The sequence below is a fragment of the Aeromonas veronii bv. veronii genome (genome assembly GCF_000820225.1).
Lineage (GTDB): Bacteria > Pseudomonadota > Gammaproteobacteria > Enterobacterales > Aeromonadaceae > Aeromonas > Aeromonas veronii.
In genome coordinates, this window is the sequence record NZ_CDDK01000013.1 from 1 (window position 1) to 57,671 (window position 57,671).

40 protein-coding genes (1 of these 40 running past the window's edge) are annotated in these 57,671 nt (G+C 57.0%); 24 read left to right on the forward strand and 16 right to left on the reverse strand.

Features of this window, described 5'->3' with window-relative positions; all coding sequences use genetic code 11:
- The 7 genes from BN1139_RS21345 to mnmL all read right to left on the reverse strand — a co-directional run.
- Positions 1-2,045 (reverse strand): retention module-containing protein (locus BN1139_RS21345; RefSeq protein ID WP_238325693.1); only part of this gene is annotated, 2,045 nt, incomplete at its 3' end.
- A gap of 263 nt (positions 2,046-2,308) precedes the next feature.
- Positions 2,309-4,234 (reverse strand): EAL domain-containing protein, encoded by a 1,926-nt coding sequence (locus BN1139_RS04795; protein WP_005350997.1) that lies wholly within the window; start codon positions 4,232-4,234, stop codon positions 2,309-2,311.
- Between the two features lie 3 nt (positions 4,235-4,237).
- Positions 4,238-4,990, reverse strand: coding sequence for a transglutaminase-like cysteine peptidase (locus tag BN1139_RS04800; RefSeq protein WP_005350994.1), 753 nt, complete (start codon positions 4,988-4,990; stop codon positions 4,238-4,240).
- A gap of 135 nt (positions 4,991-5,125) precedes the next feature.
- A complete protein-coding gene (locus BN1139_RS04805) occupies positions 5,126-6,451 on the reverse strand; it encodes a TolC family outer membrane protein (RefSeq protein ID WP_005350985.1) in 1,326 nt (441 codons plus the stop codon).
- A gap of 37 nt (positions 6,452-6,488) precedes the next feature.
- Positions 6,489-7,922, reverse strand: a complete 1,434-nt coding sequence (locus BN1139_RS04810) for an HlyD family type I secretion periplasmic adaptor subunit (RefSeq protein ID WP_005350982.1) — start codon at positions 7,920-7,922, stop codon at positions 6,489-6,491.
- Positions 7,915-10,059 (reverse strand): type I secretion system permease/ATPase, encoded by a 2,145-nt coding sequence (locus BN1139_RS04815; protein ID WP_005350980.1) that lies wholly within the window; start codon positions 10,057-10,059, stop codon positions 7,915-7,917. The genes BN1139_RS04810 and BN1139_RS04815 overlap by 8 nt, the downstream gene beginning before the upstream one ends.
- Before the next feature lie 377 nt (positions 10,060-10,436).
- A complete protein-coding gene (gene mnmL / locus BN1139_RS04820) occupies positions 10,437-11,366 on the reverse strand; it encodes a tRNA modification radical SAM protein MnmL/YtqA (RefSeq protein ID WP_005350979.1) in 930 nt (309 codons plus the stop codon).
- 611 nt (positions 11,367-11,977) lie between these two features.
- Here mnmL and gltB point away from each other — a divergent pair.
- Together gltB and BN1139_RS04830 are read left to right on the forward strand one after the other, a co-directional pair.
- Positions 11,978-16,435 (forward strand): glutamate synthase large subunit, encoded by a 4,458-nt coding sequence (gene gltB / locus BN1139_RS04825; protein ID WP_005350978.1) that lies wholly within the window; start codon positions 11,978-11,980, stop codon positions 16,433-16,435.
- A 12-nt stretch (positions 16,436-16,447) separates the two neighbouring features.
- Positions 16,448-17,863: an FAD-dependent oxidoreductase gene (locus BN1139_RS04830; protein ID WP_005350977.1), complete on the forward strand. Its 1,416-nt coding sequence runs from the start codon at positions 16,448-16,450 to the stop codon at positions 17,861-17,863.
- 79 nt (positions 17,864-17,942) lie between these two features.
- Here BN1139_RS04830 and BN1139_RS04835 read toward each other — a convergent pair whose 3' ends face one another.
- Positions 17,943-18,521 carry an O-methyltransferase gene (locus BN1139_RS04835; protein WP_005350976.1) on the reverse strand — a complete coding sequence of 193 codons (579 nt, stop codon included), beginning with the start codon at positions 18,519-18,521 and terminating at the stop codon, positions 17,943-17,945.
- Between the two features lie 287 nt (positions 18,522-18,808).
- On the opposite strand from BN1139_RS04835, the gene BN1139_RS04840 reads away from it, so the two are divergent.
- Positions 18,809-20,104, forward strand: coding sequence for a DEAD/DEAH box helicase (locus tag BN1139_RS04840; RefSeq protein ID WP_005337380.1), 1,296 nt, complete (start codon positions 18,809-18,811; stop codon positions 20,102-20,104).
- Positions 20,105-20,202: 98 nt separating this feature from the next.
- Entirely contained in the window at positions 20,203-20,853 is a 651-nt protein-coding gene (locus BN1139_RS04845) for a DUF2913 family protein (RefSeq protein ID WP_005350975.1), read from the forward strand.
- A gap of 94 nt (positions 20,854-20,947) precedes the next feature.
- On the opposite strand, the gene BN1139_RS04850 is transcribed toward BN1139_RS04845, so the two are convergent.
- The 3 genes from BN1139_RS04850 to BN1139_RS04860 all read right to left on the reverse strand — a co-directional run bounded on the left by BN1139_RS04850 (position 20,948) and on the right by BN1139_RS04860 (position 23,813).
- Positions 20,948-21,187, reverse strand: a complete 240-nt coding sequence (locus tag BN1139_RS04850) for a FeoC-like transcriptional regulator (protein WP_005350974.1) — start codon at positions 21,185-21,187, stop codon at positions 20,948-20,950.
- Positions 21,184-23,457 carry a Fe(2+) transporter permease subunit FeoB gene (feoB, locus tag BN1139_RS04855; protein WP_005350973.1) on the reverse strand — a complete coding sequence of 758 codons (2,274 nt, stop codon included), beginning with the start codon at positions 23,455-23,457 and terminating at the stop codon, positions 21,184-21,186. The genes BN1139_RS04850 and feoB overlap by 4 nt, the downstream gene beginning before the upstream one ends.
- Positions 23,458-23,585: 128 nt before the next feature.
- Positions 23,586-23,813 carry a FeoA family protein gene (locus tag BN1139_RS04860; protein ID WP_005337384.1) on the reverse strand — a complete coding sequence of 76 codons (228 nt, stop codon included), beginning with the start codon at positions 23,811-23,813 and terminating at the stop codon, positions 23,586-23,588.
- Positions 23,814-23,932: 119 nt separating this feature from the next.
- Here BN1139_RS04860 and BN1139_RS04865 point away from each other — a divergent pair, with 119 nt between their 5' ends.
- The 11 genes from BN1139_RS04865 (at position 23,933) to BN1139_RS20820 (ending at position 35,078) form a co-directional block, all read left to right on the forward strand.
- Entirely contained in the window at positions 23,933-24,262 is a 330-nt protein-coding gene (locus BN1139_RS04865) for a translation initiation factor (RefSeq protein ID WP_005350971.1), read from the forward strand.
- Positions 24,263-24,521: 259 nt separating this feature from the next.
- Entirely contained in the window at positions 24,522-25,079 is a 558-nt protein-coding gene (locus BN1139_RS04870) for a TMEM165/GDT1 family protein (protein WP_005346773.1), read from the forward strand.
- 164 nt (positions 25,080-25,243) lie between these two features.
- Positions 25,244-26,182, forward strand: coding sequence for a DUF2157 domain-containing protein (locus tag BN1139_RS04875; RefSeq protein WP_005350967.1), 939 nt, complete (start codon positions 25,244-25,246; stop codon positions 26,180-26,182).
- Positions 26,175-27,179, forward strand: a complete 1,005-nt coding sequence (locus BN1139_RS04880; RefSeq protein ID WP_005350954.1) for a DUF4401 domain-containing protein — start codon at positions 26,175-26,177, stop codon at positions 27,177-27,179. The genes BN1139_RS04875 and BN1139_RS04880 overlap by 8 nt, the downstream gene beginning before the upstream one ends.
- The gene (locus BN1139_RS04885) at positions 27,176-27,694 is read left to right on the forward strand and encodes a GDYXXLXY domain-containing protein (protein ID WP_005350951.1); all 519 of its coding nucleotides are present in this window, start codon (positions 27,176-27,178) and stop codon (positions 27,692-27,694) included. The genes BN1139_RS04880 and BN1139_RS04885 overlap by 4 nt, the downstream gene beginning before the upstream one ends.
- Before the next feature lie 71 nt (positions 27,695-27,765).
- Positions 27,766-28,512, forward strand: a complete 747-nt coding sequence (locus BN1139_RS04890; RefSeq protein WP_005350949.1) for a substrate-binding periplasmic protein — start codon at positions 27,766-27,768, stop codon at positions 28,510-28,512.
- A 130-nt stretch (positions 28,513-28,642) separates the two neighbouring features.
- Positions 28,643-29,389 (forward strand): substrate-binding periplasmic protein, encoded by a 747-nt coding sequence (locus BN1139_RS04895; protein ID WP_005350946.1) that lies wholly within the window; start codon positions 28,643-28,645, stop codon positions 29,387-29,389.
- Between the two features lie 139 nt (positions 29,390-29,528).
- Complete coding sequence (locus BN1139_RS04900) at positions 29,529-30,284, forward strand: substrate-binding periplasmic protein (protein ID WP_005350945.1); 756 nt, start codon at positions 29,529-29,531, stop codon at positions 30,282-30,284.
- 961 nt (positions 30,285-31,245) lie between these two features.
- A complete protein-coding gene (locus tag BN1139_RS04905) occupies positions 31,246-31,911 on the forward strand; it encodes a hypothetical protein (protein WP_005350941.1) in 666 nt (221 codons plus the stop codon).
- A 354-nt stretch (positions 31,912-32,265) separates the two neighbouring features.
- Positions 32,266-33,912, forward strand: coding sequence for an AAA family ATPase (locus BN1139_RS20815; RefSeq protein WP_013723848.1), 1,647 nt, complete (start codon positions 32,266-32,268; stop codon positions 33,910-33,912).
- Positions 33,909-35,078: a hypothetical protein gene (locus tag BN1139_RS20820; RefSeq protein ID WP_005350939.1), complete on the forward strand. Its 1,170-nt coding sequence runs from the start codon at positions 33,909-33,911 to the stop codon at positions 35,076-35,078. The genes BN1139_RS20815 and BN1139_RS20820 overlap by 4 nt, the downstream gene beginning before the upstream one ends.
- 176 nt (positions 35,079-35,254) lie before the next feature.
- On the opposite strand, the gene cysS is transcribed toward BN1139_RS20820, so the two are convergent.
- On the reverse strand, positions 35,255-36,631 hold the full coding sequence (gene cysS, locus BN1139_RS04915) for a cysteine--tRNA ligase (RefSeq protein WP_005350938.1): 1,377 nt from the start codon (positions 36,629-36,631) through the stop codon (positions 35,255-35,257).
- A gap of 212 nt (positions 36,632-36,843) precedes the next feature.
- On the opposite strand from cysS, the gene BN1139_RS04920 reads away from it, so the two are divergent.
- The 6 genes from BN1139_RS04920 (at position 36,844) to BN1139_RS04940 (ending at position 43,544) form a co-directional block, all read left to right on the forward strand.
- Complete coding sequence (locus BN1139_RS04920; protein ID WP_005337417.1) at positions 36,844-37,341, forward strand: peptidylprolyl isomerase; 498 nt, start codon at positions 36,844-36,846, stop codon at positions 37,339-37,341.
- Positions 37,331-38,128 carry a DUF4269 domain-containing protein gene (locus BN1139_RS04925; RefSeq protein WP_005350937.1) on the forward strand — a complete coding sequence of 266 codons (798 nt, stop codon included), beginning with the start codon at positions 37,331-37,333 and terminating at the stop codon, positions 38,126-38,128. Before BN1139_RS04920 ends, BN1139_RS04925 begins: the two co-directional genes overlap by 11 nt.
- Complete coding sequence (gene lpxH, locus BN1139_RS04930; protein ID WP_005350936.1) at positions 38,125-38,880, forward strand: UDP-2,3-diacylglucosamine diphosphatase; 756 nt, start codon at positions 38,125-38,127, stop codon at positions 38,878-38,880. Before BN1139_RS04925 ends, lpxH begins: the two co-directional genes overlap by 4 nt.
- A gap of 297 nt (positions 38,881-39,177) precedes the next feature.
- Positions 39,178-42,612, forward strand: a complete 3,435-nt coding sequence (locus BN1139_RS04935; RefSeq protein ID WP_005350934.1) for an ImpA family metalloprotease — start codon at positions 39,178-39,180, stop codon at positions 42,610-42,612.
- Between the two features lie 258 nt (positions 42,613-42,870).
- On the forward strand, positions 42,871-43,047 hold the full coding sequence (locus BN1139_RS20825) for a DUF3606 domain-containing protein (protein WP_005350931.1): 177 nt from the start codon (positions 42,871-42,873) through the stop codon (positions 43,045-43,047).
- Positions 43,048-43,295: 248 nt separating this feature from the next.
- The gene (locus BN1139_RS04940) at positions 43,296-43,544 is read left to right on the forward strand and encodes a GlsB/YeaQ/YmgE family stress response membrane protein (RefSeq protein WP_005350930.1); all 249 of its coding nucleotides are present in this window, start codon (positions 43,296-43,298) and stop codon (positions 43,542-43,544) included.
- A gap of 66 nt (positions 43,545-43,610) precedes the next feature.
- Here the strand turns inward: BN1139_RS04940 and BN1139_RS04945 are convergent, their stop codons facing one another.
- Both BN1139_RS04945 and tctD read right to left on the reverse strand, forming a co-directional pair.
- A complete protein-coding gene (locus BN1139_RS04945; protein ID WP_041202685.1) occupies positions 43,611-45,014 on the reverse strand; it encodes a sensor histidine kinase in 1,404 nt (467 codons plus the stop codon).
- Complete coding sequence (gene tctD / locus BN1139_RS04950) at positions 45,010-45,684, reverse strand: transcriptional regulator TctD (protein ID WP_005350926.1); 675 nt, start codon at positions 45,682-45,684, stop codon at positions 45,010-45,012. The genes BN1139_RS04945 and tctD overlap by 5 nt, the downstream gene beginning before the upstream one ends.
- Positions 45,685-45,906: 222 nt before the next feature.
- On the opposite strand from tctD, the gene BN1139_RS04955 reads away from it, so the two are divergent.
- From BN1139_RS04955 to BN1139_RS04965, 3 genes are read left to right on the forward strand one after another with little or no spacing between them, the layout of a single operon-like run.
- A complete protein-coding gene (locus BN1139_RS04955; RefSeq protein ID WP_005350924.1) occupies positions 45,907-46,893 on the forward strand; it encodes a Bug family tripartite tricarboxylate transporter substrate binding protein in 987 nt (328 codons plus the stop codon).
- 11 nt (positions 46,894-46,904) lie between these two features.
- Positions 46,905-47,336 (forward strand): tripartite tricarboxylate transporter TctB family protein, encoded by a 432-nt coding sequence (locus BN1139_RS04960; protein ID WP_005350923.1) that lies wholly within the window; start codon positions 46,905-46,907, stop codon positions 47,334-47,336.
- A 9-nt stretch (positions 47,337-47,345) separates the two neighbouring features.
- Positions 47,346-48,878 (forward strand): tripartite tricarboxylate transporter permease, encoded by a 1,533-nt coding sequence (locus BN1139_RS04965; protein ID WP_005350920.1) that lies wholly within the window; start codon positions 47,346-47,348, stop codon positions 48,876-48,878.
- Positions 48,879-49,948: 1,070 nt separating this feature from the next.
- Here the strand turns inward: BN1139_RS04965 and BN1139_RS04975 are convergent.
- Together BN1139_RS04975 and BN1139_RS04980 are read right to left on the reverse strand one after the other, a co-directional pair.
- Complete coding sequence (locus BN1139_RS04975) at positions 49,949-52,078, reverse strand: DEAD/DEAH box helicase (RefSeq protein ID WP_005350915.1); 2,130 nt, start codon at positions 52,076-52,078, stop codon at positions 49,949-49,951.
- Positions 52,075-57,671, reverse strand: the 3' portion of a protein-coding gene (locus tag BN1139_RS04980; RefSeq protein WP_005350914.1) for a DEAD/DEAH box helicase. It continues 808 nt past the right edge of the window; the window shows 5,597 of its 6,405 coding nt (coding positions 809-6,405); its start codon lies beyond the right edge, outside the window — the gene reads right to left on this strand; the stop codon is at positions 52,075-52,077. Before BN1139_RS04980 ends, BN1139_RS04975 begins: the two co-directional genes overlap by 4 nt.

Below are 57,671 nucleotides of genomic sequence, written 5' to 3' on the forward strand. Positions count from 1 at the left end.
GCACTCAGGCTGTACTGCACACTGCCTGCGCCGTCAGTGCCATACACCGGCGTATTGAACAGGCCGCTAATGGCGCTGCTGGTGATATCGACCGCATCAAACCCGCCGGTCTCATCCAGGGTGGCGCCAGCACTGGCTGCCGCTTTGGCCGACGCACTCGGGCCATCGTCCTTGAAGCTGAATACCGACCGCTCGCCCGCAATCAAACTGACACTGGCACTGTCGGTCACGCTATCGCCATCTCCGTCCACACGGGTCACGCTGTATTGCAGTCCCAGACTGTTCTGCCCACTGAGCAGCAGCGACAGTGATTCATCAAGCAAACCGGTGTCGTCATGAGACAAGGCTTCAAACTGGGTGGTCTGCAGTTGGGATACCCCATCTACCTCCACAATCTTGATGCTGAAGACCACATCGCCGTCACCATCAACCCCTTGCAGCTCGGTCGCGCTCACTGCATTGAGGGTTATCGCACCACCTTTGGTGGCAAACAGGTTGGTGGCAATCCCCGCCTCGCCAATTCCGACAAAGCTGAAACTGCCGGTGATGCTACCTGCACCATCAGCACCGTAGCTGCCACTGCTGGTAAACAGTGACAGCAAACCACCTTCAATCACAGTTGTAGCCCGGGCCAGTGCCCCCTCTACGTCATCACTGACATAGCCGTCATTCACATCACTTTCGCTGTAGGTATCCTCTTTGCCAACCGTCTCGTCCAGACTGACCGACAATCCACCCAAATTAGCCTCTTCGGCCACCCCCACATCCTGGGTCGGCACATCATCCTGAATAACGATATCCAGCGTTGCACTGGTTGTATCACCGTCATCATCGGTCAAGATCACAGCGAGACTCTCACCCAATTGCAGATCAGACGCGGGTTGTTGATGGGCCTCGTTATCAAGGAGGGTATAGCTGTAGGAGACACTGCCGTTACCGGTAACGGGATCGTAGGTTATTGCAGTGATTTGCAATCCATTGCCAAGCGGAGTCTCAATGGATACAGGCAGAGCAATCACGGTGCCATTGCTGATCAACTGGATCGCCCCGATTGCCAGCGTTTGCACGCCATCGGGGGCGCTGAAGGTAAACACTCCACCTTGAGTCAACGCTGTCGCATTGGGGGTTGAACCATCCGCCAGATTGGCATCACTGACCAACACCTCTCCCCCTTCTAGGGTAAGCCCATCAAGGCCTACCGCCTCATCTACCGGAGTAAGGGAGATAACGAGTGTTGAAGTCACTGTATCCTGGCCATCAGTTACCTGATAGTTCACCGGGGGAACAGCGCCATCATAGTTAGGCGCAGGAGTAAAGGTATAGCTCCCATCCGGATTGATGATCAGTATGCCCACTCCGGTAATGGTGGCAGCAACACCAGCAGGGACTCCGATATTGATACCCCAGTCATATGAAACGATAGAGGCATCAGCAGGCCCATCTGGATTGGTACTATTGTCGAGCAAATTCCCACTGACCTGAGTGTCTTCCAGGGTCACGGCGGTTTCGCCCAAATCATCAAGCTGATTTTCAAGAATCAAATCTTCGGCCTGATTTTCATTGATGACAGCGGCCGTATCGTAGGTGGTATCAAACCCTGCAGCCGCTATCGTGGCATCACCAGTTCGATCAATTGTGACGAAACCACCATTACCACTGGTCCCCGCAACCCCACCAATACCGCCACCACCACCGGCCGCTGGTGCCCCACCAGCAGCAGAAGCCTCAAAGTTTTGAGTCGGGTCAACACCCTGCAGAATCGATTCTTGCAATGCGGCAATATCTGAAGGAGCGCCTTCCTGGCTGGCCGCCACTTGCGGTTGAGCAGGTTCAGCGGACTCGGAACCTGCCGGAACATCCGATGCTGGAGTATCGTCATAAGGGGAAAGAGCCAGCTTGGCGTCATCAGCTATGGCCAATTTTGCTCCGGGTTGGAGAATTTCCCCTTTTTGCAGAGGGCGGCTGCTTCCATCAGCCAGCACAATCTCCACATTGCCTTCGATAGCTGAGACAACCACGGACTTGTCGATGATTTGGGTACGCATATCCATTGCTCCAAGGTGACAGATCTTGATGTCTACACCGTAGAAGGAGATAGCACGCTGTTCCGTTGCAAAAAAACGTACGTTCGAGAGGAATTCAACAAAAGGACGGAAAAAAATCGAAGAGTTGGAATTTCTTAATACAAATCAGAACCCTAGACACAGCCCCATTCAAGACTGGCCTTGAGTTGGTTATAGAAAAATGGCGAAAAGAGAAGTGACTGGTATAAAAAAGGCCCCTATCGGGGCCATTTCCAGCATTTAATTCAAGACAATGGGAAGGCAGGATGAACAAATCCCTGGTAACCATCGATATGCAACTTGGAAAGCAGTTCCACTTGATGTTGATCCTCGACACGGGTCGCAATGGTGGTCACACCGGCATTGTGTGCGGCGCGACACACTGCAGCCAGGAATGAGGTGTCAGCCCCCGGCTCCATGACCTGACTGGTATAACCGTGATCGACCTTGACATAAGCCGGCGACAACTCCTCCAGATAGCCCAGAGACTGGAAGTGACGACCATAGTGGTCAACCCCCCACTGGAAGCCATGAGCTTGCAAGGTGCCCACCAACGCAGCCACGTGGTCTTTATGTTTCATGATGGCAGCTTCAGGTATTTCAAATAACAACCGATCTTTCAGCTCAACATGCTCGGTCAGATAGCGCGTCAGCCAGGTTAAAAATTCATCCGAGCAGAGCGAGCCAGCAGTGATGTTGATCGCCAGTACCAGATCAGACTGTTTTTGCAGTAATGGAACGCAAGCATCAAGCACCGCCTGGTCAAACTCGCCCCCCAATTTGAACTGTTCAATCGCGGGCAAGAACTGACCGGCAAAATAATCTGTGCCATCGCGAGAGATAGAAGCAAACAGCTCGGCATGCAACCTTGCTCCATTATCAAACCGGCAAGCTGGTTGTGCCTTGAAGCGCCAAAGTTGTCGTGAAATGGCATCTTGTACCAGATCTCGCCAGGCCAAACGCCCCATCAAACCTTGCTCGGTACCCCCTTCCATCACCACAGCACCACGGCGTTCATTGCGCGCCTTGCCAAGCGCATTATCGGCTTTGGTCAACAAGGCAGAGAGATCATCATTGCCATCACGACCGGCAATACCGATGACGGAGAGCGCATCCCCTTCGCCCATTGGATTCACCACCAGATCGGCAATGCGGCTATTAATCACTTCAGCCAGCTCTTTTAGCTGAGTCAGATCGTCAGTTGGACAGAGCAGCGCATATTCCGTCGCGGAGATCCGTGCCAAGGCTGCGCCATCCCACCCTTTTAATTGCTCTTTCAAAGCCTGAGCTATCGATTTGACCATGTTGTCACGGGCAGCAAAGCCTTCATCGCGATAGATATCATCCAGCATGTCGACCGCAACCAGCATGACGCCACCTTGGCCAGCCTCCGCTATCCATGCGTTTACCTGACCCACAAAATAGGCTCGGTTGCCAAGCCCCGACACGGCATCGACATAAACCCGCTCACGCAATTTCTCGGCCTCATCGGCTTGCTCTTTAAATTGCAACGCCAACTTGCTTGAGAGGGTGTTGATCGCCTGAACAACCTGCTTCAATTCATGGGTTTTAGGCTCCGGGATCGTATGACCGAAATGGTGCAGCTCAATCTCGACTGCTTGATCACAGATCTGTTTGAGTGGCTTGAGCAAGTAGTTGAGTGCTCTCATCAACAAAATGGTGGTGATCAAAAAGCCGACCAGAAACCAGCTCGCCAGCTCACTCATACCACGCCACAACTCGTAATAAGCCTGGCCGGGGTGACCCACTACTTTTAATTTTCCAAGCTGCAACCAGCCAGACGTCAGAATTGACTCGTTGGATACCTCAGGAAACAGTCCCAAATTTACAAACCACCGCGGTACCCCCTGAATATTGTTGGTATTTTCCTGCTCGATGACATCCTTTGAGGCCAGCAGATCCAGGCGAACCAATCGATAATAGCCGCCATCAAAAATAGCCTGGATCACCGACTCGGCACCGACCTTGTCACCGTTTTCCAGATAGGGAGTGAGCGCAAGCCCCAGCGAAGTTGCCGTATTGATGACCGTTGTTTCCTGTTGCTGCGCCAGATAAGTGCGGGTTGAATTGAATTGCACCCAGTATGTGGCCGCAAATAACAATCCAAACAGCAGCAGCATGGTGGCTAATAACTGTCGATAGAGCGTCATAGGTTAATCATCCAAATTCACCACTGGCCGAGCCAATCGCCCCGAGGTCATGCGATTGCGTAAATCATTCCATAATCCCAAGCGGGATGATTGACCAGCCAGTTCCCCTTGGCCTCGTGCCTTCATCAACCACAAGTGACTACCGTTAAAACTGTAAATAGGCACCAGATCACGCCGCTGTGTGGCTGGGCGAATCGAGCCTATCAAATTATCCAAAATAACCGGAACGGAAGAGGGTGTCTCATAATATGCCACCACCATGTGAAACTGGTTGTAATCAAGAGCCTTAACGTACACCATCCGCATTTTATCATCCGGGATCCCAAGCTCGAGCAGCGTAGAGTATTTGGCGATACTGAAATCTTCACAGTCTCCCCCGGCGGCTCCCAAAAATTCTAGCGGGGTTGCCCAATAATCCTTTTTGCGCCACAACTTGATATCGTCAATAAAACGCATCCGATTGAAAAAATTATTTACCCGCTCAAGCTTTTTTTCTTCGCTCAGGGCCCTGCCCTTCGTCTCCATGACCAGCATACGCCAACTGGTTACACGCTTGCCGGCTCTGGCGCCATAGGTCTGCTCCGCCCGTTTGATCAAGTTGAGATCTTCCTGTGGCAGAGGCTGACTGGCACAGAGCAGAAGTGAGAAGGGTAACAGCAGGATCCATAAGGAGTGGCGCAGAGCGCGTAAGGATCGGTATCTCCATTCATTCAGAAGATAACACCATCGGCTACCGGTTCCGCGCTGGAGTGTCACATCATATTCCTGCTGCATTATTACTGCTGCACTCCTCAAAGCTCGTACAACAACCTGCGTTAGCCAAACATGGTGACTGCCAGCTGCAATCACCATGTTGGCGTTCATGATCCCTGCGGGATCATGGGCAAACGGTTATTGCCTGGCCTGCCATTCAGCGGGTTGTTTGACGCTAAATGCATTGAGCAGGCTACCTGTCGCGTTGAGAATGCGATAGTCAGCCAGCAGTGCATCATACTCGGCAGTGATATAGCTGCGACGCGCCTCGAACAATTCGTTCTCGGTGTTCAATACGTCCAGCAATGTCCGTTGACCCAAACCAAACTGCTTCTTGTATGCCTGTACGGTGTCATAGCTGGCGTCAACATGCTCTTTCAGGAAGGTCTTCTGCTTGGCCAGCGACTCTTTCGCGTTCCAGGCCAGACGAGTGCCTTCCTCCACTTGGCGGAACGCATTCAAATGAATGTCTTTCGCCTGAGAGTAGAGCGCCGATGTTGCATTGCTCTCTGCCACATCAGAACCGCCACGGAACAAGTTGTAACGCATCCGCACCATTGCGGTCAGATCATCGTTGCGCCCTTTGACCGCATCGATATCCTCATTCCAGTTCTGATCGACCTCGAATGTTACATTGGGGTAGAAACCGGATTTGGCACCTTCATGCTGATACTTGGCCGCTTCGATATCCTGCAGGGAAGAGAGCAGGGTCGGGTGGACTTCGGTCGCTGTTTTCAGCGCACTATCGAGGCTGGTCGGGATAAGCTCGGTATTGGGAACCGGCTGCACCAGGTCTTTTGGCACCTCGTTCACAACACGAATAAATTCACTCTCTGCGTCGCGATAGTTGTTTTCAGCAGCGGCCTGATTTGAATAGGCCCGGGCAACACGACCTTCAATCTGGGTCTGATCCGCAGTAGAACCAAGCCCTGAATCAGTCCGCTTGCTGATGTCGCTGCGGATTTGTTCGTGGGTTTCCAGGTTCTGTTTGGAGAGTTCCAAAATCTCCTGCTGACGCAGCATATTGAGGTAGACCTCAGCTACTCGCAGCGCGGTATTTTCAGCTTCGGAGATCATCGCCAGACGCTGGGCATTGGCTTCGGCTTCGGTTCTGGAGACGTTGTTGCTGATATCAAAGCCATCAAACAACATTTGCCGCAGGCTGAGTCCAGCCTCTTTGCGAGTCATGGAATCATCAATATTGCTGTTGGCGCTGGCAGCGCGGGTAGAAGGGCTATCAGTTTTTTCATAGCCTACGCCGCCACGCAGATCGATCGTAGGATAATAGCCACCCTTGGCTCCATCATGCTGATAGAGTCGTGCCTGATACAGATCAAACGCTTCCTTTATCTTGGGATGCGTAGCAAGTGTCTGTGCCACCGACTCTTCCAGAGTCTGGGCCTGACCCAAACTCGGGATCAGGATGCAGCCACTGACCAGCATGGCAACAATCGTTTTTTTCATGTTATCTCCAGTCATGTTTTGTTTTTAGATTGTTGGCTTATCGTTCTCTCAGTGCCGACTGCTTTGCCCGTAAAATCGGCTTAAGCAAATAGTCTAGGACACTTTTTTTACCAGTAATGATATCAGCACTGGCTAACATACCGGGGATGATGGGAAGTGCGTTAAGTTCATCGCCCAAGTAACTCTTCTCTGTTCGAACACGAACCAGATAAAAGGAGTTCCCCTCCTCATCCTGGATCGAATCCGCACTTATCTGTTCAACCTTGCCATGCAATCCTCCATAGATTGTAAAGTCGTAGGCAGTAATTTTGACGATGGCATCCAGCCCCGGTCGCAGGAAGGCGATATCTTTCGGTGACACCTTGGCTTCTACCAGCAAGGTATCCTCCAACGGCACAATCTCCATCAAATCCATGCCGGGCTGAACCACGCCGCCCAGGGTGTTGATCTTGAGTTTCTTGATGGTGCCCTTGAGCGGAGCAATCACGCTGGTCCGGTCAACCCTGTCTCGCAAGCCAACCTGCCCTTCTGATAACTGGCCAAGCCGCCCCTGTTTCTCATTCAGTTCAGTCTGGGAGTCTGCTCTGAACTTCAGCGCAATATCATTACGCTTGGAGATGGTCTCACGCAGTACCGAATTGAGTTTTGGGATCAGCAGACGGTTGCTCTCCAGCTCCCCCTGCATCTCGTTGACCTGCCGCTCAAGCTTGATTAGCTCCACTTGAGGCACTATACCTTCTTTCGCCAACGGACGGCTAATATTCAGTTCCTGTCTGGCCAAATCCACACTGCGATTCACGGTGCGAATTTTGGCATTCAGTTCAATCAGCTCCTGCTCTTTCTGTTCGATTTGCTGACCAAGAATATAGAGCTGGTTCTTCAGGTTATTGAGGCGATCCCGCTGTACAGACCGCTCACGGTGTGCGTATTCGGCAAAGACAGTTTCATAACCATCGGGGAACTGGATTGGCGCTTCACCTACCACGACCTGTTCACGCCACCCCAGTGCCGGGTCGTTTTTCACCTCGACGCTGGCCATCTCAGCGCGCAGACGTGCCACATCCCCCTTGAGGGTGACTACCTCTTGCTCCCGTTCTCTAAAGTCGGAGCGGAAACGGGTGTCATCAATGCGCAGCAGCGGCTGCCCCTTTTCGACGATATCCCCCTCTTTGACGAAGATCTCTTTGACGATCCCCCCTTCCAGGTTCTGGATCACCTGCAGCTGACGGGATGGAATAACTTTGCCCTGACCCACGGTGACTTCATCCAGCTCGGCCCAGGCAGCCCAGACGATCGCGCTCATGAAAAAGAGGAAACAGCACCATAGCAGGATACGAGCTCCCGTCGGCGTGGTCAGCAACACAGCTGCAGCGCCGTCATCGACAAACTCCAGATGCTCGGGTGCCGGCAATACCTCGCCGGAAGGCGTCTTTTTGCTGCGCTTGAACCAGTCCATGAGCCCCTTAACCATGGGACACCTCCTGCACGCGCACCTTGCCTTCCTTTAACTGCTGTAACACCACCTCTTTGGGGCCATCAGCAACAATCTGCCCCTGCTCGATGACGATCACTCGCGATGCCACATCCAGCATCGAGGTTTTGTGAGTGATGAGGATCAATGTGGTTTCCGGGCCCAGTCTGGCAAGCTCCTGTTTGACCTGCATCTCGGACTGGTTGTCCATGTTGGAGGTCGGCTCATCCATCACCAGAATGGGGGGGTCATTGAGCAGGGCGCGAGCCAGCAGGATCGACTGACGCTGGCCACCGGAAAGCTGACGGCCACCCTCGCCTATCTGCCGATCCAGCCCGTTGGGATCCCGGTTGGTAAAGTTGGTGACACCCGCCCGCTTGGCTGCGCGCAAGACTCTCACATCATCCACCAGCGGATTACCCAGCATGATGTTGTCCCGCACCGAGCCAAAGAAAAGAATGACATCTTGCGGGACACAACCAATATTGCGGCGGATCACAGCAGGTGGCAGTTGATCGAGTTCAAAGCCGTCGATACGTACCGAGCCATCGGTCGGTCGATACAGTCCCATCAACAGCTTCTCGAGGGTCGTTTTACCCGCCCCAATCCGGCCGATAATCGCCACCTTTTCGCCCGGCTGAATGCGCAAATTGATATTGTGCAGGGTGCTGGTTTCCATGCCGGGATATTTGAAGGAGACATTTTCGAATTCAATTCGGCCGGCAATCACCGGATGATGGATATATTGCTTGCCCTCCTCCTGCTCACCCGGGGTTTGCATGATTTTTTCCAGAATATCCAGTGCTGACTTAGCCTGGTTATAACGGGTCGACAACACGGAGAGTTGTACCATGGGCGCAATGGCGCGACTGGAGAGCATCACGGCGGCAATCATGCCCCCCATGGTGACCAAACCTTCGGAGATCTGATAAACACCGACGATCACCAGACCGACCGTCACCACCTGCTGGATATAACTGGCCAGCGAGGACATGGAGTTGGTAATGCGGCGGGTCTGTACACCCCAGGTGGAAATATGGGAGACGGCCTGTTCCCAACGATGCTGGAACATGCTCTCGGCGCCGAAAATCTTGACGGTTTCCAGCCCGGAAATACTTTCAATCAGGTTGGCGTTCTTCTGGGACGCAAGGCGTGAGCCCTCTTCGATGGACTGCTTGAGGGGCTCTTGAATATAGAAGCTGTAGGCGATGAGGATCAGCATGGCGACGATGGGAACCACCACCATTACGCCTGCAAACATCCAGATAATAAAAAGGAAGAAGACGGCAAAAGGGAGATCGATAAGAGTAGAAACCGTTGCGGAGGTGAAAAACTCCCGCACCGATTCAAATTCCTGCAGATGTTTGGCGAACGCACCAGTGGAAGCGGGACGAGACTCCATCCTCATGCCCATCACCTTGGCGAAAATCTTGGCGGACAGCAGCACATCAGACTTTTTACCGGCAATGTCGATAAAGTAACTACGCAACTGCCGCATCACAAAATCGAAGGTAAAGACCACCATGGCCCCGACCGCCAGCACCCAGAGCGAATCAAACGCCAGATTGGGCACAATCTTGTCATAAACGTTCATGGTAAAGAGCGGACTGGCGATGGCAAACAGGTTGATCAGAATGGAGGCGATCAGCACATCGCGATAGATGCCGCGGGATTCGAACAAGGTGCTCCAGAACCAGTGTCCATCTCGGGTTTCAAGCACCTTGGGCGAACGTTCGTCAAACTTGAACTGCTTCTTTACATAGAAGAGGCGCCCCAAATACTCATCACCCAACTGGGCTGCGGTCAGCCATTGCGCGGCATCACCGGCCTGCGGGAAAATCACTTTCCCCTGGCTGCGATCTTCGTTCCACTCCAGCAAAATGCAGGCGCCACCACTGCGCATCTGCAATACGCAAGGCAGCAGCAAGGGAGAAATATCGGCCAGTGGCTGGATCACTTCACGGGCGGATAACCCGCCCCGCTCGGCAGCACGGCAAAAGAGTGCGGTAGTCAGGCGTCCGGAGACCAGTGGCAACCCGGTCGTCAGGGCATCCTGACTGTTGGGCACACCATAAAAACGGGTCAAGAAGACCAGACACTCCAATAACTCATCAATACGACTTGTTTCTGCTTGCATAGCATCCTGTCACTGCATAAATGAGGTAGATAAGAGCGTTCATCGCTCATATTTCCCTGCTATAGCCACGCTAAAACCGAGTGGCCTTCCCGCTGATGAGACTGATCAGGGGATAAACCTGTCCAGATAGATCGCGACACTCATCGCCAATTTCCCGGCACAGCAGCAATGGCGGCATGATTCGTTATTGGTAAAAATAATCGGCTCATCAACACCATGCTAACACTGCAATCAGGGTGAATGTCGGAGTTAATTGATAATGACATTTATTATGGCGCACCACTATATCAACCGGCACGTACCAAAACTATAGTTTAGGGTATGAAGTTTTTTATATAACCCTATGTTTTACGTGAAAATAATAATCTGGCGCTCAATTATAGGTCAGGAAGTATGAAGGGTCTGCCCAACGCGTGACCTTGCGGGCCGTTCAATGAGAGTGCTTTGGCAATGTCCGCCATGGCCGTCCAGCGATTTTCACACCAGGCTGGCGCCAACAGAGTTGGACGGCGCGCGGAGGCCGAAATCCGGTGATACACCACCTCGGGCGGCGTGTGCTGGATCATGGCAACGGCCGCTTCCACATACTGCTCCAGCGTCAATACCTCAAGGCGCCCCGCCTGCCATGCCTTGCCAAGAGTACTGCCCTCAACCACATGAAGCGGATGCAACTTGATCCCCTCAATACCGGTCTCAACGATGCGATGCAGGGTATCGAGGCTGTCCATCGGCACTTCGCCCGGCAGGCCGACGATCAGATGAGCACATACCTTGATGCCGCGCTGATGGGCACGTCTTACCGCATCCTCATAGGCGGCATAACCGTGGCCGCGGTTGATCCGTTGCAGGGTCTTGTCGTTGGCGCTTTGCAGCCCGAGCTCCAGCCACACCTCGTAGCCCCGGGCCTGATAGCCCGCCAACAGATCCAGCACCGCATCCGGTACGCAATCGGGGCGAGTGCCCACGCAGAGCCCCACCATATCGCTCACTGACAGCGCCTCTTCATACATCCGCTGCAGATATTCGACCTCGGCATAGGTACTGGTATAGGCCTGAAAGTAGGCAAGATAGCGCTTGGCACGGGTGACTTCGTCCCGGCGAGCCAGCAGTTGTTGTACCACGGAGAGTTGTTGGGCCGACTCGTCGGCAAAAGAGGATACATTGCAGAAGGTGCAGCCACCGCGGCCCAGGGTGCCGTCACGGTTCGGGCAGGTGAAGGCCCCATGGATGGAGAGTTTGTGGATCTTCTGACCATGACGCTGCTTGAGATCCTGACCGAATGTATTGACGAGTTCGTGTAACTGCATGACACCTCCGCTAAAGGAGCGCCATTGTACGAGCTTGCGCAAAACAGGGGCTGAGCTGGATCAAGCTAGCGGAGAGGGTAAAACATATAAACACCCGACCAATTTTGAATAAATATAGAGAAAAAGCGCAAAAAAAGGATTTTTACAGTTCTTTGATGATTCAAACAGTAAACATCCATATGAAAATGAGACCTGATAACCCACTGTTGAACAATGAAAAATTCAAAGATACCCGACAACACACAATTGCAAGCATGGGATATTGAAAATGTGATCCCTTCCGCTGTCGGCCACATCGGGTTGGTAAAATTACTACATTCGCCCATCGTCGCCGAGCGCACCATTGAGCCCGCCAATGGCGATATATTTAACCAACAAAATCAAACTAAACAGAATAAACACTCCATAACTGCGAGAGAATCCCCCTAACCCGACATTTTGTTATGCGAATGTAACCATGAAGACAAACCTGACCTGCGATTGACCTCGCCAGAAAATCCCATTAGTTTGGAGATTCGCCACGTCAGGCAGACGGAACCACAAGAGCCAATCGCAATTTATGCAGTCAGGTGATGACTGTGCGATACAAGGCCGAGCAAGGGAGAAATGCAATGTCACTATATGATCCAAAGCTGGAGAGGGATAACTGTGGCTTCGGCCTGTTGGCCCACATGGAAGGGGAAGCCAGCCACAAGCTTGTCCGTCTCGCGATGTCAGCATTGGCTCGCATGCAGCACCGCGGCGGGATCTCCGCCGATGGCAAGACCGGCGACGGTTGCGGTCTGCTGCTGCAAAAACCGGACAGCTTCTTCAGAGCTGTCGCCGAGGAGAAGGGATGGCACCTTGGCCGCAACTATGCGGTCGGCATGCTGTTTCTCAACCCTGACCCCGTATTGGCCCAGCAGACCCGCGACATCATCGACGAAGAGCTGGAAAAAGAGACCCTGAGTCTGGTCGGCTGGCGCAAGGTGCCCGTTGATACCAACGTACTGGGTACCATCGCCAAAGCCTCCCTACCCAGCATTGAACAGGTCTTTGTCAACGCCCCGCCCGGCTGGGTCGACAAGGATCTCGAGCGCCGTCTCTATATCGTGCGTCGCCGCATCGAAAAGCGCGTCAACGACGACTACTTCTACGTGGTCAGCCTCTCCAACCTGGTCACCGTCTATAAAGGGCTGTGCATGCCGGTGGACTTGCCGCGCTTCTATCTGGATCTCGCCGACATCCGTATGCAGGCGGCCATCTGCGTCTTCCACCAGCGTTTCTCCACCAACACCAGCCCGCGCTGGCCGCTGGCGCAGCCGTTCCGCTATCTGGCCCACAACGGCGAGATCAACACCATCGCCGGCAACCGCCAGTGGGCCAAGGCTCGCAGCTACAAGTTTGCGACGCCGCTGATCCCCGATTTGCAGGAAGCGGCCCCCTTCGTCAACACCACGGGGTCGGATTCCTCCAGTCTCGACAACATGCTGGATCTCTTCCTCGCCGGTGGTATGGACCTGTTCCGCGCCATGCGCCTGTTGATCCCGCCAGCATGGCAAAAGCACCCGAACATGGATGACGACCTGCGCGCCTTCTACGACTTCAACTCCATGCACATGGAGCCGTGGGATGGCCCCGCCGGTATCGTCATGACCGACGGTCGCTACGCCACCTGCGCGCTTGATCGCAACGGTCTGCGTCCGGCCCGTTACGTCATCACCAAGGACAAGTTCATCACCCTCGCCTCCGAGGTCGGCACCTGGGACTACACCCCGGACGAAGTGCTGGAGAAGGGCCGAGTCGGCCCTGGCGAGCTGTTCGTGGTGGATACCAGCAACGGCAAGGTGTGGACCAGCTTCGAGATCGATGACGACCTCAAGAACCGTCACACCTACAAGCAGTGGATGGATAAACATTGCCGCCGACTGGTCCCCTTCGAGCAGATGGACGACAGCCAGACCGGTAGCCGCGAGTTCTCCGACGACCAGCTGAAAACCTATCAGAAGCTGTTTGGCTACTCCTTCGAGGAGCTGGATCAGATCATCCGGGTTCTCGGTGAAAATGGTCAGGAAGCGGTGGGCTCCATGGGGGATGACACCCCGATGGCGGTGCTCTCCTCCGGCCCGCGTACCCTCTATGACTACTTCCGCCAGATGTTTGCGCAGGTGACCAACCCGCCCATCGATCCGCTGCGGGAAAACCACGTCATGTCGCTGGCCACCTGTATCGGTCGCGAGCAGAACGTCTTCAACGAGACCTTCGGCCACGCCCACCGGGTGCTGTTCCAGTCGCCGATCCTGCTCTACTCCGACTTCCACCAGCTGCTGGCACTGGAAGGTGAGTACTACCGTCATCAGGTGATCAGCCTCAACTTCAAGCCCGAAGAGGGGCTGGAAGCGGCCATCGTGCGCATCTGCGATGAGGCCAAAACCGCCGCCAGGAGCGGCACCGTACTGCTGGTGCTGTCTGATCGTGATATCAGCGCCGACACCCTGCCGATCCCGGCCGCCATGGCGGTGGGCGCGGTACAGCGCACCCTGGTGGACAACAACCTGCGCTGCGACGCCAACATTCTGGTGGAAACCGCAAGCTGCCGCGATCCGCACCACTTCTCGGTGCTGCTGGGCTTTGGCGCGACCGCCATCTACCCCTATCTGGCCTACGAAACCCTGGCCAAACAGGTTGAAGAGGGCGTGCTCACCATGTCCCTGCGCCAGGCCATGGTCAACTACCGCAACGGCATCAACAAGGGGCTCTACAAGGTGATGTCCAAGATGGGCATCAGCACGGTCGCCAGCTACCGCTGCTCCCAACTGTTTGAAGCGGTGGGTCTGGCCAAATCGGTGGTCGATACCTGCTTCCGCGGCGTATCGAGCCGTATTCAGGGTGCCGATTATGCCGACATCCAGCAGGATCAGCACAATCTGGCCCGTCAGGCCTGGCTGGTGCGCAAGCCCCTCGCCCATGGCGGCCTGCTCAAGTTCGTCCACGGCGGCGAGTACCACACCTACAACCCGGATGTGGTGCAGACCCTGCAAACCGCGGTGCGCTCCGGCAACTATGCCGATTACAAGGAGTACGCCCGTCTGGTCAACGAGCGCCCGGTTGCCACCCTGCGCGATCTGCTGGCCCTGAAGAAGGTCGACAATCCGGTCGCGCTGGATCAGGTTGAGCCAGCCGACAAGCTGTTCCCCCGCTTCGACTCCGCCGCCATGTCCATCGGCGCCCTCGGTCCTGAGGCCCACGAGGCACTGGCTGTCGCCATGAACCGCCTCGGCGGTCAGAGCAACTCCGGTGAAGGGGGCGAGGATCCCAAGCGCTTCGGTACCGAGAAAAACTCCCGCATCAAGCAGGTGGCTTCCGGCCGCTTTGGCGTCACCCCCCACTACCTGATGAACGCCGATGTGGTGCAAATCAAGGTGGCTCAGGGTGCCAAGCCCGGCGAAGGTGGCCAGCTGCCCGGTGACAAGGTGACTGCCCAGATCGCCCAGCTGCGCTATTCCGTGCCCGGCGTGACCCTGATCTCACCGCCGCCGCACCACGACATCTACTCCATCGAGGATCTGGCCCAGCTCATCTTCGACATCAAGCAGATCAACCCGAGCTGTCTAGTGTCGGTGAAACTGGTCTCCGAGCCCGGCGTGGGCACCATCGCCTGCGGCGTGGCCAAGGCCTATGCCGACTTCATCACCATCTCCGGTTATGACGGTGGCACTGGCGCGAGCCCCCTCACCTCGGTCAAATATGCCGGCTCCCCGTGGGAGCTGGGCCTGGCTGAAACCCAGCAGGCGCTGGTCGCCAACGGTCTGCGCCACAAGGTGCGGCTGCAGGTGGATGGCGGTCTCAAGACCGGCCTCGACATCATCAAGGCGGCCATCCTCGGTGCCGAGAGCTTCGGCTTTGGCACCGGCCCCATGGTGGCGCTCGGTTGCAAATACCTGCGTATTTGCCACCTGAACAACTGCGCCACCGGCGTTGCCACTCAGGATGAGAAGCTGCGTCGCGAGCACTTTACCGGCCTGCCGGAGATGGTGATGAACTACTTCAAGTTCATCGCCGAGGAGACCCGCGAGCTGATGGCCCAGCTCGGCGTCACCCAGCTGACCGACCTGATTGGCCGCACCGATCTGCTGGAAGCCCTGCCCGGCCTCACCGCCCGTCAGGCCAAGCTGGATCTCTCCGGCATTCTGGCCCGTCCGGTTGCGCCGGCAGGCTCCAGCCTGTTCAGCCAGCAGCACAACCCCACCTTCGACAAGGGACCGCTCAACCTGAAAATGGTGGAAGAGCTGCTGGAAGCGGTCGAGACCTCAAGCGGCGGCGAGTTCCGCTACGACATTCGCAACACCGACCGCTCGGTGGGGGCGCGCCTTTCGGGCGAGATCGTCAAACGTCACGGCAATCAGGGGATGGCGGCCGATCCGGTCAAGGTGCACTTCAACGGCACCGCAGGCCAGAGCTTCGGCGTCTGGAACGCTGGCGGCCTCGAGATGATCCTCACCGGTGACGCCAACGACTACGTGGGCAAGGGGATGACCGGCGGCAAGCTGGTGATCAAGCCCCATGTCGGCGTGGCGTTCAAATCCCACGAAGCGGCCATCATCGGCAACACCTGCCTCTACGGCGCCACCGGCGGCAAACTCTACGCCGCAGGCACTGCCGGCGAGCGTTTCGCGGTGCGCAATTCCGGCGCTCTGGCGGTAGTCGAGGGGATTGGCGACAACGGTTGTGAATACATGACCGGCGGCATCGTCACCGTGCTCGGTCAGACTGGCGTCAACTTCGCGGCGGGCATGACCGGCGGCTTTGCCTACGTGCTCGACGAGTGCGGCAACTTCGCCAAGCGCACCAACCCAGAGCTGGTGGAACTGCTGGACGTGGCGGATCTCGCCATCCATCAGGAGCACCTGCGCGGCATCATCACGGCGCACCTCAATGAGACCGGCAGCTCGCGCGCCGAGGAGATCCTGGCCAACTTCGACTCCTATGTGCCCAAGTTCAGGCTGATCAAACCCAAGTCCAGCGACGTGAAATCGCTGCTGGGTCACACCAGCCGTTCCAGTGCAGAACTCAGAATCCAGGCGCAATAAGGAGGGAACCCTATGAGCCAGAACGTATTTCAGTTTATCGATGTCCAGCGGGTCGACCCGCCCAAGAAGCCGCTCAAGATCCGCAAAATCCAGTTTGTGGAGATCTACGAGTCCTTCAATCAGCCGCAGGTACAGATGCAGGCGGATCGCTGCCTCGAGTGCGGCAACCCCTACTGCGAGTGGAAATGTCCGGTCCACAACTACATCCCCAACTGGCTGAAGCTGGCCAAAGAGGGGCGCATTCTGGAGGCGGTGGAGCTCTCCCACCAGACCAACAGCCTGCCGGAAGTGTGCGGTCGGGTCTGCCCGCAGGATCGCCTCTGTGAGGGCTCCTGCACCCTCAACGATCGCTTCGGCGCGGTGACCATTGGCAACATCGAAAAATACATCACCGACAAGGCGTTTGAGATGGGCTGGAAGCCCGATCTCTCGAACGTGGTCAAGACCGGCAAGCGGGTCGCCGTCATCGGTGCCGGCCCTGCGGGTCTTGCCTGTGCCGACGTGCTGGCACGCAATGGCGTCACCCCGGTGGTGTTTGACAAGTATCCGGAGATCGGCGGCCTGCTCACCTTCGGCATCCCCTCCTTCAAGCTGGAAAAAGAGGTGATGCAGCGTCGCCGCGAGATCTTCCAGGGGATGGGTGTGGAGTTTCGTCTCGAGACCGAAGTGGGCAAGGACATCACCTTCGCCGACCTGCTCGGCGAGTTCGATGCGGTCTTCCTCGGGGTCGGCACCTACAAGTACATGAAGGGCGGCTTTGCCAACGAAGAGGCGCCGGGCGTCTATGACGCCCTGCCCTACCTCATCGCCAACGCCAACCGGCTGCTGGGCTTTGAGAAGGCACAAGCCGACTATATCGACTTCGCCGGCAAGCAGGTGGTAGTGCTGGGCGGTGGCGATACCGCCATGGACTGCGTGCGTACCGCCATCCGTCAGGGGGCTGACAAGGTGATCTGCGCCTATCGCCGCGACGAGGAGAACATGCCGGGCTCCAAGCGGGAGGTGAAAAACGCCCGCGAAGAGGGGGTTGAATTCATGTTCAACCTGCAGCCGGTGGCGGTCGAGCTGGATGCCAACGGTCGCACCGTCGGCATCAAGGTGGTGAGCACCGAGCTGGGTGAACCCGATGCCAATGGTCGCCGCAATCCGGTGGTCATCGAGGGTTCAGAGCAGGTGCTGGCTGCCGATGCGGTAGTGATGGCGTTTGGCTTCCAACCCAACCCCCAGCCCTGGATGGCGGAGTTCGGCATCGAGCTCGACAACCGGGATCGCATCAAGGCCAGCGAGCAGGCGGAGTATGCCTTCCAGACCAGTAATCCCAAGGTGTTCGCCGGTGGCGATGCGGTACGCGGCTCCGATCTGGTGGTGACCGCCATCTACGAAGGACGCAAAGCGGCCGAAGGGATCATGGACTATCTGGCTGTCTGATCCGACCGACCAAGGCCCGGATGCGCTTTTACTATCAGCCCCGCCCATGCGGGGCTGATTTTTTGTAGCTACCCACCCCCTACAAACGCACCACCAGCCACTCCCCCTTGCCGACCGGCACCAGCGAGGTGGCAAAAGCCGGATCCTGCCCGACCTCGTTCATCCACTCCACCATCTCGCTGCGATGGGAGATGGCGTTATCAACCACCAGCAGGCCACGGGGTGCCAGCAGGCGGCGGATCTGCGGCCACCATGCCCGGTAGTGCTGACGATCCGAATCGAGGAAGATGAGCTGATAGCCGGCTTGCGGCAAGGTCGGTAACAGCTCACTCGCATCCCCTGCCAGCAAGGTTACCCAAGGGGCCAGCCCTGCCCTCTGAAAGTTGTCATGGGCCAGCACGCGCTTATCCTCATCCAGCTCAATGGTGGTCACGTGCCCCTCCAACCGACGCACCGCTTCTGCCAGCCAGAGTGTGGAGTAACCATTGGAGGTGCCAATCTCCAGCACCGCCTGCGCCCCACGGGTCTGCACCAGCACTGACAGCAACTCCCCCGTGTCGCGGGTGATATTGAGCAGCTTGCGGTGTCGAGCCTGCTGCATGCTGTCATTGCGCTCGCCAAGCTGCTCCAGCTGGCGTTTTAACTGTTCCAGTTCCATCAATATCCCTTTCGTCCTTGCCCAAAACCGTTAGCCCACACCTCCAAGCTTGGCATTTGGGAGTCAAATGATTGCTTTCAACCGCCATTCACACCACAAAGGATGAGAAAAGGACAACCATTTGAGGCAGAATTTGTGACGTCTATCTGTTACACTTCGCGCCCGCCATTTTCCGGCTCACTCTCTGACTTGATGTCAGGCGCAGCCGTCGGTGGTTACAACCTCCGTCTCGCTCATGCCGAGCTAACCAAGCCAAACACAGCCCAGCTGGAACACAGGAACCCATTATGAGATTTGAATCGTTCGATTTTGCCCCCGAGATTTTGCGTGCTGTCTCAGATTGCGGTTATCAGGAGATGACCCCTGTGCAGCAACAGGCGATCCCGGCCATTCGCCGTGGCCGCGATGTGCTGGCCAGCGCCCAGACCGGTACCGGCAAGACCGCCGCCTTCGCCCTGCCCATCTTGCAGCGTCTGGTAGACAATCCGGCGCCGGTCCAGCCTTCCAACGCCCGAGTGCTGATCCTGACCCCGACCCGCGAGCTGGCGGCTCAGGTGGCGAGCAACATCAATGACTTCGCCAAGTATCTCGATATCACCACCATCACCATCGTCGGCGGTGGCAAGCAGGACGTGCAGGCCAAGAAGCTCAAAGCGGGCGCTCACATCATTGTGGCCACCCCGGGCCGTCTGCTGGAGCACCTCACCGCCTGCAACCTCAGCCTCTCCGGCGTCGAGTGTCTGGTGATGGATGAAGCGGATCGCATCCTCGACATGGGCTTCAGTGCCGATGTGCAGAAGATCCTGCAAGCGGTCAACAAGACCCGTCAAAACCTGCTCTTCTCCGCCACCTTCTCCGACGCGGTGAAGAAGCTGGCCAACCTGATGCTGGACAGACCGCAGATCGTCAGCGTCAACAAGCAGAACTCCACCGCCGACACCGTCAGCCACACCGTCTATCCGGTCGAGCAGAAGCGCAAGCGCGAGCTGCTCTCAGAGCTGATTGGCAAGCAGAACTGGCAGCAGGTGCTGGTGTTCGCCAGTACCCGCGAGAGCTGTGATGTGCTGGTCGAGGAGCTGAACCTCGACGGCATCAAGTCCGCCGTGGTCCATGGCGAGAAGGCTCAGGGCAACCGTCGCCGCGCCCTGCGCGAATTCATGGAAGGCAAGGTACGGGTACTGGTCGCCACCGAAGTGGCCGCCCGTGGTCTGGACATTCCGGACCTGGAATACGTGGTCAACTATGATCTGCCGTTCCTGGCGGAAGATTACGTGCACCGCATCGGTCGTACTGGTCGTGCCGGCAAGCGCGGCATGGCCATCTCCTTCGTCAGCCGTGAAGAGGAGCGCACCCTGCTGGAGATCGAGGCCCTGATCGGCCAGAAGATCCGTCGCATCATGGTACCGGGCTATGAGGTGAGCAGCCGTGACGAGCTGATCAAACAGCTGCAAGAGCGTCGTCGCTTTGGCAAGCGCCCGCAGCGTGAAGATAACGCCGTGGCCCAGGTGATGGCCGAAGCCAAGCTGCAGGGTCAGCGCCTCAAGCGTCTGGCCGCCGCCAAGAAGCCCCGTCAGCCGAAATAAGGCGGGCAGTTGCTCTATTGAACCGCAAAGGCGCCACTGGCGCCTTTGCCATCTCTGTCATCGGTGTTGACCCCTGGTGGTCAACTCAAGGATTGCTTATGACCTCTCCGACCTACAATCAGGCCCTGCTCGAGATGGCCACCCAGAGCCTGGCCGAACTGGCCCGCACCGCCGAGCAAAAAGCGGGCAAGCGCACTCCGGCCCAAGAGAGCCACTTTCTCTGCACCTGGATGGCCGACTCCCTCAAGGAGAAGCGCTTCTCCCGTCTGGTGATGGAAGATTTGAAAGCTTGGGTGCAGCTTGGCCGCACCCTGGGTGCGGGCGCCGATCTCAAGGGATTGCTGGAGCGCATCGCCTTCCAATACCAGTGCGCCATGACCAATCCGCAGCAACTGGGAGCCAAGCTGGCGGCGCTGCTGGAGGAGCTGGCAACGGCAGGCTGGCTGGTGCTGACCGAGAGCGAAGTGAACGCCAGGCTGCGCCTGCAATCTGGCGGTCAGGCGAGTCTGGTGGTAAGCCATAGCGAATATGAAGGCCATATCGAGGACGGTGAGCTTGTCAAACCCCTCACCCTCTATGTGCGCGGTGACGAGAAGGTGCTGGCCGAGGCGGCCTTCAAGCACGGCCTGCTGCTGAGCCAGGGCAACAAGAAGACCACCCTGGTCAAACATCACAAGGCCTACCGGCTGATGCCGGACAACGCCCAACCGGCGCTGGCACTGCTGAGCGAGGCTCGCCAAGGCGCCTGATCCCGCCTGTTTTCAACAATAAAAACGGCAGACCCTTGAGCAGGATCTGCCGTTTTTTATTGTTCGATGTTTGGTGATGAGGTCTGGTAGTCGTTTAGCGGATCTTGATGCCAATCTGGCCCGCGTCACACCACTCGAACATCACCTCCTCGCTCTTGCCGCAGCAACTGCCACCACAGACCCGGCTTTCACGCTTGATGACCCGCCCCTTGCGCATCCAGACGCCAAGCATGGCCTCCACCGCATCTTCCGAGGTGTGGAAGTGGCGAGCCAGATCACGCCGGCTCACCTTCTGCTGCGCGGCGAGGTAATCCCCCAGCTCGCGCAGGATCATAAGGTCACCACCTTGCGGGCGACGATGTCACCGTGACGGCGACCGGCCCACCAGAGCAGTACCAGAGAGAGGCCGTAGCTGGCGATCCAGAACAAGCTCTGTTCCGGGTGAGCGGCGAAGGTGGCCACCTGATAGAAGAGGGTGGCGCACATAAAGGCCATGTAGTTGCACCATACCGCCGTCATCAGCGCCCACTGACGACCGGTTTCCCGCACCAGCGCGCCCATGGCTGCGGCGCAAGGCATGTAGAGCAGCACGAACAAGAGATAGGCAAAGGCACCGGCCGCCCCGTCGAAGTGGGTCTGCATATTGCCGTAGGTGGAGACATCCACCTCCTGCGCCTCGGCGGCAGCTTTCTGGTCGTCGAGGTTGCCAACATCAAGCCCCATGGGGTCGCTCGGGTTGATCTCCGCCAGATTGGCCGCCACGGCATCGATCGCCTCGTGGAAGCTGGCCACCAGCGAGAACTCGCTCTCCTCCTCTTCATCTGCGCCACCACCGGCGTAGAGGCTGTTGAGGGTCCCGACCACCGCCTCTTTGGCGAAGATACCGGTGACGATACCGACCGTGGCCTGCCAGTTGTCATCGCGTACACCTATGGGGTGCAGCACCGGGGTCACCGCCTGGCTGATCTTGCTCAGGACCGAGCTCTCCTGCTCCTGATGGCCAAAGCTGCCATCGGTACCCAGGGAATTGAGCACGCTCAGCACGGCTACCACCAGTACGATGGTTTTACCGGCGCCAAAGACGAAGGATTTAAGCTTCTGCCAGGTCTTGATGGCAACGTTGACCGGACGCGGCCACTCGTAATCCGGCATCTCCATCAGCATGGAGTCGCTCTTGCCCGGCAGCAGGGTGCTACGCAGCAACAGGCCGGTGAGCACCGCCACCAGAATGCCGATGAGGTAGAGACCGAACACCAGGTTCTGGCCAGACTCGGGGAAGAAAGCCACCGCAAACAGGGCGTAAACCGGCAGACGGGCACCGCACGACATGAAGGGGGCCATGGCGGAGGTCATCAGCCGCTCCCGCTCGGAGTTGAGGGTACGGGTCGCCATCACCGAGGGGACGGTACAACCAAAGCCCATCAGCATCGGCACGAACGCCTTGCCCGGCAGGCCGAGGCGGCGCATCAGGGCATCCACCACGAAGGCGGCGCGGGCCAGATAGCCGGAGCTCTCCAGCACCGCGAGGAACAGATAGAGGCAGCCAATCACCGGAATAAAGGTGGCCACGGTCTGCAAGCCGACCCCGAAGCCATCAGCCAGAATGGCGCCCAGCCATTCTGGGGCATTGACCAGCCCCAGCAGGTGGTGCACCCCATCGACAAACAGGGCGCCGCCCATGATGTCGAAGAAGTCGATAAAGGCGCTGCCAACGTTGATGGCAAACAGGAACATCAGGTACATGACAAACAGGAAGAAGGGGATGCCAATCCAGCGATTGAGCAGCACCCGATCCAGCCACTCGCTCTGGGCCTCGGTGAGCTTGCCCTTCTGCTGACGAGCCTGTTGTACCCACTGGTGGATATGGCCGTAGCGAATATCCGCCAGTTGCAGGTCGATATCCTGTCCCTGATGGGCGCGAGCCACTACATTGGCTGCGGCCGCCTGCTGACCGGGCAGCAGGGTCTCCTGCATCACCGCATCCTCTTCCAGCAGGCGCAGGGCGCGGCCACGGGTAGTGAGGTGATGCGGGGCGAGCAGGGTTTCCAGCTCCGCCAAATCGGTTTCAAGCGCGTGGCCGTAATCGAGCTGCAAGGCGGCTTGCGGCTGACCGATAAACTGCCGGATCTGCTGCTTGAAGGCGGCAACCTGCTTGCTGTTGTGGGCAGAGAGGGCCACCACCGGGCAACCGAGGGATTTGCCTAGCTTGCTCTCGTCGATGACGATGCGGCGCTTTTGCAGGATATCCAGCTTGTTGAGCACCACCACCATCGGCAGGCCCAGTTCGCGCAGTTGCAGCGTGAGGTAGAGGGAGCGCTCCAGATTGGCGGCGTCGATGACGTTGAGCAGCAGGTCGGGTTGTTGGCCCTGGGCAAAGCGGCTGGCGATCTGCTCGTCCAGACTGCCATCCTGACTGGCCAGGCTATAGATGCCGGGCAGATCCATCAGCTTGAAGTGATGCTCACCCGCGCTGAACTCACCCATCTTCTTGTCGACGGTGACACCACTCCAGTTGCCTACCTGCTGGCGGGCGCCGGTCAGGGCGTTGAACAGGGAGGTCTTGCCGCTATTGGGGTTACCTACCGTTACCAGGGAATAATTCATACCAGCTCTACCTCTTTTTTCTTCTGAACCCGCCGCGTGCGTGTGGCAAGCCGCTTTGCAGGTTCGACTTCTTGTCTCTGAACCGCTCCCGGTGACTTTCTTGACCGGAGCGGCAGCCGAGCAGCGGGTTATACCGGCTCGACTTCTATTTGCTGGGCCAGACTCTTTTGCATGGAGAGACAGATCCCCTGGCACTGGATCTGGAGCGGGTCCCCCAGGGGAGCGGAGCGCAGATAGATGACTTCAGTCTGGGGCAACAGGCCCATCACCATCAGTTTGCGGCGCAGCGGCCGGGCGAGCTGATTCATATTCTTGATGCGAGCACTCTGTCCCGGTGACAACTGCGTGAGTACCATGACTGACTCCTGAAGTTAAACAATAATAATTCGCTTTTACTTGGGGCATTATAAGCTGTGTCTTCAACTTTTATTTGAGTAAAATCAAACTCCGCTTAGCTAACCCATAAAGTATTGCCATGAGTCACGACAACAACAGCCGCCTCGTTTACAGCACAGATGGTGGCATGATCAAGGAGCAGAGCGCTCCCCAATCCGCCTCCCCCTTCCCCACCGACGGCACCGTGCGCATTCGCCGCGAGACCAAGGGGCGCAAGGGTGCCGGGGTGATCACCATTCATGGCGTACCCGCCGAACAGCAAAAATCCCTGGCCACCCTGCTCAAGAAAAAGTGCGGCACCGGAGGCGGAATCAAGGAGGGAGTGATCGAGATCCAGGGGGATAAACGGGACCTGATCAAAACCGAGCTGGAGAAAGCCGGTTTCAGCGTCAAGCTGGTGGGTGGCTGATCCCCTTGTCACTCATGCGGTTTTTCCCTAGAATGCCCGCTCCCATCGAGGGGGAGTAGTCTCGCACGCCGGTGCCATCCATTGCATGAATGCCGGTTTGCGACCCTGATCAACATACTTGGTGCCAAATCACCATGGTCAGGGTGATCCATGCCAGCCATGGATTTGACAAGACCTTTGACGGGTCAGTGCCAATACCGGGGACGGATGGCGCAGGCTTGTCTTTGGTTTATAACAATTCCGTCCCCCGGTCATTTTTATGGAAGCCTTGTTAACCTCAACCCTCAGCGTCGCTATTGCCGAAATCGGCGATAAAACCCAGCTGTTGGCGTTGCTGCTCATCTGCCGTTTTCGCAAGCCCTGGCCCATCATCGCCGGCATGCTGGCGGCTACCCTGCTCAACCATGCGGGCGCTGCCTGGATTGGCGAGTTCATCAGCCGCTGGCTCGATCCCAAGATAATGACCTGGCTGGTCGCCATCGCCTTTATCGCCATGGCTATCTGGATTTTGGTGCCGGACAAGATGGATGACGAGGAGAGCCCGCTCGATAAATACGGCCCCTTTATGGCCACCTTCGTGCTCTTCTTTATTGCCGAGATTGGCGACAAGACCCAGATTGCCACCGTGCTACTGGCCGCCAAGTATGACTCGCTGGTGCAGGTCATTACCGGGACCACCCTCGGCATGATGCTGGCCAACGTGCCTGTGGTGCTGATCGGCAAGCTGGGGGCAGACAAGCTGCCGCTCAAGGGGATCCGCATCGCCTGCGCCATCCTCTTCGTCGGCCTCGGGGTGAGCACCCTGATCTTTGCCTGATCGCCTTTTCCGCTGCTCAAGCCCTCCCCCTCAGAGGGCTTTTTTGTTTGCTGCTTTGTCTAGTGCGTAACCCGCTGTCGCAACCACCTGCCCTACAGCCAAGGGGCAGTGCACGGTTGCGGGGACCTCATGCCATAATGGGGCAAACCTCGTGGAGTCCCCCCATGCACAACATATCAAGAGAGACGCTTCTCGAATGGGTCAAACAGGGACGGCTGGCGCCAGAGAAGCTGGCGGACGCCCTGACCCTCGCCGATCTTCCCCCCCATCCAGCGCGCTGGCAGTGGCTGTTTGACCGGCTGCTGCTCTGGCTCGGCGCCCTCTGTATCGGGGCTGGCCTTATTTTCTTCGTCGCCTTCAACTGGCAAGAGCTGGGCCGGGTCTCCCGCCTCGCCCTGCTGGAGGCGCCGCTGCTCGCTATGCTGCTTCTGCTGTGGCGCAAACCGCTGGGGGATACCCCCCGTCAGGCGCTGCTGCTCGCTATCGCCCTCAATATCGGCGCCCTGCTGGCGCTGGTGGGTCAGACCTACCAGACCGGCGCCGATCCCTGGCAGCTGTTCGCCACCTGGGCGCTGATGCTGGTGCCGCTGGCGGCATTTGGCCAAAGCCCCCTGCTCTGGACCTTAAGCTGGCTGCTCGGCCAGCTGGCGCTGGTGCTCTACTGGCGGCTCGGTTTGTTCACCTTCTTCTTTACCTTCGATGAAGAGGGATTGGGCTGGTGCCTTACCCTGCTCAACGCCGCCCTCTGGGGTCTGCTTCTGCTGGCGCCAAACCGCTGGCGCCTGATGCCAGGCTGGCTGGCGGGCCTGGCTGCCGGTCTGGGGGCCACCCTGCTCACCCTGCTAGCGCTGTTTGATGCCGCCTCTGCGCTGGTGTGGCCGCTCTGGCTTGGCTGGCTCGCCGCGGCCTATGCCCTTTGGCATCACAGATTTATCGCCGGACTCGCCATGGGGTGCCTCAGCCTGATTGCCGTCATCCTCGCGGCGCTGGGCAAGTGGATGGAGCCCGACATCAACGGCTTCTTGCTGCTGAGCCTGATTGCCATCGGCCTTTCGGTCACCGCCGCCCGCTGGCTGCAACAACAACGGAGGTCTCATGAGTGATCTGACCCTTTGGCAAGCACTGCAACAGGCCAATCTGGTGGAAGGGGATCAGCCCCGTGATACCCAGCCCCACTGGTCGAGCCGCTTTCTGCTCGGGCTGGTGGGCTGGATTGCCGCCCTGTTCCTGCTCTTTTTCCTGTTTCTCACCTTCGAGCAGCTGACCCGCGAGGCCAACAGCGCCTTGCTGCTGGGGGCCGTGTTGCTGGCGGGTGCCTACGCCCTTAATCGCAGCCAGCGCGGCGATCTCTGGGATCAATTCGTGCTGGCCCTTACCCTGGCGGCCGATGCCTGGCTGCTCTATGGCCTGCTCGATCAGCTTGATCTTCATCACACCCTGCTCTGGTTTGGGTTGTGCCTGCTCTCCCTTGCCATCGCCGTGCTGTTCGATCACTGGCTGGTGCGGCTGTTTCACAGCGTGGCGGCGGCCCTGCTGCTCACTCTTGGCCTCGCCTGCCTCGGGCTGCAACTGCTGGCCCTGCCGCTGGTGATGGCGGCCATCACCTTCTGCTGGCTACGGGCAGATAGGGATCCAGAGCGCCACCAGCTCTATCACTCCATCACGTTGGGGCTGGCCCTCTCCCTGCTGGTGCTGGGCCGTCTGCACCACCCGCTGTGGGATGGCGGCAGCAGCGTGCTGGACGAACTGGGGCTGTCCCGCCTGCCGCTCTGGCTCAATCCCCTGCTCTGCGCTGCTCTGCTGCTGGCGGTGATGGTGAAACTCAAGCTCCCCCTGCTGTTTGGCCTGCCGCTGGTGCTGATCAGTGCCATCATCCCCGGCATGGGGGCAGGCGCACTGGTGCTGATCCTCGGCTTTTATGCTGGCAGTCTGGGGCTGATGACCCTCTCGGCCCTGCTGCTGCTCGGCTATGGCTCGCTCTATTACTACGATCTGGGGCTCACCCTGATGACCAAATCCTGGCTGCTGCTGGGCTCCGGCATCCTGCTACTGGGTGCCCGCCAGCGGCTCATCACCTTCGCGGCAAGGAGCGACTCATGAAACCCGTCACCCGACAACTCGCCCTGTTGCTGAGCGGCCTCGCCATCCTGGCAGGCATCAATGCCACCGTCTGGCGCTATGAGCACGCCATGAGCAGCGGCGAAGTGGTGCTGCTGCGGCTCGCTCCGGTCGATCCCCGCTCCCTGATGCAGGGGGATTATATGCGGCTCAACTACGAAATTGCCCGCGAGCTGACCAGCCGCGACGCCCAAACTACTCAAAACAAGGGCAGCGACACCCTGGTGATCCGCCTCGATGCCCATCAGGTGGCCAGTCTGGTGGCCGATGGCAAACCGGATCGGCTCGCCAGCGATGAGCGGCTATTGCAGGTGCACCAGAGCGAGCGGCAGTGGCAGATCGGCCCCGATGCCTACTTCTTTGAAGAGGGCACGGCGGAGCAGTACGAAGCGGCCCGCTACGGCGAATTCAGGCTGCAAGCCGATGGCAAGACCCTGCTGGTGGGGCTGCGGGATGAAGCCTACCAGCCCATCGGGCAGACCCGCGCCCGCTGGTAACGGCAGTGAATGGCTATTTACTCTGTTCATGGTCACACTCAAGGGAAGGTTGATCGCTAAGGATGTTCCCAATGAGGATATGGCTGATCTGTCATCTGTTGCTGCTCTGCTGGGCCTCGACGGCCCGGGCTGATCTGGGCAAGCTCGAGTACCTCACCGAAGAGTACCCCCCCTACAACTACAGCGATCCGCAAGGCCAGCCCACCGGCCTTGCGGTCGATCTGCTGCAGATGATCTGGCAACACAGCGGTGTGACGCCCCAGCCGGTGCGCATCCTGCCCTGGGCGCGAGGTTATTACTTGCTAACCCAGAAGCCCAACGTGGTGCTCTTCTCCACCGCCCGCACCCAGGCGCGGGAGGATCTCTTCAAGTGGGTCTGCCCCATCGGCTACTCGGAGTACATACTGCTGGGCCGCAAAGCGCAGAACATCACCCTGACCGCCTTCGATCAGATGAGCCAGTACAAGATCAGCGCGGTGCGCTCGGACGCCGCCGATCAGTTGCTGCTCAACAACGGCATGGATGACAACAACATCATCCCGGCCAACCGCCTGTCGCAGGGGTTGAAGATGCTGCTCTCCGGCCGCGCCGACCTGCTCGCCACCAGCAAGCTGGCGGGATATGACGCCATCCGCGAACTGAAGCTGAGCAGCGACGACTTCAACGTGGCCATGGTGCTGAGCGCCGAGCAGCTCTGCTACGCCTTCAGCCGTCAGGTGCCCGACAGCGAGATCACCCTCTTTCAGCAGGGCCTGACCCGCGCCCTCGCCTCGGAAGAGTTTCGCAAATTGCAGGCCAAATACCTGCCGGTGCGCTGAGCACTCACTCACCCGACGGGCAGCAGTTCGCTGCCCATTTTATTGATGAAAGATGCAATAGAGGTAGCTAGCTATTCCCGCCACAAGCAGTCAAACTGGGCTACATAGTTGATTGCGAAGGATCTTTCCCGTGCGGACATGGCACCTACCTCATCTGCTACTGCTCTTGTGGGCCACCTTCGCGCAGGCCGATCCGGGCAAACTCGAGTATCTGAGCGAAATCTCTCCCCCGTTTAATTTCAGCGACCAGCAAGGGATGCCGACCAGATTGTCGGTGGAGCTGATGCAACTTATCTGGAAAGCGCGCGGCGTATCGCCCCAGCCCATCCGCATTATGCCCTGGGCCCGAGGCTACAACCTGCTGCAACAAAAACCCAATGTGGTGCTGTTTGCCACCGCCCGCACCCCGCAGCGGGAAGCGCTCTTCAAGTGGGCCTGCCCCATCGATCACTCGGAGTTTGTGCTGCTGGGGCGCAAGGCGGACAACATCACCCTCGGCTCGGAGGCCGAGATCAGCCGCTACAAGGTCGGCGTGGTGCGCTCTACCGTCTCCAAACAGCTGCTGCTCGAACGCGGTATCGATGAGCGCCAGCTGATGCTGGCCAACCGCCTCACCCAGGCGGCCAAAATGCTCACCTCAGGTCGTGCCGATCTGTTTGCGACCAACAAGCTGGCGGGCTATCAAACCCTGCAGCAACAGGGCTTCAAGCCGGATGACTTTCATGTCGCCTTCGTGCTGGATGCCAGACCGCTCTGCTACGCCTTCAGCCGTCAGGTGCCCGACAGCGAGGTCGCCCTCTTTCAGCAGGCGCTGACCCATGTCGTCGCCTCGGCGGATTTCTCGGCCCTGCAAGCCAAATACCTGCCGCTGCGCTAACGCCCCGATCGCCGCCGACATTGGGCGCGGGATGGGACTGTGCACCCGCGCTTTTTTGCCAAACATGCTCCATCGCCTTGGCGAAATCGGCCAGCTTGGTCACACTTGAGCAGATATTCCCTTGATCAGGATGGCAAAAATGAAACCATGGATTGGATTGGCCGGGGCGCTGCTGGCCACCCTCGCACAGGCGAGTCCTGAGCTCGGCAAACTGCACTACATCACCGAAGATTACAAACCCTACAACTACGCCGATGCCAGCGGCGCCCCCACCGGCCTCGCGGTCGAACTGCTGCAACTGGTATGGAAAAAGACCAATACACCGGCGCAGCCCGTCACCATCATGCCGTGGGCGCGCGGCTACTACCTGCTGACCCAAAAGCCCAATGCGGTGCTCTTCTCCACCGCCCGCACCCAGGCGCGGGACCCCCTGTTCAAGTGGGCCTGCCCCATCGGGTATGCCGAGATCGTGCTGGTGGGGCTGGCCGATCGCAATATCACCATCACCAAACTCGACGATGCCAAGGCGTTCAATATCGGGGCGGTGCGGGCAGATGTGGGGGAGCAACTGCTGCTCAACAACGGCTTTGACGAGAGTAAACTGATGGCCGCCAACCGGCTGGCACAGGCGCTCAAGATGCTCACCTCCGGCCGGGTCGATCTGGTCTCCACCAACAAGACCACCATGGAGCAGCTGATCGTCGAGCAAAAACTCGATCCCGCCCGCTTCAAGGAGCAGTGGGTACTGAGCTCGGAGCAGTTCTGCTTCGCCTTCAGCCATCCGGTGAGCGACGAACTGGTCAAGGAGTTCCAGACCGGCTTGACCCAGGTGCTGGCGAGCAGCGAATACCCGCTGCTGCACAGCAAATACTTCCCAACCCCCGCCGCCAAATAGCGGCGCCGCGTCGAGCACCAACAACAAGGGGCCCACTGCGGGCCCCTTCGCTTTTTACTGTTTGCGCTTCACTCTTTTTTTACCGTTTGCACGCCTCTCGCGGCGTCCCCCCACCGCCCTGCCAGCTCCAAGCCCGACAACCAACAACTAATCGCTAATTAATAAAAGTTTGTGCCAGCGCAAAAAACCACTCTTTTCTGATAGTTAGCTCATCAAAACCATAGATAAGACCACTCTGGCTCCGTAATATGGCGACGGGCGTCTGTTGACCCCTTTTCCGAGATCAATGGTCAACGGCGCAATCTGGTAGCGACAGTCAGGGGCGGTAGCGACTTTAGCGGAGACCAGCCGGTCTCCCGCCCCTGCGCCAAGGTAACCGTCCCCTCTCCCCTTGCGGGAGAGGGCTAGGGTGAGGGGTCACTAGCCTGATGGGCATGACTTCGTCATGCAGGACACGAGGGCGTTGCCCTCGACGGGGTTTCGCCGCCGCTGCGCGGCTTGGCGAGTGACTTTTCTTTGCGTGGCCAAAGAAAAGTCACCAAAAGAAAGGCCACCCCCACTTGTTCGCCCTCCTGCGTCGGGTTCCCTCGGTTCACCCGTTTGTCCCACGGCACGCGCCGATGGGCTTTGACCTTCGCCATCCATGGCGTCGGTCAAAGTCCGCTACGGACATCCATGTCCTTGCGCCAAACCGGGCCGAGCGTTTCTCGTCCAATACCGGTTTGGCCCATGACCCAGCGGCGCTCGCTCGGCGTCCTGCCTCGCGGCCTGGACAAACGGTCTCACCTCGGCGAACAACAGGGGGCAACACCCGACCCATAGCCCCGAGGAAAATATCAGATACAGGATTCATGCCGATCTGAGATAGAGGTGTAATTCACTTCGTTCATTACACCCTACGATATACACCGATTTCCATTGCATTATTTCCTATCAGACAAGATACATTTTCGAGATTGATATGAGCAACAGCCTAATTGATAATTTGAAATCGTTTAACCGAAAAGAGCGGTTTTACCTAATTGGTCAAATGCTGGGAAACCCAGAATTTCGCATGGATAAAATACAGCTTGATGAGATATCTAGGCTCATCGGTATCACAATCCCCAGTGAATACTTTGCTGCTATGGATTATCACCTTGACTGGATCTATGCCAGCCTGTTTCTCACCCAAGAACATGATGAAAAAACATTCCCACGAAACTTCATCGACAATAATAAAAAGGTGGACTTGCAAATATCAGGCACTCAAGAGGATGTCGATTTTCTTCTTGCTTTTGTTGATCACGAAAACACAACCCATATTGTGATGATTGAAGCTAAAGGCGATAGCTATTTTAGCAACGCTCAGTTAAACAGTAAAAACAAGAGGTTCAAGGCTATTTTCGGCGATGAAGATACATGGCCAAATGTAAGGCCTCACTTTTTACTTTGCAGCCCAAAAGAGCCACAAAACGTAACCATTGAAGATCCAGTCTATTTTATGCTTACCAAAGATCAAAATCCTATTTGGTTCCCGCTTATAATGGGTACAGGGAAAAATAAAGTAACCCGATGTATGGATGGTGATAAAAACAATAAACCATCTAGTGAAGGTGACCATTGGAAAGTTGAAAACCGTACTTAGAAATAGCGGGTAATGTACTTCGTGTACTGCTCCCATCCCCGTGTTATCGGGATAACAAATGGGGATCCTTATCTCAGAACCAACCCTTCGCCCACCCCGTGGCGAGATCAGATTGTCGCTCAGATACAACAGGTGTCATCGACATGGTTGCATAGGTGGAAAAAATCATGGTGAGTACAACGGCAAGCGGCACATATCCCTATCGGAAAATAGCTATATATTGGATACCCGAAAGTGCATATTTCATCGTAATAACCCCTTACTTCTCGAACGTCCAATTACGCTTAGCTAATCGAACCCACGGCCCTAATAAAATCACTCTATGTCGAAAGAACCATTATCAAGGAATATAAATTGAAGTTAATACACATATATGTAGAATCATATAAACACCTAAAGAATATTAATATTATATTACATGGTGGATTCAAATGCGAGCATGTGGGCGGCGTTCTATCAATAGCAAGTTCACCAACCATAGATACCTATTATAAAGGTTCATCATTTCAAGCCATCATAGGAAAAAATGGTGTAGGAAAAACAAGTATTTTGGATTTAATTTCTTCTGACGGAACAGATCCAAATCAGCAACTATTCATGGTCTGGTATAACGATAAAAATGAATATGAGATCCATACTAGATACTATGCACCCAAAGATGTAAATGCCGATAAAAAATATAAAATTTTACATGAATATTTAGATGGCAATGTGCGCATTGCGAAAATAAATAACATTTCCGAGCCATTTTCATCATTAAATAAAAACATGGGCACTGTATCAACGCTTACTCCATCTATTTATAAAAGCACAAAAGCCAATAGACGTTATCAAAATAAAATATTGTCGAACTTTTTCTCATCATCTAAATATTATCAAAATGAATTAAGACCAAAATATAAAATCACACTATACAAACTTGACGACCAAAAACTATCAAAGATCTTTTATAATATTGAAAGAGATAAGGCAACACACAAAATATTAAATGAATTACTCTTGAAGAAAAATTTAAACATTCATGACATAAAGAACACATTTATATCTTATGAGAATGATAATGGTATTTCAGTTAGAAATAACTTTATTCTAAGCATCAGCTCACAAATTGCAAAAAATAATCCTCAGTTAATTAATGGCAGTCAAGTTCAAATTGCAGCGATACTTCTAGCACATATATTCTCAACTCATGGCATTAGTTTAACAAGCATTGACCTATGGGAGAAAGAGTACATTGATAACATAGATAAATGGAGTGATGATGTTCGTAGATCAAATTCATTTCGACCAGAAAAAGAAAATACATATTTGACGCTTAAAAATAATATCACAGCAATAGATAACATTATTGTAAACCTGAGCAACTATGATAATAAAAATTATCATAACATTGATGAGTTTCCAGACAGAACGACTTTTATACACTCCGAGCCAAACCAGATTCAATATATAATGGAAGGTCTGGAACGTTCTAAATATCACTTGAATGATGCCTTTGAATACGGTTGGGATGGTTTGAGCTCTGGAGAACTTGCAAAAGCACTGCTGCTTGCAAATATATTCAGATATATTCAAAAGACTAAGGGCGTGACTAACCATATAATTTTGATGGACGAGATTGATATCTATCTACATCCGGAATGGCAACGAAAAATAATAAGCGAGATAATATCATTAATATCTACAGAGTCAGTTGCAGAGAAGTTTCAATTTATTATTACCAGCCACTCCCCCATAGTAATCAGTGATTTACTTCCAGAAAACATTGTTAGTTTGAGCAAGCGAGATAATGGTGTTGTTTTCATTAGTGAATCACCTGGCTATGCAACACAGATCACAGATCTATATCTTCAAGGTCTGCATATTTCGTCTACTTATGGTGAAATAACGAATGACACACTAACTAGATTACTTAACAAAAACACACGAACTCAAGATGACATAGACATTATATCTAGAATATCGAGCAACAACATTAGAAGTCTTTTGGAGCGGATATGATACATATTAATGCCAATCTAAACCGTAATCTCATAAATGAGATCGAGCAACATGTTAGACTTAATGTTATTCCTTATGTCAGAGCATTTTCCGAACAGATACCAGAAAATCATAGGAATATATTTAACGAGTTATTTAGCAATGACAACATCATGTCTTTAATTAATGCATCTCCAACTGAATTAGAGAATATTGCAGATCACATTTATACGACACTGCCGCAGCTTGCAGAACGATACCACCCTTATAGATACTACTCGCAAATAAATGAAAATCTAACTGACATAGAAGATATTGACGTCAGAGGAAATGAAGAACTTATTATTTTAAAAGCTACGCGGGTTCTTGACGAAATTACTAATCTTAATCCAGGTAATCAAGAAAACCCATTCAGCTATGTCAAAGATAACTTATCAGCAAATGCTCTTGGGAAAAAACTCACCGCTCTTAAAAAGATACAAAACTTTAAGAGGTCACGATATAAAATAACTAAAAAATATATAGAAAATTTTTCACCATGGCTTCAATCCCCATTTAGTATGTTTGACTATGACACTTTCAGAGGGATATTTAACGAGAGAATTATTGAATCTTACAATCTAACACCATGTCCATTCTGTGCATATGATTCTGTTGAAATTGTTAGAACTGCAAGAAAAACTTATATTCCAGCACTGGATCATTTCCTACCAAAATCAAAATATCCATTTCTAGCATTATCAATTAATAACTTACTTCCATCATGCTATCGCTGCAACTCTTCTTTCAAAAAAGAATCTGATATGCTTGAACACTTCCACCCTAAAAGAGATTCAGTGGAGCAAATAGATATATTTCAATTCAGTGTATTACCTGACACTCCATTCAACTCACCAGAATCGTCAAGAATAACTGTAGGTATTAATAATAATTGCCCTAAGCTATTGAAGAATTCAGTTATTTTTGAACTTGAAGGAGTTTACAATCTAAAAAATATTAAGAAAAAATTCTTGGATATGAGGGAACGTATTGAACTATATAAAAGTATGGGTGGTACACACATTGATGATATTTTAAGTAACCCAGAAAGAATCCGTTTACTATTAAATGTTGATTTAAATGCTAGCCCTCAAGATATTCCATTGCAAAAATTTAAAATTGAAGCTCTAAAAAGCTTACGTCCTTAATCTAACAAGCCATGCGAATACGAATTTTTTAGTATCTCTATTTCCCAAGGGGCGAGGGGATCAGACTGAAAGATGCTGAAGCTTCACTGCAGACCACAAAAAAACCGCAGCCCAAGGGCTGCGGTTTTTTATTGGCTCAACCTGTTGGCACCAGACGCCAACAAGGCCCACCGGCCTTAGGCACGGCGCCAGCTGGTCTTGCCGGCGCTGTCTTCCAGCACGATACCCATCTCGGTGAGACGGTTGCGGGCGGCATCCGCCGCGGCCCAGTTCTTGTCGGCACGGGCCTGATTGCGCTCGGCGATCAGGCGCTCGATTTCGGCAACCTCTTCGTCCGCTTCGTCACCCTTCAAGAAAGCCTCAGGGTCTTGCTGCAGGATACCGAGCACGGCGCCCAGTTCGCGCAGACGGGCGCCCAGCGCGGCGGCAACGACCATATCTTCCGCTTTCTGACGGTTGATCTCGCGCACCAGATCGAACAGGGCGGAGTAAGCTTCCGGGGTGTTGAAGTCATCGTCCATCGCTTCCTTGAAGCGCGCTACCTGCTCATCGCCACCGGCAGCAGCGGCCACCGGCAGATCGCGCAGGGCGGTGTACATGCGCTCCAGCGCGGCGCGGGCTTGCTTCAAGTTATCTTCCGAGTAGTTGAGCTGGCTGCGGTAGTGGCCAGACATCAGGAAGTAACGGACGGTTTCGGCGTCGTAGTGGGCCAGCACATCGCGGATGGTGAAGAAGTTGCCAAGGGATTTGGACATCTTCTCTTTATCCACCATCACCATGCCGCTGTGCATCCAGGTGTTGACGTAGTCGCCACCGTGGGCGCAGCAGGACTGGGCGATCTCGTTCTCGTGGTGCGGGAACTGCAGATCGGAGCCACCGCCGTGGATGTCGAAGTGGTTGCCAAGGTGCTTGGAGTTCATGGCGGAGCACTCGATGTGCCAGCCAGGACGGCCCGGGCCCCAGGGGCTTTCCCAGGTTGGCTCGCCGGGCTTGGACATCTTCCACAGCACGAAGTCGAGCGGGTTGCGCTTGGCATCGACCACGTCAACGCGGGCACCGGCTTGCAGCTGCTCCAGATCCTGGCCGGAGAGCTTGCCGTAGTCGGCGTAGGATTCGACGATAAACATCACATCGCCGTTATCCGCCACGTAGGCGTGCTCTTTTTCCAGCAGGGATTGCACCAGCTCGATGATCTCTTCGATGTGCTGGGTGGCGCGCGGTTCGATATCCGGGCGCACCATGCCGAGGGCGTCGAAGTCGGCGTGCATGTCGCCGATCAGACGCTCGGTCAGCTCGTCGCAGGTGACGCGGGTTTCAGCGGCGCGCTTGATGATCTTGTCATCCACGTCGGTGATGTTGCGCACGTAGGTGAGGTCGTAACCTGCGTAACGCAGATAGCGAGCCACCACATCAAAGGCGACGAAGGTGCGGCCGTGGCCGATATGACAGTGATCGTAGATGGTGACACCACACACATACATGCCCACCTTGCCCGGGTGGATAGGTTTGAATTCTTCTTTTTGACGAGTGAGTGTGTTGTATATCTTCAGCATCTTCTAACCACTGCCTGTGAGTAAAATGGTTGGTCATAATACCCCGTTCAGGGGCAGAAAACGAGGCAGAAAACGTGGCCAATCCCGCCTGCCAGCACGGTTACGGCGCCAGAGAGACTATGCCGCCAGCCCCTGATGGGCTAGAATTGCCACCACTTTATGCCATACACCTGCGGGCACTTCGTCGTCCGCATCAAATGAAAGGACATATCATGGTCACTCTGCACACCAATCACGGCGACATCACCCTCACCCTGAACGCTGAAAAAGCCCCGGAAACCGTGGCCAACTTCCTGCAATACTGCCGTGACGGTCACTACGACAACACCATTTTCCACCGCGTCATCGACGGCTTCATGATCCAGGGCGGCGGCTATGCCCCGGGCTTTGAAGAGAAAGACACCCGCGCCCCCATCAAGAACGAAGCGGCCAACGGCCTGTCCAACAAGATCGGCACCATCGCCATGGCCCGCACCATGGAGCCGCACTCTGCCAGCGCCCAGTTCTTCATCAACGTGAACAACAACGACTTCCTCGACTTCAAATCCGCCACCACTCAGGGCTTCGGCTACTGCGTATTCGGTGAAGTGACCGCCGGCATGGACGTGGTCAACAAGATCAAGGGCGTCAAGACCGGCAACTACGGCCGTATCCACCAGGACGTGCCGGTAGAAGACGTAGTGATCACCAAGGTGACCCTTGCTGACTGATCTCTGCCGACTCGGCACTGACAAAACTGCGGCCCCGGCCGCAGTTTTTCCATCTGCCTCCCCCACTGCCAGCCCAAACTGGCGCCGCCTCGACTATCTGGCCCACGGCAACCCACGCCAGCGCTCGGCCCATGCCCTGCTCACCGCCGGTGTGTGGGATGAGCTGGCCGCGCAGTGCAGCGATATGGCGCTGGTGAGCACGCTCGCCATCGGCCTCGATCGGCCCGGCAGCGATCTCGATATCCTCTGCCAGCATACAGATCCCGCCGAGTTTGCCGCTATTTTTGCAGAGCAAGGCTGGCAGGCGAGCGCCAAGGGCGACAATATCTGGTTGCTGGAGCGCATCTTTGCCTGCCTCGACCAGAGCTGTGCCGATAACGGTTGTGATAACCGCATCACCAACTGGCCGCTGGAGCTCTATGTCACCCCCGCCCCTATCGAGACGCTGAATGGCTGGCGCCACCTCACCCTGATGGCGGCCCTGCTCGAGCGGTTTGGCGATGCTTTCTACCGCGAAGTGCTGCGCCTGCGCCTTGAAGAGGGATTGAAAGGGGAAGCGGCCATGTGCCGGTTGCTGGGGCTGGCGGGCGATCCTTATGCAGCGCTGCTGACGCTGGAGGGGCGCAATCTGGCCGAACTGTCATGGCAGCCGCCCTCCCGTGACGATATCCATACCGCAACTGGCGCGATGGCGCCCGCAGCGCACTGTTCGTCCCCTGTTGTGTCTACTATCTCTGCCACCCCTGTTTGCCCTGTTTCGACCGAGAGCCCGACCCCCACATCATGAGCACCCTCTTTATCAGTGACATTCACCTCTCTGCCCAGCGGCCCGATATGACCGCGGCACTGGTGCGCTTTCTCGAGCACGACGCCCCCGGCGCCGATGCCCTCTATGTGCTGGGGGATCTCTTCGAATTCTGGATTGGCGACGATGACCCCAATCCGCTCCATCAACAGATGGCCGATGCCTTTTTGGCCCTGAGCCAGCAGAACGTGCCCATCTACTTTATCCACGGCAACCGCGACTTTCTGCTGGGCCAGCAGTTTGCCAAGCGCGCTGGGATGACATTGCTGGGTGACCCTTGCGTTATCGACCTCTATGGGGAGCGGGTAGTGCTGAGCCACGGCGATCTGCTCTGCACCCTGGATGAGGGGTATCAGAAGTTTCGCCGCATCACCCAGCTCAAGTGGCTGCGCTGGCTGTTCCTGCGGCTGCCGCTTGCCCGCCGTCAGGCCATCGCCTGCAAGATGCGCGGCCAAAGCCAGATGGAGAACGCCCACAAGAGCCAGATCATCATGGATGTGACGCCCGCGGCGGTGGACGACACCCTGCGCGCCCACGACTGCCGGATGATGATCCACGGCCACACCCACAGACCCGCCATCCACGACTTCACCCTCGATGGCCACCCCGCCCGCCGCATCGTGCTGGGAGACTGGTTCGAGCAAGGCTCGGTGCTGGTCTGTCGCCCCGGCGAGCAGCGGCTGGAAATGCGTGCGCTGGCAACGATCGACCCCGCCGCTCACCCATCCGTCTGACATCCCCCCTGTGCGGGTTGCAGGCAAAACCTGCGGCCCTGCATCCCCTGTTAACCCGGTGAAGCGACTCATTACGGTGAGCTCAGGCTGGTATGGCCTGTGCTGATGGGGTACTCGCCCCATCCCTATCGGTTCTGCTGCGCCAGCAACACCAAATACGGCAAAAGCCGGCCAAAAAAACATCCAAGATGCTGAAAATAAAGCAAAATGACCATTCAATCAGCGTTGAAATAAGCAAGGCAGCTCATTAGACTACCGACTCCCCTACCCGTCGTAACACAAGGAACGTATCAGACAATGAAAAAGACGGTTCTCACTCCCTTACTGGCGCTGTTGATCACAGGCTGTGGCGGCGGTGATGGCGAACAGGAAGAGACCCCTATCCGCCCCCCTGTCACCCCCAACTATTTCGAGGCATCCAGCCAGAGCAGCGCGGGCGGACAGTTGAACCCCACCAGCCTGCGGTTGGCGACGGGAGAACAGGGGCGCTTCTCGGTACAGGCTGACAGCGGTTACCTCCTGACCGGGATAAGCGGATGTGATGGCACCCTGGACGGCCTCACCTATACCACTGGCCCCATGAGCAGCGATTGCCAAATCTCGGCCAGCTTCACTCAGGAGAGTGCCGCCGTCTATTTCGACGCCACCACTCAAGCTTCTCAGGGGGGCGTGCTAAGCCCCGACTCCCTGCGTCTGAACGCCGGTGAACAAGGCCGTTTCACCGTACAGCCCGAGAGTGGCTTCGTGCTGGCGCAGGTCACTGGGTGTGAGGGCACCCTGACGGGTAACATCTACACCACAGCACCCATGCGCGCCGATTGTCAGGTCTCGGCCCGCTTTATCAGCGATGCCGCCAATGCGATTGCCCGGGAAGATCATACCCTTGCCAGCGAGCAATCCCTGATCGCCCATGCCCGTACGGCGATTGCCGACAGTGAGGCTCACCGCACCGAGCTGGTTCGCAGCCTCTATCAGGGAATGGCACAGATCAGCTGGAACCCGAGCCACGACTCCATCACCTTTTCCAGCTTCCAGCCGGAGAGCACGGTGACCCTGCTCCCCTCCAACATCAATGGCAAGGGGGAGAGCGAGATCCGGGGGCTGGTGATGGTCTCAGAGCAAGCCGGTTACCGTCAGGCCGCCATGGGGGCGAACCTGTTTTCCGTTGACCGCACAGCGCAGAGCGAGGCGCTGCTCAAGGGGCTGATTGGCTGGCTGACCCGGGGCAAGGATAGCGATGGCCTGCGCATCCTCACCGCCCAGATGCCAAGCCGCACCGATAGCTGGTATTTTCCCCATAACGAAGGCGTGCGGGACTGGCTCAAGGCGATCTATCCCGACAAGCACAACATCAACCCGGCCAATACCTGCGATTATCAGGCGCTGAGCGACTGTATCGACACCATGGCGCCGGAGCTTATCGTGATCAGCGATATCGACCGCCAGGGGCTGGGGTATCAGGGGATCGCACAGGGGATCGCCAAGGCCAAAGCGGCCGGGATCCCGCTGCTGCTCTCCAACTATCGGCGCGATGCCAGCCCGCTGCTAAGCCCCCTCTATCTCGATATGGGGCTGGTCACCTGGGGCAACTACTGGTCAAAACTCAGAGCCAGCGATCTGGCAGTGAACACCATCATGGCACCCGACGCCCAGCTGATGGCTGTCGATACCCTGCTTGGCAACCTTCTGGATCGCAACTTCACGACCCAGTGGCTCGATAGCTGCGGCGGCAACTTTATCAATTGCGGTGGCTCGGAGAGCTTCAACCAGCAGTTCAAGCTGGGTGCCGACTGGCTGAGAAATGCGGCTATCACCCTCGACAAGGCCGGGATCAGTCCCTTTGCCCGTGACGGCGTGACACTGTTGCCCGCCACCCTGCTGCTGGCCGACAAATACCGTGCCGCCATCGACTACCCGATTGCCTGGGATGAACATCAATCCTGGCAGCAGGCGATGTTTGCCGACTGGCTGGTGAGCTATGCCCGCACCCGTACCCCGGCCCAGCCCGATCTGGGGGAGTACGTCACCGATCGCAACAAGGTGGTGAAGGGACAAGCAGCTCACTACGCCTATCCCGCGACACTCACCGACAGTCGGCGCATTGCGGTTCCCTACAGCGGGCAGTGGACTACCACCGGTTGGTATTCCCTGCCGGGACAGACCATCACCCTGAGACGCACCGATAACGCCGATGTGTCCGCTACCGTCCGACTCAACTACCACAGGCCCAACACCAATCGCGCCTATGAGCAGAAGATCTATCGAGCCCCGCTGGAGCTGACCACCGGACGACTGATCTTGGCCAAGGGGGGCAGCGTCACCTTCACCTCTCCTTATGGCGGCCCTATCTATCTCTATCTGGAAGGGGGGACAGCATCGCTGGCCGTCCAGGTGAGCGCCACGGGCGTCACCCGTCATCCGGCCATCATGGATTTCAGTGATGAGCAGCAGATACGCGAGTTCAACGAGCGGCTGGAACAAACCGAGCTGCCCCATATCGATCTGCGGGCCGATGGCGCCGAACAGCATCTGCGCCGGGATCGCTTCACCAAGGCGGTGGGTGGCGTCATCCCCGACACCAATGCCCTGCTCGACAGCATCGCCCGGGATCACATCAATGGCGTCTACACCCTGGCGGGCCTGAAAATTCAGGGCAAGGGGCTCGATGAGTCGCTGCCTGCGGATGTTAAAAACGCCTGCGTGGCACTGCTGGGGGAGGGTTGTCTCGATGAGTCGATTCATACCCGCACCATCATCCAGCATGCCAACTATGACCAGAATGCCCATTGCGGCAGCGGTTGCAGTGGCAACCCGTGGGACTCTTCCGGCAGCATCAGCCCGACCGGCTGGCTCGACAATCACGAGCTGGGCCACAACCTGCAGACCAACCGGTTGAACGTGCAGTACGCTGCGGCAGACGATGCCGACAACTGGAGTGGCTACGGCAGCCGGGCGGGGGAAAACTCCAACAACATCTTCCCTTATGTGGTGAAGTGGCGCGCCCATTATCTGAGAGATGGCAACACGGCGCCCATCAAGGATGGACACATGAATCACAAGGATCTCTTCTATGTGTTCATGTCTGATGCGGCGCAGGTACGGGACAGGAGTGGCAACCGCGTCGTGCTCGGGGCCAACTGCAAGGTGCTCGATACCGGCGAGAGTCGCTACGAAGCCCCCTGGAAGAGCAATGCCTACGCCGTCCACAACGGCTATCGCATGGCGTTTTATATCCAGATGGCATTACGCGCCCACCGTATGCTCCTGACTGATGGCACCCGACTGAACGATGGCTTCACTATCTTCACCCTGCTCTATCAGCATTCACGGATCTTCGGCGCGGCAGCCGACAGTGAAGCGCAGTGGAATGCCAACAAGGATAGGCTCGGCTTTAGCCTGTTCCCCTACTCGGGGCATGCTGTCTATGGCGGCAAACGGGTGCGCGACATACCGGGCAATGACTTTATGCTGGTTGCACTCAGTCGGCTCACCGGTTGGGACTGGCGCAATCACTTCGATCTGCTTGGCCTGCGTTACTCCAGCCTCGCGGTCGCTCAGGTGCAGGCCAACCAGCGTTATGGCAGCCTGCCGATGGGGATGTATGTGCTGGAGGATGACCTGCCCCCAGCCAACATGAGCGAAGGCGTCACATTCCTGCCGCTCTCTGAAAGCGACGGATCCACCCTCTGGCCCCGCAACAGTGGCTCGCCAAGCGCCTGCCCAACACCCTGAATAGGGTCATCGCGATAACCACAACAAGCGCCCGGCTGGGCGCTTGTTGTTTATCCGGCCTCTGGCCCCGTTGTTGATGATGTGAAGAGGGTGGGATAAGTGGTGATCGCTCACAGATCAGCAAAGCAAACCTGCACTCCTCCTTCAGGACACAAGGTTGTGTGAACCCCGTCACCTTGCCCCTTGCCAATAGAGAGGATGATGGCGCTCAGGCAGAAACATCTTTCTCGCCAGCTATTTCAACAAGTTGAGGTTTGTATGCCTGACAGCAATGCGGTCGCTCACCCGTTCGATGCCAAGAAGATCAATGTCAACGATCCCTATGAGATGAAGCAGTGGGTCAAAATGTTCGAGTGCACCGAGGTCCAGCTGAAACGGGCGGTCAAAGCAGTCGGCACCTCAGGCAAGGCGATCAGAAAATACCTCAAGAAGTGAGGGTGCAACCCCGTCATAAACCCGACCCCGCTCGCGGGGCTTTTCTCATCTTGGCCTTTACGTGGGCCCGTCCTGCCTCCGGTTTAGCTGCGCACATACCGCCTTTCAACCGCTCATAACCGGACTGTGCAGCCTGACCAGCTCCGGCCGCCGTCCGACAGCTTGTGACCGGCCAGCACCGTCCGGCCCTTCGCATCCCGGCATCCCTGCCTATAATGCGGGCTCAAACACACAGAGAGGATTAATCCATGGGCTTTATCAGCTGGATCGTATTGGGACTGTTGGTGGGTATTCTGGCGAAGTGGATCATGCCGGGTCGCGACGGTGGCGGCTTCTTCATGACCGCCCTGCTGGGGATTGTCGGCGCCATGGTTGGCGGCTATGTGGGTACCCTGCTGGGGCTGGGCTCAGTGACCGGTTTCAATATCCCGAGCATCGCGCTGGCGACCGTGGGTGCCCTTATCGTCCTGTTTGTCTTCAACAAGATCCGCAGCTGACCCCCAACGCCATCTATGTGTAGATAAACAGGGCACCGCGAGGTGCCCTCTCTTTTTTTATCGCCCTCACGGTGTTGCCAGCGGCAAGATCAACCTCACCAGCAAGCCCCCCAGCTGGGTGGCCGGCAGCAACACCACTTCGCCGTGGTGGTAGTGGGCGATATCGCGTACCAGCGCCAGACCCAGCCCCGCTCCCGGCTGTTCGCTCCCCTGCTCGAGGCGCTGGAACGGCTGCCAGACTCGCTCCGCCAGCTCGGGGGCTATGCCGGGGCCGCTATCCTCCACCTCCAGCCAGATCTGCCCGTTGCTTCGCACCACCCGCGCCGTCACGGTGCCGTGGGGTGGGGTGTATTTGATGGCGTTGTCGAGCAGGTTGGCGCACAGCTCCCCGAGCAGCAGCGGCTCCCCCGCCACCATGATGGCGGACTCCTCCCCCTCGTAACCGAGATCGATCCCCTTGCTGCGGGCCTGCGCCAACCGTGACAGACAGGCCTGCTGCACCAGCGCCGTCAACTCCATGGGCTCCCGCTGGCGCAGCCCGGAGCACTCGTCTGATTTGAGTCTGGCCAGCAGCAGTAACCGTTCGGTCAGGGCGATGGTGTGATCGAGCCGTACGGCCATGGCATCGAGACTTTCGCTCATCAGGGCCGGATCGCCACTGCCGCGCGCCACCTCAACCTGGGTTTTCAAAATGGTGAGCGGCGTGCGCAGCTGATGGGCGGCATCGGCGCTAAAGCGCTCCTGCCGGGCCACCAGCTGGCGCAATCGGGCCAGCTGGCGGTTGAACGCCTGCACCAGCGGCCGGGTCTCCTGCCAGGGGAGCAAATCCGGCAAGGGTGCAAGATTGGCGGCATCGCGGCGCAAGATCTCCCGCGACAAACGGCGCATCGGGGTGAGCAGCCGCTTGAGCAACAGATAAGCGAGCAGCAGGGTGAGCACCACCAGCGCCCCCTGTGTCAGCAGGGCCGACCAGAGCAGTTGCTCCGCCAGCTGCTGGCGGCCGAGCAGGGTTTCCGCCACCGTGATGCGGGCCATGCCGTTGACGCCCCCCTCACCCACCGGTTGCAGCAGCATCACGGCGCGGATCGGCGCCTCCTGATAAAGCCCGTCATAGAAGTAGGCGAGCGCCGGATAGCGGTCGGTCAGTGGCGTACCGTCCGGCATGGGGGGCAGGTCATCAAAGCCGGAGATGACCCTATCGTCGATGCCGCGCACCTGATAGAAGAGGCGATCGCGCATGTTGCGCTCAAAGCTGTCGAGCACCACGTAGGGCACATCCACCCTGAGGCTACCTTCGGCTGCCGTCAGCCGCTCGGCGACGGTGCGGGCCGAAGCAAGCAGGGTGCGATCATAGGCCGAGGTAGCCGCCGCCAGCGCGCCGTAGTAGCTGTACCAGGCCGAGGCGGCCCAGAGGATCAGCAGTGGGCCCCCCAGAAACAGCAGCAGTTGATGGAGCAGGGAGCGGCTAATGGGAGGCCTCCGGCGCCGCTTCCAGCAGATAGCCCAGCCCGCGCAGGGTGGTGATCACAACCCCGCTGCCCACCAGCTTTTTGCGCAGCCGGTGGATATAGAGATCGATGCTGTCGAGCCCTACCTCGTCATCGAGGTTGAACACCTGCTCGAACAGCTGCCCCTTGGCGACGGGCCGCCCGTGGCGGTACATCAGCGCGGTCAGCAGCGCCAGTTCGCGCGGAGTCAGGGCAAGGCGGGCATCGGCCAGCAGAAAATAGCCGTCGGGGTGCAGGGTCAGGCGCCCCAGCCGCAGCTCGGCACCACCGCTTTCGCTGCGCCGCAGCAGGGCTCGCAACCGGGCATCCAGCTCCCCCAGATCGAACGGCTTGGCCAGATAGTCATCGGCTCCGGCATTGAGGCCGCAGATCCGCTCCTCCACCGCGCCGCGGGCGGTGAGCAGCAGCACCGGCACCCCCTGCCCCCTACTGCGCAATCGGCCGAGTACCGCCAGCCCGTCGAGCTTGGGCATCTCGATATCGAGCACCGCCAGCGCGTACTGTTCGTGGCGCAGCAGGTGATCAGCCTGAGCCCCGTCAGCCACCCAATCCACCGCGAAACCGGCGCTGGTGAGTGCCCGCGACAGCCAGTGGGCCAGTTCGTGATTATCTTCTGCCAACAGCAAGCGCATCCCTCTCCCCTTGTTCCTAACCGCAGCATTCAGCCTTACTGCTTCAACTGCATCCCTTCGTCACTGCCATTGCGGGAGAAGGTGCGATCAGAGTCACACTCCCGGCTCTTGGTCAGCGATTGAAAGGTGAATGAAAGGTTGTTGTTTTAACAATTTCGCATCACTTCGTCTATCGACGGAGTCACACCCAGGAAAAACAACGACAAGATGGAGCACACAACCATGAAGCAACGCACACGTCATGCCCTCGCCCTGCTGACCCTGCTCGGCGCCCTGCCACTGCAGGCGGCCGAAAGTGCCACGACCCCGAGCCGTACCGAATGTATCGCACCGGCCAAACCGGGCGGTGGTTTCGATCTCACCTGCAAGCTGCTGCAGGTGAGCCTGCAGGAGACCGGCACCATCGACAAGCCGATGCGAGTCACCTACATGCCGGGCGGGGTCGGCGCCGTGGCCTACAACGCCATCGTGGCCCAGCGCCCTGCCGAGGCGGGGACCGTGGTCGCCTTCTCCGGTGGCTCCCTGCTCAACCTCTCACAGGGGAAATTTGGCCGTTACGGGGTGGACGATGTGCGCTGGCTGGCTGCGGTGGGCACCGATTACGGCATGATTGCGGTGCGCCACGATGCTCCCTATCAGAACCTCAAGGAGCTGGTGAGCGCCATGGAACGCGATCCCAATAGCGTGGTGATCGGCGCAGGTGCCTCCATCGGCAGTCAGGACTGGATGAAGACGGCGCTACTGGCCAAACAGGCCGGGGTTGACCCCCACAAGATGCGCTACGTCGCCTTTGAAGGGGGTGGCGAGCCGGTCACCGCGCTGCTGGGCAACCATGTGCAGGCGGTCTCTGGCGATCTGAGCGAGATGGTGCCCTATATCGGCGGCGACAAGCTGCGGGTGCTGGCGGTGTTCTCTGCCGAGCGGCTGCCCGGCAAGCTGGCCACCATCCCCACCGCCAAGGAGCAGGGTTATGACCTGGTATGGCCGGTGATCCGCGGTTTCTATGTCGGCCCCAAGGTAAGCGACAGCGAATACCAGTGGTGGAAGCAGACCTTCGATCAGCTGGTGAAGACCGACACCTTCAAGGCGCAGCGGGATCTGCGTGGCCTGTTCGAGTTTGACCTCACCGGCGAGGCCCTCGACAGCTACGTCAAGGAGCAGGTGGCGCAATATCGCGAGCAGGCCAAAGCCTTCGGTCTGGCCAAATAGGAGCCGCAGCCATGAGCGATCGCATCTTCGCCGCCATCTGGCTGCTGCTCTGTCTGGCAGGCGCCGCCATCGCCTGGCAGATCCAGAGCGAATACAGCTATGAGCCGCTGGGGCCGCGCCCCTTCCCCCTCGGCATCATCGGCCTGATGGCGCTCTGCGCCCTGTTGCTGCTGCGCCGCCAGCCGGACACCGTCAGCTGGCCGCCGCTGCGTACCCTGCGCCACCTCGCCATCATGGTGGTAGCGCTGGCCGGGTACGGTGCCAGCTTCGAGTGGCTGGGCTTTCCGCTGGCCACCACCCTGCTCACCTTTGTTCTGGGGCGCCTGTTTGGCGCCTCTGCCAAAGCCGCCCTGCTCTCCGGCGTCGTCGGCGGTCTGGTGCTCTATCTCGCCTTCGACCGGCTGCTGGATGTCACCCTGCCCCTCGGCGTCTGGTTCTCTTAAGGAGTCAATATGGATACCTGGATGTACCTCTCCCAGGGCTTTGCGGTGGCACTCACCCCGGAGAATCTGGTGATTGCCCTCATCGGCTGCTTTGTCGGCACCGTGGTCGGCCTGCTGCCGGGCCTTGGCCCCATCAACGGGGTCGCCATCCTGTTGCCGCTGGCTTTTGCCCTGAAACTGCCCCCCGAATCGGCGCTTATTCTGCTCGCCACCGTCTATATCGGTTGCGAGTATGGCGGGCGGATCTCCTCGATCCTGCTCAACGTGCCGGGGGATGCCGCCGCCATCATGACCGCGCTGGATGGCTACCCCATGGCCCAGCAGGGCAAGGCGGGAGTGGCCCTCTCCATCTCGGCGGTCAGCTCCTTTGTCGGCTCCATGCTCGCCATCGGGGGGATCATCCTGTTCGCCCCGGCGCTGGCGCGCTGGTCACTGGCCTTCGGCCCGGCGGAGTATTTCGCCCTGATGGTGTTCGCCATCGCCTGCCTTGGCAGCATGATGAGCCAGAACCCGCTCAAATCCTTTATGGCGGCGCTGATTGGGCTGGGGCTCGCCACCGTCGGGGTGGATGCCAACACCGGCGTCTATCGCTTCACCTTCGACAGCGTTCACCTCTCGGACGGGGTGCAGTTTATCGTGGTGGTGATCGGCCTCTTCTCAGTGAGCGAAATCCTGCTGATGCTGGAGCACACCAGTGGTGGCGGCAAGCTGGTGCGCACCACCGGGCGGATGCTGTTCAACTTCAAGGAGCTGGTCCATTGCACCGGCACCATGTTGCGCTCCTCCACCATCGGCTTCTTCGTCGGCATTCTGCCCGGTGCCGGTGCCACCATCGCCAGTGCCATCACCTATATGACCGAGAAGCGACTGGCGGGGCCGAATGCCAAATTCGGTGAGGGGGACATTCGCGGCGTGGCCGCACCGGAGGCGGCCAACAACGCGTCGGCCTGTGGCTCCTTTATCCCCATGCTGACCCTGGGGGTGCCGGGGTCGGGCACCACGGCGGTGATGATGGGGGCACTGACCCTCTACAACATCACCCCCGGCCCCACCATGTTCACCGAACAACCCGATGTGGTGTGGGGACTGATCGCCGCCCTCTTGCTGGCCAACGTCATGCTGCTGGTGATGAACATCCCCATGGTGGGGCTCTTTACCCGCATGCTCTCCATCCCGCTCTGGTTTTTGGTGCCCGCCATCGCCAGCGTCTCGGCGGTGGGAGTCTATGCGGTGCACAGCACCACCTTCGACCTGTTGCTGATGGTGGCCCTCGGGGTCTTTGGCTACCTGCTGCGCAAGATGCACTTCCCCATGTCACCGCTCATTCTGGGCTTCGTGCTGGGTGAAATGCTGGAGCAGAACCTGCGCCGCGCCCTCTCCATCAGCAATGGCGACACCGCCATCCTGTGGAGCAGCGGCATCAGCCAGACCCTGCTGGTACTGGCCATTGCAGTGATCACCCTGCCCCCGCTGGTACGCCTGCTGCGCCGCCGCAAAGCCGATCCGCTGATCCCGGACGCCCACCCGGAGCAGGGAGCCTGATCCGATAGAAAGATGACGGGATATATTGATATAAAAGGGCAAGATCTGAACGATCTCGCCCTTTTTAACAGACCGCATCCATCTGTCACTAACGGTATAAAAACACCCAATATATCAACGCTAATCGCCCCGCGTTCCCTGACACTTCAAGAGCCTCAAACTGACGTCATTCAGCAGGTCTTATGAGCAAGCCGCTACGTGACAAGGAAATATTCAGACTGACCGCTGTATCCCTTGTTCTCGATCTGTATTCCCCACCGAGTCAGGGGGTGGCAAGCCTGATAGTGAGCTTGAACTGGCAATTAAACGCCGGAGGCTCTACCGGACAACACCTGTTTGGATCAAATGTGGATTCGGAGGAAAAAGAAAAAGGCCACTATTTCTAGTGGCCTTTCGTAACTCTTTGATTTTAATGGTGCCGAGGCAGGAATCGAAGATGGCACACCAAAGCCTTTAAAATCAACAAATGCACATTATAAAAACTTCATCGTATACCTATCCGTATACCAATAATATTTTAGTGCCACAGCCCCTGCATGGATCTCTGTGACTAGGTTGGATCTTATACGTACAGGGGATCGAGGAAATCGCGCATCTTGCTGATTGAATCCAACAAGAATCTCAATCAACAAAGGTGATACTCCAACCGGTACACTAGCAAGGAGCAGCTGAAGCATTGCAGGCTGGTCTGGGGGTAAATCAATCCGCCAGTTCGCTGCCCTATCTCTCAGCTTAACGCTTCTCAATTTCGCTAAACCACTCCCCGGTACTCCAGTTACCGGTATTCTGGCTCGTTCTGACCCTGACCGGAAAATTTATCAACCGGAGCGCCTTGTCATGAACATGCATCGCGCTTTCCTTGTATCTACCCATACTCATTTTTAGTGACTTATTTGCGTCATTGGTGATGATCACGTACCCATTATCAATCACACAGCGAGTCAACACCCCAAAATCATGCCAAACAAAACCACTCATCATTAATCCTTACCGTAACGTTGAACAACAACCGCCGCAGTGTAACTGCTACTTAACACCACGGCATGAATCGTTCTCGAAATTAGCCCCTATCAGTTGCACAGCAGTGGGCTGGGCACACCGCTGGAGCTAACAAACAGGCCCTTGATCGCCCGGGTGGCGGCCACATGCAACAGCGCCCGCTCATTAAACAGGGCATCGCGCAGCTCAACCGGATCGTCGGATTGAATGGCTTTGGGCTCTGGCACTACACCATCGTTGATGCCGGCAAGAAACACATACTGAAACTCCAGTCCCTTGATGCGGTGCATGGTGGCGATGCGCACCCCGGGATGTGTCACACTGTCAGCGCTGTCCTGGCCCAGCACAAAGGTAGTGATGCCAGCGTTGTTGAGCTCAGTGGTATATCGCTCATAGGCATACTTGGTACGGGCTGTGAGACAGATATCGGTATCTGGGGTGCCCTCTTGCAACAACGCTTTGATCTGCTCAGCGATGGTGGCTGCCTCTTGCTTAAAGTCGGCATGATGGGTCACCAGCGGTGCCTCGCCATGCATCAGCGACAAATAGTCTTTATCGGTATCAGACTCGCCATCGAGGTTATCGGTCGGCACCCCATTCAACAGCGCCACGGCGAATTTGCGGGTCTCTTCGGTGGTACGGTAGTTGATCTTGAGTTTCTTGCTGCGCCGACCGCGCACATTGATACCACACTGACCGAGCACCACCTTGTTTCGATAGATGCGCTGGTGGCCATCACCGACGATGAAGATGTCGTTTTCGCCTTCGGGGATGAGATGGCGCAGCAACACAAAGGCAGGTGCGCCCATATCCTGCGCTTCATCGACCACCAGGTATTGATAGGGCAGCTGCACCTGCTTCTCTTTAAACAACACCACCGCCTCAAGCATGGCATCGTGCATTTCGCGTAACTTGGCGCGCGCCAGTTGTGCCCGATACTCTTCAAATACCGGCCAAATCTTGGCCCGCTGCAAGCGTGAAATGGCCGTGCCTCGCCCTAATCGGCTCACCTTGAAGTAATCCTCGCGGCTGTGAACCCCATTGGGCTGCACCACACGATGCCACTCTTCCAAATAGAAATTCTCTGGCAGATTGAGGTCTGTGGGCAGCTGTTGCAGCGCATACTCCCAGCATTTGCGGCGCACCGGATCGCTGTCATACACCACCCGAAAATCATAACCGTGGCGCTTTAGTTGATCGGTCAGCCAGCCATCGATATGGATCACCTCAATTTTGGTCAGCTCTTCACGGCTGCACAACCGCTGCAGGTTGGCGCGAATATCGGCCGCCAGGTTTTTGGTGAACGTAGTGAACAGCACCTTTTTGCCGGGCGCGGCTAACAAACGCTGCGCCAACCAACGGGCTCGGTGCATGGCGACCACGGTTTTACCGGTACCGGCGCCGCCCAGCACCCGCACCGGACCATTGGCGTGCGCTTCCACCAGCTTGCGCTGGCTGGGGTGCAAAAATACCCGCCATTTTTCCAGCGGGGCATTGAGCATTTGTAGCAGCTCCAGCTCGCTCTCCACCACGGAAAAGTGCCGCTGGCTACGCTTAATCGCCTGTTCGAAATCGTCGGTATCAACCTTCACATCCGCAGCATCATTAAACTCGGCCAATACCTCGTCATACTCTAGCCCTTCGGCCAACCAATAGAGCGGCTCCCAGGCATCGGCCGGCATCACCCCCTCCAGCTGGTAGAGCTCGCTCAAGTTGGTCAATGCCATCACCCGATCCAAAAACAGCGCCGGCACCCCGAGTGCCATGATCTGCTCGGTCGAATAGTCGGCAAATAACGGGGTTGGCTTGAATGCGATGGGCAGATCAGGATCGTCCAGCGGTGGCTGCACAACCAGGCTGGTGTCGATCACCTGCAACGCACCTGTAGCGGGATGAATTTCACACTTATGATTTTTAGCCCAAGAATAAGCATCATCATGCTTATCTACCCACAACAGCATATAGAGATTGCCCTGCTCGGGTTTGAGCACAATGCCGCGGTAGTTCTGGTCGATGCGCACCGAATGCACATTGGTGCTGCTGGTATCGTGAATCTTTTCGTAGTTAAGCCCCTTGCTGGTAGGGTCATTACGAAACTTGGCAAGAAACTCCATCACCTTTTTTTGTTGTGCTTTGGGGATCTTGGCAAATGACGTTAAAAAGCCATCGGATATGGCAACTTTCAGGGATGGCAGTGTCATGCCTTACCTCCTGTAACTAATTGGGTCAGTGTGTCGATAAGCTCAGCGTCAAGTTCGCCATGGGTCAGTTGCCAACCTTGCGCGATGAAAGCGTCAGCTTGCTGATCGTCTATAAAGCAATGGGCGCGGTGTAGCGCTGGCCAGGCCAAATCGGCCTCGGCAATGATGGCCCCTGCGTCATCTTGAAGGGCATACCCCACCTCAGGCACCGGCAGTGGTAATCGTTGCAACAGCACAATCTGCTGTTGACTCAACACTTCCAGCTCTGCCAGTTCTTGCCACTGCGCCAGCACACCAGCATCCAAAGTGGCATCCGACGTGGTGCCGTCTGGTGTCGCTGTGGTGACCAACGTGTCCACTGGCCTCGGAACCTGCCCGATGTTATTGCGGACAGCGTTGCGGCTGGTAAAGGTCATATCAGGCAGCCACTGCAGCAGATTTACCAAACGCCAAAAACCGGTTAAACCGCGTTCATAGTTATCGGCCAAGGGATTTTGGTCATCAAAACACAGATGTAAGCGTAGGGCTGCATGCAGCTGATCCGGGGTGATCGGATTGATTAGGCAGCGCTGGGGCAACACCGAGGCCAGCTCGATAAACGGTTGAGAGCTGGCCAGGGCATCAAGCAAGCCTCCAAACACAAACGGCTCATCGGACAGCAACTGCGCCTCACGCCATGCCGGGGCATTCTCATGCATCTCATAGGCAAACTTGTTGCAAATCCCGGCATCTTGGGACTTTTTCACCTCCAGCCATACCCAGGCATGGGCGGCCGCCAGTTTTTGCCAGAACTGCGCCTGAGCACGGGGATCTTGCACATAGGTCAGCAGCAGTTCGAAGCTGTTACGCTCACGGACTTCACTCTCCAAGGTGGCAAAGGTGGTGGTATGGAAGCGGTTATAAAACTGCGGTGCCTTCATATCGAGGTTATGGTGCAGTCCCAACACATCTTGCAAATGTTTGCAGCCAGGTTGGGTTAAATCGCGCCAGGTCAGCGTCCATACCCCATAACGACCGCTATCGCGAATGGCCTGTCGCTTTTGCACATCATCCACCACGCTCGCCTTATGAAAGGCAAAGCCATCGAGAAAAATAGCCAGCGGCTTGCACTGGGCGATATGCCCCAGCGGATAGAGCACAAAATCAGGGCGACAGGGAATACCAACCCCCTGTTTGGGGCCCAGATCGACCTGCGTTTTCAGCTGCCAGCTCAGAGAGGGGCTGCTGCGGGTATTGATGATCCAACCGTCGCCCTCATGGGCATAGCTGCGGCTGACGACCAACTCTTTGCTTTGCGCCAACACATCAATAAAGCGCTTTTCCAGTTCAGAGCCCATCATGGTATCGAGCGGGATCTGGTTGATACTGTTAATGCGTTGCAACTTGTCGCGTACCGCGAGGATCTGCCCCACCAGCAAACGCGCCTTATCGCGCGATACGTACTGCATCTTGCCGCGCTCTCGGTAGGCATACACACAGCGATAACAGCCATCTTTACTGGCATCCTGATTACAACCGCAGTCGCACAGCGACTCGTAGGCCAACTGCAATAGTTGCAATAAGTTATCGGGCTCGCGCATCAGCTCCTTGAGTGAGCCCGTGCCGCCCGGCACAGTATCGTAGATCACCAGATACTGGCGCCACGAATCCCCCTCATTTTCCGGCTCGCGATAAACCACCCCCTTGAGGTGATCGACACTGCCCTTGAAGTAGTGCTTAAGCCCCAGCTGGATTGCAGCCCCTAACGAGGCTTCCACTGTCGGATCACTACTATAACTGCTCACCGGCAGCAAGATGCGCACCGCCTCGGATTCCAGCTGACGATAGAGATAGAGATAATCTTCAAACTGCGCCTTCTCAGGCGTGCTCTTGTATTTACAGCTCAGATCGTGCTCTTTGCGTGGATCTTGATTCACCGGATGTTGCACCATGCCGCAGCCCAAACAGACCTTAAAGCCGCTGCAACGTTTAATATCACCGGCGATGCTCAGTTCCAGCGCATCTTCAGTCTGCTTGCCAAAGTTGATATCACGCAGGGTCACCTTGCTTAAAAACTCAAAACCAAACGGCACTTCTCCGTCGCTGATCGCATAGGCTGCGGTCACATCCTTAGGCTCATAACTCACCAGTAATTGGCGCTGATAAAAGGCCGGTTCTCGGCTATCAGACTCATCGCCAATCTGGCTGTCACGAGCACTGGCGCGGGCATAGACCTGACGCAACTTCAGTAACGTGGTCTTCTGACCTGCGTCAGCCCAACCCGGGGTCCCGCACTTAGGGCAGTATTTATGCGGGTCACCGTTTTGGTCGATGTTTTCACTGTGATTGCAGTGGCTACACAAGCGCCAGTGCTCTGGTTCCGACACCTTGAGATCAATTTGTTCAATCTCGACCTTATGACCACCAGCATAAAAACTATTGAGTGGCGCCAGCTCGGCCAAGGCGGTCGAGGCTGGGCGCTCATATTCGTAGGTCGCGGTCTGATAACTGCGCCCCTCTTCATTCTCATTTTTACGCCACAACACAGAACGCAGGGTAATACCCGCCTCAGGGAAGGCGTAATTGGGTAATATTCCCTCATCGGTTAAAAAGTTCAGCGTCTGCTTGTTGTTGATCTGGCTGACCAAGGCTTGCAAGGCTTGGCGTTCGGTATGCAGATCACGCATATCCGAATCAAAGTTCTGATCGCGCGGCCCGGTTTCGAGCTTATCGATGCTGCGCTTGAGCTTATCGATGCGCGCCTTGAGTGACTTACGATCTTCAAGCAACTGTTGCAACGCCTTGTCGATGCGCAGCACCAGCGAATGCTCAGCCTGCTGCCCCATCAAATAGTCATGGAGCTGTTGCAGGGTTTGCGGCTCAAGATCGGCAAACACTGCGGCAAAATCGGCAGCAAGCCGGACCCTCTGCTCCTCGACAAACGCCAAAAAGTTATACGGGAAGCGTTCCTTCTTGCCGCGTTCCACCTCATCGAGCATCTGTTTCACATTCGGGCTGATCGCCATCGGCGTGATGCCGGTTCTCACCCAACTGTCGAGGCAGAAAGCCGCCAGTTGACGCTCCAAAATCGCCACGGCGTTAAGAAACACCCCCGGCGGCTGCACCTGACCCTGCATCATCTCCAGCGGCTCTTCAAAGAAGAATTGATCGTGTGGATTGCCTTCGGCCAGGGTGATATTCAAGGCGTTGCCATCTTTACGCCCGGCACGGCCAATGCGCTGCAAATAGTTGGCCGGCGCCGGTGGCACCGAACAGAGCAGCACGCTAGAGAGATCGCCCACATCGATACCCATCTCCAGGGTCGGGGTGGCTGACAGCAAATTCACCTGCCAGGCGCGAGTGCCGCGATAAAACGCCTGCTCGGTGGCCTCGCGCACCTCGCGGGTTAACAGTCCGGTATGCTCGGCACCCACCACCCGTGCCACATCAAGCCGATCCCAGCGCAATGCACTCGCTTGGGCGGTAAGCTGATATGTCCCGGTGCAGCGCAGCGACATACAGGGCGCGCCCTGCCACTGCCACGCCTGCGCACTGGGGGCGACCAGCGTCTCTCGACAGTCACTGCAGCATAAGCGGCTGACTTCACGGGTTACTGTGAGCGCCTTGGGCACTATGCCCCAGGCTTCGCCCCTTTTGCTGTCAAAGCGGGCCATCAAGCCAGCCTTGGTTAAGGTCTCCAGCAGCTGGCGCAGCACGGTTTCGCTGACGCTGCTAACAAACAGACGCTCACCCTGGGCAAGGGTAAGGTTGAGCCAGTGCTGATACCAGCTGGGGTTGGATTTGGCGCCGAGCAACTGGCTAAAGCTTTTATTGCGCTCGAAGGTGGCATAGGCCGGTTTGCGGGTGCGCGGACCGATGGTGGGCATGTAGCGTGAGGTGCGTTCACGCTGCATCATACGAAAAGTATCACCGCCATCTTCGCGGTAACTTTCAAACGCCGGGTGCATTACGGCTCCGGCGTGGATCAAGTGCCGCAGCACCCCGAGCACAAAATGGGTGACCTGTTCAAGGGTCACGCTCTGCATCAGATCCCCCAGCTCCTCGCGCCACCTGGCGTGCAAGGGCGGCAACAGCGCATCGAGTAACGAGCCATCCGCCGCCACACAGGCAAAACCGCTGTTTTCCAGAGTACGGCCAATACCGGCACGCAATGTCAGCTCACTGCATACCTCCCAGTCAAGCCGCTTGGCCACCAGTTCAGGCAGATCCGAACCCGCGGACAGCACGTTGTCTTGCACCAGTGTCTGATAATCGTTCAGCCACAGCATATTGGGTGCGATAAAGCGGCCGACAAATTCGGCCTCATCCTGACTGCGGACCTTGGCATCAGCCAGCACAGCGGCGGCAAACGCATCGAGGGTGAGTTCTCCCTGCTCAGGCAAGGCACTGGCTATCTGGCCGCGCAGCACCAAAGGCCAGGTGCGGGCAGTAAAGAAACTGGCGCGGTGCGCCGCATCTTGCACCGAATCAGAGAAGGTAATGAGCTTTTTGTGCTCATTAAAGCGGCTGCCATAGAGCTGGTGGATCATCACTGACGAGAGGCTGGCGGCACGCGACCCCATGATCGACAAGCCTTTCGAGCTGCCGCAGTAGGGGCAATCGGTGGATGAGACCAGGGTATCTTTGCGCTCTTTGAGCAGATCCGGCACCAATACCCGCAACAGGCCTTCATGGCCACACTGCTCGCAGGCCGCTTTGTCAGCGCGATTGAGAGTCAAACACTGTGGGCACAGGTGCTGATGAACGCCACTAACCGCCTTATCACTGAGATCAGGGAACGCCAGCGCCAGCGCGCGGCCACTATCAAAGAACTGGCGGTAGATATCATCCAGCTCCGTTTCAAGCTGGCGGCTCTGGCCGTGGCGCATGCTGGCCCAACCGGTGGCGTGGCAATCGCGGCAGTGCACCACCGGCAGGTGATGGGTTTGTTCATCAGCCAGCAGATCGCTGGCGAAACGTAACTTGGGTTGCTTCTCGACCGAAGCCACCAGCCGGCGTAATTCGCGCAGCCACAGTTGAGACCGCAGTTGCACCAAGGGGCGCACCGGACGCGGTTTACCAGCGAGTTCCCGTTGCGCACGCGCCTCTGGCGATTCATTAACCGGGCTGCGCGCTAGCGCCAACAGTGCCAGCCAACTTTGCAGCAACAGGCGTGCCTGCACCGCTGGCAGTGACAGCATCACGGCAAAACGTTCAGCACAGCTGTGCTCGGTCAGGATCCCTCCCTGCAGATCGGCCAGCATCAGATGCAGGGCACTGTGCTGGCGCATCAACTCACCTAGGCGGATGCGCACCTCGCGCCCGGTATCGCTGTCGAGATCGGCGGGCAGCACCAGATCTTCTGCGGGAAACCACAGTGCCAACTGGGCATTAAGGTAAGCGTGATGATCGGCGTAACTGCTTGCTTCGAGCTGGCTATCCGGCTCGGGGAAATAGCTAAAACGCACCGGTGAGTCTTGCAAAAACTCGGCGGCACTGAGGCGGTCTTCGCGGATCACCGCGCTGTCATCAAACGGCTGCTCGAAGATCTGGCTGGCGTAGTCAAGCAACTGGCCTAGCTCATCGCCCACCGTGGCCGAGGTGCCCACACAGG

Coding starts and splice junctions, on each gene's coding strand:
- BN1139_RS04850 (WP_005350974.1), bottom strand. CDS start 21,187: ATGATCCTGCGCGAGCTGGGGGATTACCTCGCCGCGCAGCAGAAGGTG.
- BN1139_RS04805 (WP_005350985.1), bottom strand. CDS start 6,451: ATGAAAAAAACGATTGTTGCCATGCTGGTCAGTGGCTGCATCCTGATC.
- BN1139_RS04865 (WP_005350971.1), top strand. CDS start 23,933: ATGAGTCACGACAACAACAGCCGCCTCGTTTACAGCACAGATGGTGGC.
- BN1139_RS20820 (WP_005350939.1), top strand. CDS start 33,909: ATGATACATATTAATGCCAATCTAAACCGTAATCTCATAAATGAGATC.
- BN1139_RS04830 (WP_005350977.1), top strand. CDS start 16,448: ATGAGCCAGAACGTATTTCAGTTTATCGATGTCCAGCGGGTCGACCCG.
- BN1139_RS04860 (WP_005337384.1), bottom strand. CDS start 23,813: ATGGTACTCACGCAGTTGTCACCGGGACAGAGTGCTCGCATCAAGAAT.
- BN1139_RS04835 (WP_005350976.1), bottom strand. CDS start 18,521: ATGGAACTGGAACAGTTAAAACGCCAGCTGGAGCAGCTTGGCGAGCGC.
- BN1139_RS04900 (WP_005350945.1), top strand. CDS start 29,529: ATGAAACCATGGATTGGATTGGCCGGGGCGCTGCTGGCCACCCTCGCA.
- BN1139_RS04870 (WP_005346773.1), top strand. CDS start 24,522: ATGGAAGCCTTGTTAACCTCAACCCTCAGCGTCGCTATTGCCGAAATC.
- BN1139_RS04920 (WP_005337417.1), top strand. CDS start 36,844: ATGGTCACTCTGCACACCAATCACGGCGACATCACCCTCACCCTGAAC.
- BN1139_RS04975 (WP_005350915.1), bottom strand. CDS start 52,078: ATGACACTGCCATCCCTGAAAGTTGCCATATCCGATGGCTTTTTAACG.
- BN1139_RS04965 (WP_005350920.1), top strand. CDS start 47,346: ATGGATACCTGGATGTACCTCTCCCAGGGCTTTGCGGTGGCACTCACC.
- BN1139_RS04940 (WP_005350930.1), top strand. CDS start 43,296: ATGGGCTTTATCAGCTGGATCGTATTGGGACTGTTGGTGGGTATTCTG.
- BN1139_RS04955 (WP_005350924.1), top strand. CDS start 45,907: ATGAAGCAACGCACACGTCATGCCCTCGCCCTGCTGACCCTGCTCGGC.
- BN1139_RS04845 (WP_005350975.1), top strand. CDS start 20,203: ATGACCTCTCCGACCTACAATCAGGCCCTGCTCGAGATGGCCACCCAG.
- BN1139_RS04795 (WP_005350997.1), bottom strand. CDS start 4,234: ATGACGCTCTATCGACAGTTATTAGCCACCATGCTGCTGCTGTTTGGA.
- mnmL (WP_005350979.1), bottom strand. CDS start 11,366: ATGCAGTTACACGAACTCGTCAATACATTCGGTCAGGATCTCAAGCAG.
- gltB (WP_005350978.1), top strand. CDS start 11,978: ATGTCACTATATGATCCAAAGCTGGAGAGGGATAACTGTGGCTTCGGC.
- BN1139_RS20825 (WP_005350931.1), top strand. CDS start 42,871: ATGCCTGACAGCAATGCGGTCGCTCACCCGTTCGATGCCAAGAAGATC.
- feoB (WP_005350973.1), bottom strand. CDS start 23,457: ATGAATTATTCCCTGGTAACGGTAGGTAACCCCAATAGCGGCAAGACC.
- BN1139_RS04885 (WP_005350951.1), top strand. CDS start 27,176: ATGAAACCCGTCACCCGACAACTCGCCCTGTTGCTGAGCGGCCTCGCC.
- lpxH (WP_005350936.1), top strand. CDS start 38,125: ATGAGCACCCTCTTTATCAGTGACATTCACCTCTCTGCCCAGCGGCCC.
- BN1139_RS04960 (WP_005350923.1), top strand. CDS start 46,905: ATGAGCGATCGCATCTTCGCCGCCATCTGGCTGCTGCTCTGTCTGGCA.
- BN1139_RS04890 (WP_005350949.1), top strand. CDS start 27,766: ATGAGGATATGGCTGATCTGTCATCTGTTGCTGCTCTGCTGGGCCTCG.
- BN1139_RS04905 (WP_005350941.1), top strand. CDS start 31,246: ATGAGCAACAGCCTAATTGATAATTTGAAATCGTTTAACCGAAAAGAG.
- BN1139_RS04815 (WP_005350980.1), bottom strand. CDS start 10,059: ATGCAAGCAGAAACAAGTCGTATTGATGAGTTATTGGAGTGTCTGGTC.
- BN1139_RS04840 (WP_005337380.1), top strand. CDS start 18,809: ATGAGATTTGAATCGTTCGATTTTGCCCCCGAGATTTTGCGTGCTGTC.
- tctD (WP_005350926.1), bottom strand. CDS start 45,684: ATGCGCTTGCTGTTGGCAGAAGATAATCACGAACTGGCCCACTGGCTG.
- cysS (WP_005350938.1), bottom strand. CDS start 36,631: ATGCTGAAGATATACAACACACTCACTCGTCAAAAAGAAGAATTCAAA.
- BN1139_RS04875 (WP_005350967.1), top strand. CDS start 25,244: ATGCACAACATATCAAGAGAGACGCTTCTCGAATGGGTCAAACAGGGA.
- BN1139_RS04810 (WP_005350982.1), bottom strand. CDS start 7,922: ATGGTTAAGGGGCTCATGGACTGGTTCAAGCGCAGCAAAAAGACGCCT.
- BN1139_RS04935 (WP_005350934.1), top strand. CDS start 39,178: ATGAAAAAGACGGTTCTCACTCCCTTACTGGCGCTGTTGATCACAGGC.
- BN1139_RS04880 (WP_005350954.1), top strand. CDS start 26,175: ATGAGTGATCTGACCCTTTGGCAAGCACTGCAACAGGCCAATCTGGTG.